At 72.0% G+C, this 56,573-nt stretch carries 51 protein-coding genes, 2 pseudogenes and 1 riboswitch (1 of these 54 running past the window's edge); of the genes and pseudogenes, 19 read left to right on the top strand and 34 right to left on the bottom strand.

Annotated features, from left to right (window positions below; genetic code table 11):
* On the top strand, positions 1-144 hold the 3' end of the coding sequence (locus C3489_RS16905) for a hypothetical protein (RefSeq protein ID WP_103782660.1). 444 nt of this gene lie to the left of the window's left edge; only the last 144 of its 588 coding nucleotides appear in the window; its start codon lies beyond the left edge, outside the window; its stop codon occupies positions 142-144.
* On the opposite strand, the gene C3489_RS16900 is transcribed toward C3489_RS16905, so the two are convergent.
* From C3489_RS16900 to C3489_RS16875, 6 genes are all read right to left on the bottom strand, one after another.
* Positions 141-902: an endonuclease/exonuclease/phosphatase family protein gene (locus C3489_RS16900; protein WP_103782700.1), complete on the bottom strand. Its 762-nt coding sequence runs from the start codon at positions 900-902 to the stop codon at positions 141-143. The two genes, C3489_RS16905 and C3489_RS16900, sit on opposite strands and share 4 nt — an antisense overlap.
* A 134-nt stretch (positions 903-1,036) precedes the next feature.
* Positions 1,037-1,990 (bottom strand): ROK family glucokinase, encoded by a 954-nt coding sequence (locus C3489_RS16895; protein ID WP_103782659.1) that lies wholly within the window; start codon positions 1,988-1,990, stop codon positions 1,037-1,039.
* A 109-nt stretch (positions 1,991-2,099) separates the two neighbouring features.
* Positions 2,100-2,597, bottom strand: a complete 498-nt coding sequence (locus C3489_RS16890; protein WP_103782658.1) for a DUF5304 domain-containing protein — start codon at positions 2,595-2,597, stop codon at positions 2,100-2,102.
* 57 nt (positions 2,598-2,654) lie between these two features.
* Positions 2,655-3,827, bottom strand: coding sequence for an ArsA family ATPase (locus tag C3489_RS16885; protein WP_103782657.1), 1,173 nt, complete (start codon positions 3,825-3,827; stop codon positions 2,655-2,657).
* A 159-nt stretch (positions 3,828-3,986) separates the two neighbouring features.
* On the bottom strand, positions 3,987-4,427 hold the full coding sequence (locus tag C3489_RS16880; RefSeq protein ID WP_103782656.1) for an SRPBCC family protein: 441 nt from the start codon (positions 4,425-4,427) through the stop codon (positions 3,987-3,989).
* A 93-nt stretch (positions 4,428-4,520) separates the two neighbouring features.
* Positions 4,521-5,276 (bottom strand): metallophosphoesterase, encoded by a 756-nt coding sequence (locus C3489_RS16875; RefSeq protein WP_181139706.1) that lies wholly within the window; start codon positions 5,274-5,276, stop codon positions 4,521-4,523.
* A 359-nt stretch (positions 5,277-5,635) separates the two neighbouring features.
* Between C3489_RS16875 and C3489_RS16870 the strand changes: the two genes are divergently transcribed.
* The gene (locus C3489_RS16870; RefSeq protein ID WP_103782654.1) at positions 5,636-7,432 is read left to right on the top strand and encodes a long-chain fatty acid--CoA ligase; all 1,797 of its coding nucleotides are present in this window, start codon (positions 5,636-5,638) and stop codon (positions 7,430-7,432) included.
* A gap of 96 nt (positions 7,433-7,528) precedes the next feature.
* Here the strand turns inward: C3489_RS16870 and C3489_RS16865 are convergent, their stop codons facing one another.
* The gene (locus tag C3489_RS16865) at positions 7,529-8,671 is read right to left on the bottom strand and encodes a glycosyltransferase family 4 protein (protein WP_103782653.1); all 1,143 of its coding nucleotides are present in this window, start codon (positions 8,669-8,671) and stop codon (positions 7,529-7,531) included.
* A gap of 97 nt (positions 8,672-8,768) precedes the next feature.
* On the opposite strand from C3489_RS16865, the gene C3489_RS16860 reads away from it, so the two are divergent.
* The gene (locus tag C3489_RS16860) at positions 8,769-10,013 is read left to right on the top strand and encodes a glycosyltransferase 87 family protein (protein ID WP_103782652.1); all 1,245 of its coding nucleotides are present in this window, start codon (positions 8,769-8,771) and stop codon (positions 10,011-10,013) included.
* On the opposite strand, the gene C3489_RS16855 is transcribed toward C3489_RS16860, so the two are convergent.
* Entirely contained in the window at positions 9,974-11,293 is a 1,320-nt protein-coding gene (locus C3489_RS16855) for an MATE family efflux transporter (RefSeq protein WP_103782651.1), read from the bottom strand. The genes C3489_RS16860 and C3489_RS16855 overlap by 40 nt on opposite strands.
* An 85-nt stretch (positions 11,294-11,378) precedes the next feature.
* On the opposite strand from C3489_RS16855, the gene C3489_RS16850 reads away from it, so the two are divergent.
* Positions 11,379-11,912: a PadR family transcriptional regulator gene (locus C3489_RS16850; protein ID WP_103782650.1), complete on the top strand. Its 534-nt coding sequence runs from the start codon at positions 11,379-11,381 to the stop codon at positions 11,910-11,912.
* Here C3489_RS16850 and C3489_RS16845 read toward each other — a convergent pair.
* The 5 genes from C3489_RS16845 to C3489_RS16825 form a co-directional block, all read right to left on the bottom strand.
* Positions 11,900-13,093: a hypothetical protein gene (locus C3489_RS16845; protein ID WP_103782649.1), complete on the bottom strand. Its 1,194-nt coding sequence runs from the start codon at positions 13,091-13,093 to the stop codon at positions 11,900-11,902. The two genes, C3489_RS16850 and C3489_RS16845, sit on opposite strands and share 13 nt — an antisense overlap.
* A gap of 29 nt (positions 13,094-13,122) precedes the next feature.
* Positions 13,123-14,160 carry a C40 family peptidase gene (locus C3489_RS16840; RefSeq protein ID WP_103782648.1) on the bottom strand — a complete coding sequence of 346 codons (1,038 nt, stop codon included), beginning with the start codon at positions 14,158-14,160 and terminating at the stop codon, positions 13,123-13,125.
* Between the two features lie 275 nt (positions 14,161-14,435).
* The gene (locus C3489_RS16835) at positions 14,436-15,467 is read right to left on the bottom strand and encodes an NlpC/P60 family protein (RefSeq protein WP_103782699.1); all 1,032 of its coding nucleotides are present in this window, start codon (positions 15,465-15,467) and stop codon (positions 14,436-14,438) included.
* 211 nt (positions 15,468-15,678) lie between these two features.
* Positions 15,679-17,022, bottom strand: a complete 1,344-nt coding sequence (locus C3489_RS16830; RefSeq protein ID WP_103782647.1) for an NYN domain-containing protein — start codon at positions 17,020-17,022, stop codon at positions 15,679-15,681.
* Between the two features lie 58 nt (positions 17,023-17,080).
* The gene (locus tag C3489_RS16825) at positions 17,081-17,320 is read right to left on the bottom strand and encodes a hypothetical protein (RefSeq protein WP_103782646.1); all 240 of its coding nucleotides are present in this window, start codon (positions 17,318-17,320) and stop codon (positions 17,081-17,083) included.
* A gap of 156 nt (positions 17,321-17,476) precedes the next feature.
* Between C3489_RS16825 and C3489_RS16820 the strand changes: the two genes are divergently transcribed.
* A complete protein-coding gene (locus C3489_RS16820; protein ID WP_103782645.1) occupies positions 17,477-18,220 on the top strand; it encodes a rhomboid family intramembrane serine protease in 744 nt (247 codons plus the stop codon).
* Positions 18,217-18,498, top strand: coding sequence for an Lrp/AsnC family transcriptional regulator (locus tag C3489_RS16815; protein WP_103782644.1), 282 nt, complete (start codon positions 18,217-18,219; stop codon positions 18,496-18,498). Before C3489_RS16820 ends, C3489_RS16815 begins: the two co-directional genes overlap by 4 nt.
* A 125-nt stretch (positions 18,499-18,623) precedes the next feature.
* Here the strand turns inward: C3489_RS16815 and C3489_RS16810 are convergent, their stop codons facing one another.
* From C3489_RS16810 to C3489_RS16785, 6 genes are all read right to left on the bottom strand, one after another.
* The gene (locus C3489_RS16810) at positions 18,624-19,985 is read right to left on the bottom strand and encodes an aminotransferase class V-fold PLP-dependent enzyme (RefSeq protein ID WP_103782643.1); all 1,362 of its coding nucleotides are present in this window, start codon (positions 19,983-19,985) and stop codon (positions 18,624-18,626) included.
* Positions 19,986-20,124: 139 nt separating this feature from the next.
* Positions 20,125-20,241, bottom strand: a riboswitch (SAM riboswitch).
* A 74-nt stretch (positions 20,242-20,315) separates the two neighbouring features.
* Positions 20,316-21,380: an anthranilate phosphoribosyltransferase gene (gene trpD / locus C3489_RS16805; RefSeq protein ID WP_103782698.1), complete on the bottom strand. Its 1,065-nt coding sequence runs from the start codon at positions 21,378-21,380 to the stop codon at positions 20,316-20,318.
* 171 nt (positions 21,381-21,551) lie between these two features.
* On the bottom strand, positions 21,552-23,189 hold the full coding sequence (locus tag C3489_RS16800; RefSeq protein WP_103782642.1) for a cytochrome bc complex cytochrome b subunit: 1,638 nt from the start codon (positions 23,187-23,189) through the stop codon (positions 21,552-21,554).
* Positions 23,186-24,241, bottom strand: coding sequence for a ubiquinol-cytochrome c reductase iron-sulfur subunit (locus C3489_RS16795; protein WP_103782641.1), 1,056 nt, complete (start codon positions 24,239-24,241; stop codon positions 23,186-23,188). The genes C3489_RS16800 and C3489_RS16795 overlap by 4 nt, the downstream gene beginning before the upstream one ends.
* Positions 24,238-25,050 carry a c-type cytochrome gene (locus C3489_RS16790; protein WP_103782640.1) on the bottom strand — a complete coding sequence of 271 codons (813 nt, stop codon included), beginning with the start codon at positions 25,048-25,050 and terminating at the stop codon, positions 24,238-24,240. Before C3489_RS16790 ends, C3489_RS16795 begins: the two co-directional genes overlap by 4 nt.
* A gap of 78 nt (positions 25,051-25,128) precedes the next feature.
* Positions 25,129-25,749 carry a heme-copper oxidase subunit III gene (locus C3489_RS16785; RefSeq protein ID WP_103782639.1) on the bottom strand — a complete coding sequence of 207 codons (621 nt, stop codon included), beginning with the start codon at positions 25,747-25,749 and terminating at the stop codon, positions 25,129-25,131.
* Positions 25,750-25,927: 178 nt separating this feature from the next.
* On the opposite strand from C3489_RS16785, the gene C3489_RS16780 reads away from it, so the two are divergent.
* Positions 25,928-26,329: a response regulator transcription factor gene (locus tag C3489_RS16780; RefSeq protein ID WP_103782638.1), complete on the top strand. Its 402-nt coding sequence runs from the start codon at positions 25,928-25,930 to the stop codon at positions 26,327-26,329.
* Between the two features lie 96 nt (positions 26,330-26,425).
* Here C3489_RS16780 and C3489_RS16775 read toward each other — a convergent pair whose 3' ends face one another.
* From C3489_RS16775 to coxB, 4 genes are all read right to left on the bottom strand, one after another.
* Complete coding sequence (locus C3489_RS16775) at positions 26,426-27,685, bottom strand: Ig-like domain-containing protein (protein WP_103782637.1); 1,260 nt, start codon at positions 27,683-27,685, stop codon at positions 26,426-26,428.
* Positions 27,686-27,838: 153 nt separating this feature from the next.
* The gene (locus C3489_RS16770) at positions 27,839-28,237 is read right to left on the bottom strand and encodes a cytochrome c oxidase subunit 4 (protein ID WP_103782636.1); all 399 of its coding nucleotides are present in this window, start codon (positions 28,235-28,237) and stop codon (positions 27,839-27,841) included.
* Complete coding sequence (gene ctaD / locus C3489_RS16765) at positions 28,234-29,973, bottom strand: cytochrome c oxidase subunit I (protein WP_103782635.1); 1,740 nt, start codon at positions 29,971-29,973, stop codon at positions 28,234-28,236. Before ctaD ends, C3489_RS16770 begins: the two co-directional genes overlap by 4 nt.
* Positions 29,970-30,929 carry a cytochrome c oxidase subunit II gene (gene coxB, locus C3489_RS16760; protein WP_103782634.1) on the bottom strand — a complete coding sequence of 320 codons (960 nt, stop codon included), beginning with the start codon at positions 30,927-30,929 and terminating at the stop codon, positions 29,970-29,972. Before coxB ends, ctaD begins: the two co-directional genes overlap by 4 nt.
* A 258-nt stretch (positions 30,930-31,187) precedes the next feature.
* Between coxB and C3489_RS16755 the strand changes: the two genes are divergently transcribed.
* Positions 31,188-32,567, top strand: a complete 1,380-nt coding sequence (locus tag C3489_RS16755) for a cysteine desulfurase/sulfurtransferase TusA family protein (protein ID WP_103782633.1) — start codon at positions 31,188-31,190, stop codon at positions 32,565-32,567.
* Between the two features lie 108 nt (positions 32,568-32,675).
* Here C3489_RS16755 and C3489_RS16750 read toward each other — a convergent pair whose 3' ends face one another.
* Positions 32,676-33,650, bottom strand: a complete 975-nt coding sequence (locus C3489_RS16750) for a carbohydrate kinase family protein (RefSeq protein ID WP_103782632.1) — start codon at positions 33,648-33,650, stop codon at positions 32,676-32,678.
* 130 nt (positions 33,651-33,780) lie between these two features.
* Between C3489_RS16750 and C3489_RS16745 the strand changes: the two genes are divergently transcribed.
* Positions 33,781-33,993, top strand: a complete 213-nt coding sequence (locus tag C3489_RS16745; RefSeq protein WP_103782631.1) for a hypothetical protein — start codon at positions 33,781-33,783, stop codon at positions 33,991-33,993.
* 160 nt (positions 33,994-34,153) lie between these two features.
* Positions 34,154-35,752: a hypothetical protein gene (locus tag C3489_RS16740; protein WP_103782630.1), complete on the top strand. Its 1,599-nt coding sequence runs from the start codon at positions 34,154-34,156 to the stop codon at positions 35,750-35,752.
* A gap of 88 nt (positions 35,753-35,840) precedes the next feature.
* Here C3489_RS16740 and C3489_RS16735 read toward each other — a convergent pair whose 3' ends face one another.
* On the bottom strand, positions 35,841-36,197 hold the full coding sequence (locus tag C3489_RS16735) for an iron-sulfur cluster assembly accessory protein (RefSeq protein WP_014672245.1): 357 nt from the start codon (positions 36,195-36,197) through the stop codon (positions 35,841-35,843).
* 269 nt (positions 36,198-36,466) lie between these two features.
* On the opposite strand from C3489_RS16735, the gene nadA reads away from it, so the two are divergent.
* Positions 36,467-37,651 (top strand): quinolinate synthase NadA, encoded by a 1,185-nt coding sequence (gene nadA, locus C3489_RS16730; protein ID WP_103782697.1) that lies wholly within the window; start codon positions 36,467-36,469, stop codon positions 37,649-37,651.
* A gap of 31 nt (positions 37,652-37,682) precedes the next feature.
* On the opposite strand, the gene C3489_RS16725 is transcribed toward nadA, so the two are convergent.
* The 6 genes from C3489_RS16725 to C3489_RS16700 form a co-directional block, all read right to left on the bottom strand.
* Positions 37,683-39,902 (bottom strand): protein kinase, encoded by a 2,220-nt coding sequence (locus C3489_RS16725; protein ID WP_103782629.1) that lies wholly within the window; start codon positions 39,900-39,902, stop codon positions 37,683-37,685.
* Between the two features lie 78 nt (positions 39,903-39,980).
* Positions 39,981-43,082: an efflux RND transporter permease subunit gene (locus tag C3489_RS16720; RefSeq protein WP_103782628.1), complete on the bottom strand. Its 3,102-nt coding sequence runs from the start codon at positions 43,080-43,082 to the stop codon at positions 39,981-39,983.
* A 138-nt stretch (positions 43,083-43,220) separates the two neighbouring features.
* Positions 43,221-43,904 carry a response regulator transcription factor gene (locus C3489_RS16715; RefSeq protein ID WP_103782627.1) on the bottom strand — a complete coding sequence of 228 codons (684 nt, stop codon included), beginning with the start codon at positions 43,902-43,904 and terminating at the stop codon, positions 43,221-43,223.
* On the bottom strand, positions 43,901-45,133 hold the full coding sequence (locus C3489_RS16710; RefSeq protein ID WP_103782626.1) for a sensor histidine kinase: 1,233 nt from the start codon (positions 45,131-45,133) through the stop codon (positions 43,901-43,903). The genes C3489_RS16715 and C3489_RS16710 overlap by 4 nt, the downstream gene beginning before the upstream one ends.
* A gap of 264 nt (positions 45,134-45,397) precedes the next feature.
* Positions 45,398-45,676 (bottom strand): hypothetical protein, encoded by a 279-nt coding sequence (locus tag C3489_RS16705; RefSeq protein ID WP_103782696.1) that lies wholly within the window; start codon positions 45,674-45,676, stop codon positions 45,398-45,400.
* Positions 45,677-45,723: 47 nt separating this feature from the next.
* Complete coding sequence (locus tag C3489_RS16700; protein ID WP_103782625.1) at positions 45,724-46,518, bottom strand: PspA/IM30 family protein; 795 nt, start codon at positions 46,516-46,518, stop codon at positions 45,724-45,726.
* 245 nt (positions 46,519-46,763) lie between these two features.
* Between C3489_RS16700 and C3489_RS16695 the strand changes: the two genes are divergently transcribed.
* The 3 genes from C3489_RS16695 to C3489_RS16685 all read left to right on the top strand — a co-directional run bounded on the left by C3489_RS16695 (position 46,764) and on the right by C3489_RS16685 (position 49,359).
* Positions 46,764-47,393 carry a DUF3043 domain-containing protein gene (locus tag C3489_RS16695; protein ID WP_181139702.1) on the top strand — a complete coding sequence of 210 codons (630 nt, stop codon included), beginning with the start codon at positions 46,764-46,766 and terminating at the stop codon, positions 47,391-47,393.
* Positions 47,394-47,476: 83 nt separating this feature from the next.
* Positions 47,477-48,214 (top strand): bifunctional 2-polyprenyl-6-hydroxyphenol methylase/3-demethylubiquinol 3-O-methyltransferase UbiG, encoded by a 738-nt coding sequence (locus tag C3489_RS16690; protein ID WP_103782623.1) that lies wholly within the window; start codon positions 47,477-47,479, stop codon positions 48,212-48,214.
* 62 nt (positions 48,215-48,276) lie between these two features.
* Positions 48,277-49,359, top strand: a complete 1,083-nt coding sequence (locus C3489_RS16685) for a S1C family serine protease (protein ID WP_103782622.1) — start codon at positions 48,277-48,279, stop codon at positions 49,357-49,359.
* 40 nt (positions 49,360-49,399) lie between these two features.
* Here the strand turns inward: C3489_RS16685 and C3489_RS16680 are convergent, their stop codons facing one another.
* Positions 49,400-49,612 (bottom strand): hypothetical protein, encoded by a 213-nt coding sequence (locus C3489_RS16680; protein ID WP_103782621.1) that lies wholly within the window; start codon positions 49,610-49,612, stop codon positions 49,400-49,402.
* Between the two features lie 274 nt (positions 49,613-49,886).
* On the opposite strand from C3489_RS16680, the pseudogene C3489_RS16675 reads away from it, so the two are divergent.
* Positions 49,887-51,094 (top strand): annotated as a pseudogene (locus C3489_RS16675) (bifunctional adenosylcobinamide kinase/adenosylcobinamide-phosphate guanylyltransferase).
* A gap of 6 nt (positions 51,095-51,100) precedes the next feature.
* On the opposite strand, the gene C3489_RS16670 reads toward C3489_RS16675, so the two are convergent.
* On the bottom strand, positions 51,101-51,658 hold the full coding sequence (locus C3489_RS16670) for a class I SAM-dependent methyltransferase (protein WP_258054719.1): 558 nt from the start codon (positions 51,656-51,658) through the stop codon (positions 51,101-51,103).
* A 148-nt stretch (positions 51,659-51,806) separates the two neighbouring features.
* Here C3489_RS16670 and cobT point away from each other — a divergent pair, with 148 nt between their 5' ends.
* The 3 genes and pseudogenes from cobT (at position 51,807) to C3489_RS38695 (ending at position 55,461) form a co-directional block, all read left to right on the top strand.
* Positions 51,807-52,898, top strand: a complete 1,092-nt coding sequence (gene cobT / locus C3489_RS16665) for a nicotinate-nucleotide--dimethylbenzimidazole phosphoribosyltransferase (RefSeq protein ID WP_103782619.1) — start codon at positions 51,807-51,809, stop codon at positions 52,896-52,898.
* 64 nt (positions 52,899-52,962) lie between these two features.
* Positions 52,963-54,695 (top strand): annotated as a pseudogene (locus C3489_RS16660) (phosphatidylglycerol lysyltransferase domain-containing protein).
* A 19-nt stretch (positions 54,696-54,714) separates the two neighbouring features.
* Complete coding sequence (locus tag C3489_RS38695; RefSeq protein ID WP_181139701.1) at positions 54,715-55,461, top strand: hypothetical protein; 747 nt, start codon at positions 54,715-54,717, stop codon at positions 55,459-55,461.
* On the opposite strand, the gene C3489_RS16650 is transcribed toward C3489_RS38695, so the two are convergent.
* On the bottom strand, positions 55,359-56,123 hold the full coding sequence (locus C3489_RS16650) for a hypothetical protein (RefSeq protein ID WP_103782618.1): 765 nt from the start codon (positions 56,121-56,123) through the stop codon (positions 55,359-55,361). The genes C3489_RS38695 and C3489_RS16650 overlap by 103 nt on opposite strands.
* Before the next feature lie 70 nt (positions 56,124-56,193).
* Between C3489_RS16650 and C3489_RS16645 the strand changes: the two genes are divergently transcribed.
* Positions 56,194-56,573, top strand: a 380-nt coding sequence (locus tag C3489_RS16645) for an adenosylcobinamide-GDP ribazoletransferase (protein ID WP_146075326.1), incomplete at its 3' end; no start/stop codon positions are given.

Here is a 56,573-nt window from a genome sequence, read left to right as displayed (position 1 = left end):
GCGGTGCTGCTGCGCTGGGACATGACCTGGTGGCTGACGACCCTCGCCGTCGGCGGCTTCCTCGGCGGCTGCGTGACCCTGGTGATGCGGATGCGCACGGACGACGAGGACGACGGCGACCCGGGTCGCGGGGCCGTCGTCTAGGCGGTGCTGTCGGCGGGGATCCTGAGGGCGGCCAGGACCGGGAGGTGGTCCGTGGCCGCCCTCAGATCCGTCTGCGTGACACCGGGAAGGCCGACGGGCACGCCGCAGCCGAGCACCTCGATGCCCTTCGTGGCGAAGATCGCGTCGATGCGCTGGTAGGGGTCGGCGGGGGTCCAGGTGTTCTCGCCGCCCCAGGGCGCCACCGCGTGGCAGTCCTGGAGGCCCTCGGCGACACGGCGGAAGGCGGGGCCGTCGGGGCGTTCGTTCAGATCGCCGCCGGCCACGACGTGTTCCACACCGAGCGAGGCCAGCCGGTCCAGGAACAGGCCGGCCTGCGTGTAGCGCTCGTCGTCGTCCAGGGACAGGTGGCAGCTGACGACACCGAGGCGGACCCCGGCGAAGCGCACCACCGCCGTGGCCAGACCGCGGCGGTGCAGTCCCGGGGTGGGCGGGAGCAGGACATCCTCGGTGCGTTCGACGGTGGCGCGCAGGTCGCACAGGATCGCCGGTCCCGTGGTCGTGGCGCCGCCGGTGAGGATCACCAGGTCCGTCGCACGGGCCAGACGGGCGAGCTTCTTGCGCCAGCGGAAGAAGCGGGGGGCCTCCTGGATCAGCACCAGGTCGGGGGCGCAGGCCCGGATGACGCGGGCGAGGGCGTCGGTGTCGTCGCGCATCGAGCGGATGTTGTAGCTCAGGACGCGGATGAGGGCGGAACCGTCGGGCTCGGTGCGGGAGTTGGGGAGCAGCGGGGTTGCCATGCCGTCCATTTAAGCGGCTCGCGGCGTCGGGGGCGCCTCATGACTCGGGGCGCGAGGTACGTGCGCGACTGCCGGTTCGTCGTGGCCGGTCGCGCAGTTCCCCGCGCCCCTCGGGTGGGCACAGCGGCCGTTCGTCACATGATCGGGTCGGGCTCGCGGGCCAGGTCCGCCGCGCCCACCAGGCCCGCCTTGTTGCCCAGTTCCGCCGCGCGGACCTCGGCGACCGGGCGCCAGTTGCCGCCGACCAGCCAGCGCTTGTACGACTTGCGGATCGGGTCGAGCACCAGCTCGCCCTCGTCGGACAGGCCGCCGCCGACGATGAAGGCGGACGGGTCGAAGAGGGAGGCGAGGTCGGCGAGGCCGGCGCCGACCCAGCGGGCCAGCTCGCGGTAGGAGTCGACGGCGACCTTGTCGCCCTGCCGGGCGGCGACGGAGATGTGCTTGCCCTCGATGCCGTCGGGGGTGCCGTTGCCCAGCCCGAGCAGGATCTCGGCGCGCTCGGGGGTGGCGTTGGCGCGCTGGCGGGCGTAGCGCACGAGGGCGCGGCCGGAGGCGTACTGCTCCCAGCAGCCCTGCGAGCCGCAGCCGCACAGCAGGCCGTCCGGCACCATCCGGATGTGGCCGAACTCGGCGGCCACACCGAAGTGGCCGCGGCGCAGCTTGTTGCCGATGATGATGCCGCCGCCCAGGCCGGTGCCGAGCGTGATGCAGATGACGTTCCGGTGGCCCTTGCCGGCGCCGAACTTGTACTCGCCCCACGCGGCGGCGTTGGCGTCGTTCTCCACCACGACCGGCAGGCCGGTGCGCGCCTCGACCTTCTCCTTGAGCGGCTCGTTGCGCCAGTCGATGTTGGGCGCGAAGTAGACCGTCGAGCGCTGCCGGTTGACGTATCCGGCGGCGCCGATGCCCACGCCGACGATCTCGTGCCCCGCGCGTGCGCCCTCCACCGCCGAGGCGATGGCGTCGATGATGGCCTCGGGCGTGGTGGGGGTCGGCACCTTGAAGGTCGAGAGGATGTTGCCTTCCTCGTCGACCACGCCGGCCGCGATCTTCGTGCCGCCGATGTCGACGCCGATGGTGAGTCCCATGAATCCCTCAGTTTCGGTCGAGCCCCGCTACGGCCAACGGTACCCGAGGCGTTTGCCCTCGGGTCGCCGTCGTCCGCCCGGTGGACCCGGCGTCGTCCGGGGTGGGCGCTCAGTCGAGGTCGATGCGCTGCCCGGGGCCGCCGTCGTCGTCGCCGCGCTCCCGCGGGTCGGTCAGGTCGCTCGCGCGGGTGGTCCAGCGCTTCTCCTGGGCCTGGACGGCGGAGCGGTAGGCGGCGAGGAGCTCGTTGCCGGCCGCGGCGAGGTGGTCGAAGACGTCCGGGTTGCGTTCGATGACCGGTTCCACGGCGGCCTTGGCCTGCTCGACGACCTGCCGCACCACCTGCTGAGCGGCCGGCCCGGCGACCGCGCCGAACAGCGGTGACTGGATCCCGGAGAGCTTCTCGGCGACCGCGTCGACGAGCTTCTTCAGCTCCTCGGCGGCCGAGCCGGGCGGCGTGCCGCGCTCCGCGCGGCGGCGGGCCCTCTCCTCGGCGAGATCCTCGGCGCAGGCGGTGGCCCAGGCGTCGGCGTCGGCGGCGCGGGGCTCCTCGCCGGCCTTCTCCTGCTCACCGGCGCCGGACGGGGGGCGCTCTTCGCCTTCGCTCATGACGCACTCCTGACTACGGCTGGTCCTTACGACGTTACCCGAACGGCGGTACGCGGCTCAGCGCTCACGCGGCCACAGCGCGGGGTCCGGCGCGAACCGCACCCGCAGCTCGCCGTCGCGCAGGGCCGCGCCGTCGACGGTGCAGCGGCGCAGCGCGGAGGGCAGCGGGACGATACGGCGGAAGGGGCCGGCCGTGACGACGAGTTCGTCGCCGCGCCGCACCAGGTCGAGTTCGTCCCGTACGGCGCCGGGCAGCGGCAGGTGCCAGGCGAGCACGCCGTCCTCGGCGATGCGGTCGGCGACGGGCCACTCGACGGGGGTGGGCGCCGGGTTGACGTCCGGGGCGGTGAGGGCGGCGAGGTCGTCGGTGCCGCGCGGGTCGCGGCCTAGGTGGGCGATCTCGTGCACCGGGTGATGGGCCTCGCGCCACTCGTCCAGCGCCTTGCGCTGCTGGGCGACGGGGCCGGCGAGCCAGGGACCGGCCGTGTCCTCGGGCAGCACACGGTTGGCGACCAGGGACTCCACGGGCAGGGCGCGCAGGGCGAGGCCGAGGGTGGCGGTGCGCAGGGCGTCGGTGCCGGCCGGGCCGGGTTCGGCGACGAGGCGTACGGCGGTGTGCCGGTCGGCGAGGACGGCCTCGACCGCGGCCAGCTCGGTGTCCCAGCGGGCGGCGGTGTCGTACAGCCACTCGGCGGGCATGGGGACGCCGGCCAGCCGGCCGAGGACCGGGCGCAGGGCGCGGGCGGCCTGCCGCTCCGGCGGGAGCAGCCGGCGCAGGTAGCGGCGCAGCTCCTCGGGGAGGGCGAGCAGGGCGAGGGCCTGCGGGACGGGGGGCAGGTCGACGACGAGGAGGTCGTGGGACTCGGCCAGCGCGGCGTCGCGCAGGGCGCGCAGCAGGGTGAGTTCCTCGGCGCCGGGCAGCGGGGTGACCTCCTCGGGGTCCAGGCGGGAGGCGCCGAGCAGGTCGAGGACGTTCGAGGCGCGGTCCTGGAAGCCGGTGAGGTCGTCGCGGAAGCCGGCGGCGGCGTCGGGCCGCCAGGCGGTGAGGTGGGGCGCGACCGGGGTGGGGGCGGGACCGGTGGGGGTACCGAGGACGGCGCCGAGGGTGTCGGTGCGGTCGCCACTCAGAACGAGGGTGCGGGTGCCCTCTTGAGCGGCGGCGAGTGCGGTGGCGGCAGCGACCGTCGTACGGCCACTGCCGCCGGGCCCGGTGATCAAGAGGGTACGCATGAGGCTGAACGGTAGTGGACGCCGCGGGTCGGCTCCGCCGGCGACTGTGCCGACCTTAAGGGGCGCGGGGCGGTGAACCTATGCGGCTCCGCCGCGTGGGCGCGACCGGCCACGGACGACCCGCAGCCGGCGGACGGCAGAAGCGCCCCTCAGTGGCCGCTACCGACCCGACTCGACCCGCTTCTTCAGGCCGGCCAGGGCCCGGTCGATGATGACCTTCTCCGCCTTGCGCTTGATCATCCCCAGCATCGGGATCTTGACGTCGACGGTCAGCGAGTACGTGACCTCGGTCGACCCCGCGCCCACCGGCTTGAGCAGGTACGAGCCGTCCAGCGACCGCAGCATCTGGGACTTGACCAGCGTCCAGGAGACTTCGTTCGCGCCGGTCCAGGTGTACGCCAGCGTCTGGTCGTCCTTGATCGCGCCGGCGTCCATCACGAGCCGCACCTGTTCGGCACGGCCCGCGTCGTCGGTCTTGAGGACCTCCGCCTCCTTCACCTCGCCGGTCCAGTCCGGGTAGCGCGCGAAGTCGGCGATCACCGCCATGACGTCGGCCGGGGCCGCCTCGATCGTGATGCTCGAACTGGTGTGTTCCGCCATCGTCGTGGCTCCTCCAGATGCGGGCCGGTACAGAGAGGTAACAGGTGCGGTGTGAAGGCTACCGCGCCCCCGACCAGCCGCCTTCACCGCCGGTCACCACTCCAGCGCCCACGGCTTCCCGCTCCCGGCGAAGTGGCCCACGTTCACGCACTCGGTGGCCCCGATCCGCATCCGCTTCACCAGCGGCTGGTGCACGTGCCCGAACAGCGCGTACCGGGGCCTGGTGCGCCGGATCGCGTCCAGCAGCGCCCGGCTGCCGCGCTCGAAACGGCGCGCGACGGTGTCGTAGACGAGCTCCGGCACGTCGGGCGGGATGTGGGTGCACAGCACGTCGACCTCGCCGACCGCCTCGATCTTCGCGGCGTACTCCTCGTCGGAGATCTCGTACGGGGTGCGCATGGGCGTGCGCAGCCCGCCGCCGACGAAGCCGAAGGTCCGCCCGCCGATCTCCACGCGCTCGCCGTCGAGCACCCGCGTGCCGGGGCCGGCGTACTCCTTCCACAGCGTCGGCATGTCGACATTGCCGTAGGTGGCGTACGTCGGCGTCGGGAACGCGGCGAAGAGCTCGGCGTACTGCCGCCGTACCGCCTGCTCGATCACCGCGGCGCGGTCGCCCTCGATGCCCGCCCACAGCCGGGCGCCGAGCTCGCGCGCCTCCTCGAAGCGGCGGGCGGTGCGCAGCGCGACGATGCGGTCGGCGTTCTCCACACCGAACAGGTCGGGGAAGATCCCGCGGGAGTGGTCGGCGTAGTCGAGGAAGAGGACGAGGTCGCCCAGACAGATCAGGGCGTCGGCGCCGTCCCCGGCCTTGGCCAGGTCCCGGGCGTTGCCGTGCACGTCACTCACCACATGAACGCGTGTCCTGCGCCTGCCGGCCGGTGTGGATGACATGGCGATCAAGCGTAGGCGCAGCGGTGCACTTGTGAACAGTGGCAGCCGGACCTGCGGTTACTGGCTAGTCAGGAAAGCGGTGGACTACTGTGCGCGAAGGAACACCAATCTGTGTGACGCAGCGAACATCTCGCCGGGACCCCCTGTCGAAGAAGCCATACCGGCGGGTAACGTCCGGGCCGTCCAGTCGTGCTCAGGATTTCAACCAGTGGGCTCCCCATCCTCCTGGCGGCCTCCCGAGCACCTGCCCGAGCCTTGGACCGCACCGTCGCATCACACAACGTCGTGGCGCCGGCGCCCTATGAGGAGCAGCAGTCTTGCGCGAGTTCAGCCTTCCGGCTTTGTACGAGGTCCCTGCGGACGGCAACCTGACCGACATCGTCCGCAGAAACGCCGCGCAGCACCCGGACGTCGCCGTCATCGCCCGTAAGGTCGCAGGGGCCTGGCAGGACGTGACCGCCACGGCGTTCCTGGCCGAGGTGCACGCCGCCGCCAAGGGCCTGATCGCCTCCGGTGTGCAGCCGGGCGACCGGGTGGGCCTGATGTCCCGCACCCGCTACGAGTGGACCCTGCTGGACTTCGCGATCTGGAGCGCGGGCGCGATCACCGTGCCGGTGTACGAGACCAGCTCGCCCGAGCAGGTCGAGTGGATCCTGTCCGACTCCGGCGCCACCGCCTGCGTCACCGAGCTCGACAACCACACCGCCGCCGTGGAGTCGGTGCGCGAGAGGCTGCCCGCCCTCAAGCACGTCTGGCAGATCGAGGCCGGCGGTGTGGAGGAGCTGGGGCGGCTCGGCCGGGACGTCTCGGACGAGACGGTCGAGGAGCGCAGCTCGCTGGCCAAGGCCGACGACCCGGCGACCATCGTCTACACCTCCGGCACCACCGGCCGCCCCAAGGGCTGTGTGCTCACCCACCGCAGCTTCTTCGCCGAGTGCGGCAACATCGTGGAGCGGCTGCGTCCGCTGTTCCGCACCGGCGAGTGTTCGGTGCTGCTGTTCCTGCCGCTCGCGCACGTCTTCGGGCGGCTGGTGCAGATCGCTCCGATGATGGCGCCGATCAAGCTGGGCTGCGTCCCGGACATCAAGCACCTCACCGACGAGCTGGCCGCCTTCCGGCCGACGCTCGTCCTCGGTGTCCCGCGTGTCTTCGAGAAGGTCTACAACTCGGCGCGCGCCAAGGCGCAGGCCGACGGCAAGGGCGCGATCTTCGACAAGGCGGCGGACGCCGCGATCGCGTACAGCAAGGCGCTGGACACCCCGGCCGGCCCGTCCTTCGGGCTGAAGATCAAGCACAAGGTGTTCGACAAGCTGGTCTACAGCAAGCTCCGCGCGGTCCTCGGCGGCCGCGGCGAGTACGCCATCTCCGGCGGCGCCCCGCTCGGCGAGCGCCTCGGCCACTTCTTCCGCGGCATCGGCTTCACCGTGCTGGAGGGCTACGGCCTGACCGAGTCCTGCGCGGCGACCGCGTTCAACCCGTGGGACCGGCAGAAGATCGGCACGGTCGGCCAGCCGCTGCCCGGCTCGGTGGTCCGCATCGCCGACGACGGCGAGGTGCTGCTGCACGGCGAGCACCTGTTCAAGGAGTACTGGAACAACCCGGGCGCGACCGCGGAGGCGCTGGCCGACGGCTGGTTCCACACCGGTGACATCGGCACCCTCGACGAGGACGGCTACCTGCGCATCACCGGCCGCAAGAAGGAGATCATCGTCACCGCGGGCGGCAAGAACGTCGCCCCGGCCGTGATCGAGGACCGCATCCGGGCGCACGCGCTGGTCGCGGAGTGCATGGTGGTGGGCGACGGACGGCCGTTCGTGGGCGCGCTGGTCACCATCGACGAGGAGTTCCTGGGCCGCTGGGCCGCCGAGCACGGCAAGCCGGCCGACGCGACGGTGGCGTCGCTGCGGGAGGACGCGGATCTGCTGGCCGCGATCCAGTCGGCGGTCGACGACGGCAACGCGGCGGTGTCCAAGGCGGAGTCGGTGCGGAAGTTCCGGATTCTCCCGCACCAGTTCACTGAGGACTCGGGGCATCTGACGCCGTCGCTGAAGCTGAAGCGGAACGTTGTGGCCAAGGACTACGCGGACGAGATCGAGGCCATTTACTCGAAGTAGGGGCGCCTTCTGGGGTGCCGGGTTCTGTGCGTGGGTGGCTTTCCGTTGTTCGTGGCTTGTCGCGCAGTTCCCCGCGCCCCTTTGGGGCGCGTCGCACTACAGCAGCGTTTTCAAGTTCTCCGCCAGTAGGTCCCAGCGCCACTTTTCCTCGACCCATCGGCGGCCCCGCTCGCCCATCCGGCGGCGGAGGTCCGCGTCTGCGAGCAGGGTGGTGATCCGCTCCGCGGCCTCCTCGGGGGAGCCGCCGTGCACCACCCAGCCAGTCTCGCCGTCCAGGACCGCGTCGGGCGCCCCGCCGGAGTCGCCCGCGACCACGGGCAGGCCGGTCGCGGAGGCCTCCAGGTAGACGATGCCGAGCCCCTCCACGTCGAGCCCGCCCCGCCGCGTGCGGCACGGCATGGCGAAGACGTCGCCGGCACCGAAGTGTGCGGGCAGGTCGGACCAGGGCACGGCTCCGGTGAAGACGACCGAGTCGGACACGCCGGTCTGAGCGGCCAGCCGGCGCAGCTCCTTCTCGTACGGCCCGCCGCCGACGATCAGCAGCACCGCGTCCGGCTCGGCGGCCAGGATCCGCGGCATGGCCTGGATGAGGGTGTCCTGCCCCTTGCGCCGCACCAGCCGCGAGACGCACACCACGACGGGCCGGTCGGTCAGGCCGAGCCGGGCCCGCACCGCCTCGCCGCCCGAACCGGGGTGGAAGGTCTTCTCGTCGACGCCGGGCGGCAGTTGCACCATGCGCGCGGCGGCCTCGGGGGTGAGCGCGCCGGCGATCCGGGAGCGCGTGTACTCGCCGAGGTAGGTGATCGTGTCCGTGGCCTCGCCGATCCGGCGCAGCAGTTGGCGCGCGGCGGGCAGCTGGGCCCAGCCGGCCTCGTGTCCGTGGGTGGTGGCCACGATCCGCTCGGCGCCGGCCCTGCGCAGCGCCGGCGCCATCAGACCGAGCGGCGCCGCCGCCCCGAACCACACCGACGTGCATCCGTGCTCGCGCAGCAGCCCCACCGCGCGCCGGGTCGCCCCGGGCGTCGGCAGCAGCATCGTCGTACGGTCGCGTACGACGGTGAAGGGCTGCTCGGCGTCGAAGGCGGCGGTCGCTTCGGCGCCCTCGCGGCCGCGCTTCCAGGTCGACGCGTAGACGACGAGCCGCTCCGGGTCCAGCCGGAGCGCCATGTTGTGCAGGAAGGACTGGATGCCGCCCGGCCGGGGCGGGAAGTCGTTGGTCACGATGAGGGTCTTGTGCATCGCCGCCGACCCTACAAGAGGCCCTGTCTGTGGCACGGGGCCGGTCGGGCACGCCATCATGTCCCATCGGACAGTCATGCGAACGGCAGGGGATCACGTGAAGACGACGGGCGCCAGGTGGTCCCTGGCCGGACTGCTCGCCGTATGGGCGGTGACCCGGCTGTTGCTGCTGCTGTTCGTCTTCCGGGTGTTCGTCTTCCCCGGCCCGGACGTGACCAGCGACGTGTGGGTGATCTACCAGGGCTGGTACGACGTCCTGCGTGGCGGAACGTTCCCGCTCCAGGACGTCACCTGGCAGTACCCGCCCGCCGCCGCGCTGGCGATCCTCTCCCCTGCCGCGCTGCCGTTCCTGGGCTACGCGCACGCCTTCTTCGTGCTGGCCTTCCTCGCCGACGCGGTGGCCCTGGCCCTGCTGGTGTACGCGGGCCTGCGCCCCGGCAAGTCGCTGTGGGGGCCCTGGGTATGGGTGGTGGGCGTCCCGTTGCTCGGCCCGACGGTGTACGCGCGCTACGACGTGATGGTGACCGCGGTGGCGGTGGCCGCGCTGCTCGCCGGTGTCCGCCGGCCGCGGCTGATGGGGGCGCTGGCGGCCTTCGGGGCGCTGCTGAAGGTCTGGCCGGTGATGCTGCTGCTCGGCGTGTGGGGCGGGGCGAGACGCCGTGCCTGGACCACGGCGGCGGCGACCGCGGCGGCTCTGGCGGCCGTCTTCGCCGTCTGGATGCCCGGCGCCTTCGCCTTCCTGACCTTCCAGCGGGACCGGGGCACCGAGGTGGAGTCCCTCGGCTCGCTCGTCTTCCATGTGGCCCGGCACTTCGGCTGGGACGGGCAGGTGCTGCTGAACTACGGCTCGGTGGAGTTCCTCGGCCCCTACGTCGACGTCGTCAGCACGGCCGCGCTGGCGCTGACCGGGGCGGCGTTCGCCTGGCTGCTGCTGTGGCGGGTGCTGGCGTCGGAGTTCAGCCCGCACTCGCTGGCGGACGCGGCCCTCACGGCGGTGCTGCTGTTCACCACCACCAGCCGGGTGATCAGCCCCCAGTACCTGGTGTGGCTGGTCGGCCTGGCGGCGGTCTGCCTGTGCTTCCGCTCGACCCGGATGCGGTGGCCGGCCGCGCTGGTGCTGGCGGCCACGCTGTTCACGGTGCTGGAGTTCCCGGTGCACTTCGGGAACGTGGTCGCGAGTGACGGTCTGGGCATGACGCTGCTGTTCGTCCGCAACGGCCTGCTGGTCGCCGCCACGGCCACCGCCGCCGTCCTGCTGTGGCGCTCGACGGTCCCGCCGGCTCCGCGCAAGCCCGTCCCCGCTCAGGCCGCCCGCACCATGGAGACCCCGGTCTCCTCCTGAGCCGGGGCGCGCGCCAGCAGCACCGCCACCGCCGCGCACTGCACGGCCATCGCCAGCGCGAGCGCCAGGCACACCCCGGGCAGACCGAGCCTGGCCAGCGCCCACGCGAGCGGCAGCTGGACGGCCGTGCCGGCGAGGGTGACCCTGAGCAGCGCGGGCGCCGCGCCGCCGCCCTCGAAGACCCCGCCGAGTGCGATGAAGCAGGCCATCAGCAGCAGATAGGGGCCCACGCAGCGCAGGAAGAGCACGCCGTCGTGGGCGACCGCGGGCCCGGCGCCGAAGGCGGCCATGATCCACGGGGCGGCCAGGGCGAGCAGTGCCCAGGCGGCCAGGCCCACCGCCCCGGACACGAGCACGGCCTGCCGGCCGATCGCCCGGCGCGCGTCGCGGCCCTCGCCGCGGGTGTGCGCGGTGTGGATGGAGGCGGCCTGGCGGACCGCGTAGAAGGCCATGGTCGCCACGTACATGACCTTGTAGGCGATGGCGTAGGCGGCCACCGCCGTCACCCCGATCCGGGCCACGATCGCCACGAGGACGAGCGCGCCGGTCTGCCGCACGGTGAAGTCGGCGGACATGGGCAGCCCGGTGGTCAGCGTCCGCCGTAGGGCGGCCGGGACCGGCTCGGCGGCCGGTATCGCGCGGGCCGTGCGCAGCAAGGCGTTGCGGCGCAGCGCGACGAGGCCCACGGCGAGGGCGGCGCAGCGGCACAGGACGGTGGAGGCGGCGGCGCCCCGCACGCCGTCGAGGTGGATGAGCAGCGGGTCGGCGGCCAGGATCAGCCCGTTGGCGAGCAGGGCGAGGCGCATCGGGGTGCGGGTGTCGCCGGTGCCCTTGAGGATGCCGTCGACGAGCTGCTGGGCGAAGAAGACGGCGACGCCGGGCAGGGAGACGGCGAAGTAGGCGGTGGCGAGCGGCAGAGCGGCCCCGTCGCCGCCGAGCACCAGCCGGGCCAGCGGTTCGCGCAGCAGGAGCCCGGCCGCCACGACCACCGGTGTCACGACCGCGCACAGCGCCCAGCCGCCCCGTACGGCCGAACGGACGGCGCCCGCGTTCCGCGCGCCTCTGGCGTGGGCGACGAGCACGGTCGTACCGGAGGCGAAGACCAGGGCCACGCCCAGCAGCACGTTCTCGGTGTTGGTGGCCACGGCCACGGCGGCCACGGCCGGTCCGCCCAGCCGGGAGACCCAGACGGTGTTGATAATCCCGGCGGCGACCGAGGCCAGCAGCGAGAGATAGACCTGGTGGGCCAGTGCGATCAGCTGCCTGCGATGTGCGTCCACGACGTCCCCCTAGACCTGCATACCTCTAATCGAGGTATCTCGACCAGAGGTACCATGACGTCGAGGCCACCCGCAAGGAGGATTCGTGCTGGAGCTGTCGATCCTGGGCTTCCTCGCCGAGGAGCCGTTGCACGGCTACGAGCTGAAGGAACGCATCAAGGCGCTGCAGGGCCATGTCCGCCCGGTGAGCGACGGCGCGCTGTACCCGGCGATCAGCCGTCTGGTCGCCGCCGAGAAGCTCACCCAGCACACCGAGGAGGGCGCGAGCGCGGCCCCGCGCCGGGTGCTGTCCCTGACCGAGGCGGGCCGCGCGGACCTCATGGAGCGTCTGCGCCGGCCCAAGCAGGTGGAGATCACGGACCAGGTCCGCTTCAACACCGTCCTGGCGTTCCTGCGCCACCTGCCCGACCGCCGGGAGCAGGCCGCCGTCCTGCGCAGGCGACTGGAGTTCCTTGAGGAACCGTCGAGCTTCTTCTACCGGGACGGCACCCCCGTACGCGCGGAGGAGCCCGACGACCTGTTCCGTCAGGGGATGCTGCGCGTGGCGCGGGCGACGGGCCAGGCGGAACGGGCCTGGCTGGAGGAGGCCATCGCCGAACTGGACCCTCAGCCCAGCTGAACGCGCAGATACTCCCGCCACTGGGCGGTGAAGTCCTCCACCGTCACCCCGAGCACCGTCCGCAGGGCGTCCTCCACCGCGCCCGCGCGCTGCGCATGGGTGCCCACGGCCCGGTAGAACGCGCGCAGCCGCGCCTCCCCCCAGCGCTCGGCGATCATCCGGCAGGCCAGCCAGCCGCTCTCGTACGCCCGCGCCAGCCGCCCCGCGTCCCCGGCGAAGCCGAAGTCCCGGTCGGCCGGCAGCGCCGCGGGCACCTCGCCGTCGACCACGGCGCGCTGCAGCTCCGGTGCGGCCTGCGCCGCGCTGCGCCCGCTCCCCCGGTACCCGACCCAGTCGGCGTACCCCTCCGACAGCCACAGCGGTGTCGCGGCGTTGGTGGCACGTCGGGTGGCCACATGCGTCGTCTCGTGGGTGAGGACCACCTGCCGCCCCAGCGTGCCGAGCATGCCGTACGCGTCGGGATTGACGATGACCCGGTCCGCGGCCGCCTTCGCCGGGGCCCCGGTCTCCCCCGTCGTGACGGCGGCGATCCCGCGGTACGACGACGCCGGCGACCCGAGCAGCCGCGCCATCGCGTCCAGCGACCTGGGCACCAGCACCACCACCCGGCCCGGCCAGTCCGCTCCCCACGCGCCGGTCACCGCGGGCACCGCCCGGTCGGCGAGCGAGGCGTAGGCGCGCAGTTGCCCGTCGGACTGCCCGACGCCCATGACCAGGCTGTGCCGCCCGCGCACGACCCGCACCGCTCCCTGGTCCCACAGCTGTTCGGCGGACTTCGGCGCGGGCCGGTCACCGGTCACGTACCACTGCCCGTCCGCCGCCCGGGCCAGCCGCAGCGTGCGCCCCGCCGTCACCGGCGCCTGGTCGTACCCGCGCACCCGGTAGCGCAACTCGGCGTCGGCCACGGCCGTGTCACCGCTCTGCCGCACGCCGCTGACCCGGTACGACCACGACGACACCGGCACGGCGCTCACCTCGGCGAAGCCGGCCCGCGTCCCCGTGAGCGCGTACCCCGCCGCGTCGTGGTGCAGCACCGCCTCGGCCCGCAGGTCGAGCAGCCGCTGCACATCGGCGCGCACGCCCTCGGCGCGGGACCGGCCCGCGCACCCCACCAGCGAGGTGAGCAGCAGGCACACCGAGACGAGAACCGACACTCCCGACGCACGCCCTCGACCAGCCACCTTCCCGAGGGTACGGCGCCACGGCCCGGTCAGACCCTGGTCACCGACGAGATCGGCATCATGCCGACCGGGTCGTAGCGCACCGGCGCACCCGGGTAGGGGGCGTGGATGACGCGGCCGTTGCCCACGTACATCCCGACATGACTGGCGTCGGAACGGTAGACGACCAGGTCGCCGGGGCGGGCCTGGGACAGCGGCACCTGCCGTCCGGCGTACCGCTGTTCCTGCGAGGTGCGCGGCAGATGCACCCCGGCCCGCGCGTACGCCCACTGCATCAGGCCCGAGCAGTCGAACCCGGAGGGGCCGTTGGCGCCCCAGACGTAGGGCTTGCCGAGGGCCGCGCGGGCGGCGGCGACCGCGGCGGCGGCCCGCCCGGAGGCCGGTACCCCGCTGCCGAACTCGTCGCCCAGGCCGGGGATGGCGGTGCGGCCGGAGCGCGAGGTGCGCTCGTAGGCGGCGCGTTCGGCGTCCGGCAGGGAGTTCAGCAGCTGCCGCGCCCTGGCCAGCTTCTGTTCGACGGTCTTCTTGTGCCGGGCGACGGCCGCGCGGCTGCGCTCCAGTTCGGCCAGCTTGCGGGTGGCCTCGGCGCGTTCCTGGGCGACTTCGCGCAGGGCGCCCTGCAGTTCGCGCAGCTGCCCGGCCTGGTGGGCGGTGATCCGGTCGAGCACCGAGGCCTTGTCGAGGTAGTCGTCCGGGTCAGCGGACAGCAGCAGGGCGACGGCCGGGTCGAGGCCGCCGGCCCGGTACTGGGCGCCGGCCAGCGAACCCAGCGTCTCGCGCAGGGAGTTGACCCGCTGCTGCTGCCGGGCGATCAGGTCCTGGCTGTCGCTCACCTGCCGGCGCAGCGCGTCGGCCCGCTCGTCGGCCTTGTTGTACGCCTCGGTGGCCTGCTCGGCCTCCTCGTAGAGGCGGTCCACCTCGGCCCGGGTGTCACCGTGCGGGGCGGCCGCTGCCGGACCGGCCGACACGGCACCGAGGGCGGCGGCCGCGGCGGACAGCACACTGAGGGCGGCGCACGCGCCCCGGTCGAACCCGGAGACCGCGAGACGGCGGCGATGGGAACCCACGGGAGGCCGCGCTCCTTCCACTGGGGGACAGGACTGCTCCCCCACGGCTCGGCGACGCCGCGGACGGCGGTGGGCCGGGGGAAACGCGGCAGACAGTAGCCCCGCCACGGGGCGGCGGCCAAAGACCGCCGCGGGCACGGACGGTGACGCCCCGCCGCTGACGCAGGTCATCGGCGGGGCGTGGGGTCATTTCCCGTCACCAGGATTCGCCCGTTCGGGCGGCACGGCGTGTTGATCTTGTCAAGGCCGGGGTGTCCCGGCGGTTGACGCGAGGCTCAGATCCGGACGCCGAACTGGAACGGCATGTTGTCGATGGACTCGTAGCGCACGGTGGTGCCGGTGCGCGGGGCGTGCAGCACCTGGCCGTTGCCCGCGTACAGGCCGACGTGGTGCAGGTCGCCGTAGAACAGCACCAGGTCGCCGACCTGGAGTTCGCTGCGGGAGACCCGCATGCCGGCGTTCGCCTGGGCCTGCGAGGTGCGCGGGATGGAGACGCCGGCCTGGGCGTAGGCCCAGGAGGTCAGGCCCGAGCAGTCGAAGGAGGACGGGCCGGAGGCGCCGTAGACGTACGGCGAGCCGATCTTGGACTGGGCGGCGGAGAAGGCGGCGGCGGCACGGCCGGAGGCGGCCTTGGAGTTGCCGAGGTCGACGCGGCTGCTCGCGGAGCGGCTGGCACGGGCGTCCTCGGCGGCCATGGCGGCCTTCTCGGCGGCCGTCAGGGAGTTGAGGAGCTTCTGCGCCTCGGCGAGCTTGCCCTGGACTTCCTTCTTCTTCTTGCCCAGTTCGGTGCGGGTGGCGGCCAGGTCTTTGAGCTTCCCGGCGGCCTCGGAGCGCTCCTGGGCGAGCTGGCGCTGCTTCTCCTGGATCTTCTTCAGCGCCTCGACCTGCTGGCCGCTCAACTGGTCGAGCGTGGAGGCCTTGTCGAGGTAGTCGTCCGGGTCCGCGGAGAGGAACAGCTGGACGGAGGAGTCGATGCTGCCGCTGCGGTACTGGGCGGCGGCCGCCAGGCCTATGCTGTCGCGCAGCTCGTTGAGCTCCTCCTGGCCGCGCGCCACGCTGTCCTGGATGGTGGAGATGTCCTTCTGGAGCCTCTCCTGCTTCTCCTTGGCCCCGTTGTACTTCTCGGTGGCCTGCTCGGCCTCCTCGTAGAGCTTGTCGACCTTGGCCTTGACCTCGTCCTTGCTCGGCTTCTCGCTGGGCGCGGCGCTGGCCGCCTGCGCGCTGATGGCGACGGCAGCGGCGGCTGCGGTGGTCAGCACGGTCACACGTGCACGGCTCGGCTGCTTGGGTCGACGGTGGGACGCCACGGAGGCGAACTCCTTCTTGTGAGTGATCACCCGTTCGGAGGTTCGATGGCAGACCCTAGTGACCTTCTTGTGATCAGTTCAAATCCTCACAGCAAAAAATCCCGCCCCGCCCTGCAATCTTTACACACAACTCACCAGGCGTGACACGGGATTGACCGTCCGTTGATCATCACGGACACCAATCCGGGCATTAGGCCCGTGCGTTCACCTTCTAGGACAGTCGCTTGAGGAGTACCGCAGAAGCCACCGGCCGGGCACCGGCCCGCGCGACCCCGTCGGCCACCTCGCGGTCGGTGGAGGCGACGATGACCGGCCGGCCCGGCGGCTCGGCGCGCACCAGCTGGCGGATCAGCTCGTCGGCCGTCACCCCCGGCTTGGAGAACAGCACCCGCACCCCGCGCGGCGGCGCCAGCAGCACCGGCGCGACCAGCTCGGCCCCGTCGAAGACACAGGTGACCTCAGCGCCGGTCTGCGCGGCGAGCGCCGAGAGCTGCCCGAGCAGCCTCAGCCGCTGCTTCTCCAGCGGCATCTGCGGATAGCCGGTCTTGGTGACGTTGTAGCCGTCGACGACCAGATGCACCTGCGGCAGCGCCAGCAACTGGTCCAGGATCGCCGGGTCGTTCTCGGACAGGGCACGCGCCGCGATGTCCTTCGGCGTCATCCGGCCCGGCTCCACGGCGTCCACGGTCTCGGCCGGGCGCACGGACACCGGCGGCAGCGCGAGTTCCCGCCGAAGCCCCTGGGTGGCGTCCAGCAGGGTGTCCAGCAGCAGCCGGACCCGCATGTCCTCCACGCTGCGGCCCTCGCGCGCCGCGCGCCGGGTGGCCTCCAGGGCCGCCTCGGCCTCGCCGAGCCGCGCCTTGAGCCGCCGCGACTCGCTGTCCGCCGCGGACACCTGCGCCTGCCCCTCGGCACGGATGGCCTCGGTCTCGGCCTGCGCCTTGCGCAGCGCCGCCTCGCCGCGCTTGACGTCGCTGAGGGCAGCGCGCAGCTTGCGGTGAAGCGATTCCGCTTCCTTGCGGGCCTGATCCAGCTCGGCGCGCAGCCGCTCGATCTCGGCCCGGTTGTGCTCCTTGGCCTGGGTGAGCTGCTCGCGCAGCCGCTCCAGTTCGGCGCGGCTCTCCTCGTCGGCGCGCTCGGCGTGGGCCCGCTGCGCCTCCTCGCCGGCCGCGGTGACCAGCTTCACCCAGCCCGTGGGCCGCAGCACATAGGCCGCGGCCGCCACGTCGAGCGGGTCCGCGGCCGGGGGCGGGGAGCCGGAGTCCAGGGCGCCGGCCATCTCCGGTTGCGCCTCTCTGAACTTCTCGCCGATCCGCTGCCGGAACAGCGGGTCGGTCTCCAGCGCGGCCGCCATCGCGTTCCCGGCGAACTTGGCCCGCCGGTTCGGGGCGAACCGGGCGTACTGCCTGAGCTGGGCGGGCAGTTCGCCGAGGGTCAGCCCGCCGAAGCCGTCGGCGACGATCTGGACGACCTTGCGGCGCACACCGTCGGGCAGCGGACGGTCGAGCACCTCAGCGGCGCCGTCGCCCGGCCCCCCGCCTGCGGTCTCCACCATCCGTCACTCCTGTACCTGTCGTGCGTGTTTCCCTGTCGGCCGCGAGCGGACGCCCGGCTCAGGCCTCGGCCGCCGGCCGCTCCACGAGCTCCACCTGGTCGACCGCGTTGCACCAGCGGCAGCGCACCGACTCGATGGTCTCACTGAGCACCTCGCGCTCGTCGACCTTGGGCTCACCCGCCAGGTCGAGGTGGACGTACTCGACGACCTTCGACGAGCGGGTCACGTCGAAGCGGGTGAGGTTGCCGCAGAGCGTGCAGCGCCACCGCGTCGTTTCGGTCGGCAGGGGAACCGTCATCGTGACTGTTCGCTTTCTTCCAGTGTCCGTGACGCACCGGCCTCCCCGGTGCGTGTGGCTCGTAACCCTACGGCCTGGCGGTCACTCGCCGCTGGTCCGTCCACGGCGGCGAGGCGGCCTCGTCCGATGCGTCCCGTTACGTCATGCTCTGTGTCCATGATCGGCAACTGGACGGCCGCGGTGGGCCGGGCGGGCAGGGCGCTGAGGGGCACCTCGGCACCGGTGACGTACGCACTGATCGCCCTGTGCTGTCTGGTCTTCCTGCTGGGACCGGCGGCGGGGGTGAACCCGGCCTACGGCCACGGCGACGAGCTGCTCGCCGCGCAGCGGGCCTACTTCCGGCGCTGGGGCGTGATCCCGGCCGAGCTCTTCGCGGGAGTCCCGGGCGCCGCCCTGACCCCGGCGACGGCCCTGTTCGTGCACGGCAGCTGGGTGCATCTGCTCGGCAACATGCTCTTCCTCTACGTCTTCGGGGCGATGACCGAGGAACGGATGGGCCGCGGCCGGTTCGTCCTGTTCTACGCCGGCTGCGGCTACCTGGCCCTGCTGGGCTACGCCGCCGCCCACGCCGGCTCCGGGCAGTCGCTGGTCGGCGCCTCGGGGGCGATCTCGGCGGTCCTCGGCGCGTTCCTCTACCTCTTTCCCCGCGCCCGGGTGACCAGTCTCCTGCCGTTCCTGTTCTTCCTGCCGCTGCGCTTCCCGGCCTGGGTCGTGCTGCCGTTCTGGGCGGCGCTGCAGTGGCTGGCCGCGGGGCGCTCCGGAGGGGGGCCGGGGGTGGCGTACCTGGCGCACCTGGTCGGCTTCGGGCTGGGCTTCGCCGTCGCGTGGGCCGCCTTCCGCCGTACGGCTAGAGTGAAAGCCGCCCCAGCTCCGGCTCCCGAGGGAGAGAACCAGCCGTGATCACCGCGATCGTCCTCATCAAGACCAGCGTGGACCGGATCCCCGAGATCGCCGAGCAGATCGCTTCGCTGGAGTCGGTGAGCGAGGTGTTCTCCGTGACGGGGACGTACGACCTGATCGCCATGGTGCGGGTGCGGCAGCACGAGGATCTGGCGGAGGTCATTCCGGGGCGGATCAGCAAGATTCCCGGTGTCGAGGCGACCGACACGCATGTTGCTTTTCGGACGTACTCCCAGCATGACCTTGAGGCGGCTTTTGCGATCGGGTTGGACTCGTGACGCCTTGATCGCCTAGTCGTCCGCGGGGCGCGGGTCTGTGCGCGGGCGCGGGCCGTCAGTGGTTGCTCGCGCCCACGCGGCGGAGCCGCATATCAGCACAGCCCCGCGCCCCTTTGGGGCGCTGATCACACCGCCGGTACGCAGCGGCCGTCCTCCGTGCGGTAGGTCCACTTCGCGCCCTGGGTGACCAGTTCCTTCACCGCCGTGACGAAGCGGTCCACGTGTTCGTCGGGGGTGCCGGCGCCGAAGCTCACGCGGATCGCGTTGAGGGACTTCTCGCCCGGCGCGGCCTCGGGGGCGCCGCACTCGCCCTGGGTCTGGGGGTCGCTGCCCAGCAGGGTGCGCACCAGCGGGTGGGCGCAGAAGAGGCCGTCGCGCACGCCGATGCCGTACTCGGCGGACAGGGCCGCGGCGAAGTGGGAGCTGTTCCAGCCCTCGACGACGAAGGAGATCACGCCGACCCGGGGGGCGTCGTCGCCGAAGAGGGAGAGGACCTTCACCTCGGGCACGTCGGCCAGGCCCTCGCGGACCTTGGCGATCAGGTGCCGCTCGCGGGCGACCAGGGTGTCCCAGCCGGCCTCGCTGAGGGCCTTGCAGGCCGAGGCGATGGAGTAGGCGCCGATCACGTTCGGGGAGCCGGCCTCGTGGCGGGCGGCGCTGTCGTGCCACTCCACGTCCACTCCCCCGTCCTCGCGCCGGGTGACCTTGCGGCTGGCGCCGCCGCCCGCGAGGTAGGGATCGGCGGCCCGGAGCCAGTCGGCGCGGCCGGCGAGGACGCCGGAGCCGAACGGGGCGTAGAGCTTGTGGCCGGAGAAGGCGACCCAGTCGACGTCGAGGTCGCGCACGCTCACCGGGTGGTGCGGGGCCAGCTGGGCGGCGTCCAGGACGATCCGGGCGCCGTGGGCGTGCGCGGCGGCGGCCAGCTCGCGCACCGGCCACAGCTCACCGGTGACGTTGGAGGCGCCGGTCACGCAGACCAGGGCCGGGCCGTGGGGGTCGCGGTCGGCGAGGGCGCGCTCCAGGGTCTCGACGGCCTGCTCCGGGGTGCGCGGGGCGTTGAGGTAGGTGACCTTGGCGTGCTGCCACGGCAGCAGCGAGGCGTGGTGCTCGGTCTCGAAGACGAAGACCTGGCAGTCGGCCGGGACGGCGCGGGCGAGCAGGTTGAGGGAGTCCGTGGTGGAGCGGGTGAAGACGACCTGGTCGCCGTCGCGGCAGTCGAGGAACTCCGCGACCGTCCGGCGGGCGTTCTCGAACAGGTCGGTGGAGAGCTGGGAGAGGTATCCGGCGCCGCGGTGCACGCTGCCGTAGTACGGCGCGTAGGCCGCCACGTCGTCCCAGACCCGCTGCAGGGCGGGCGCGCTGGCCGCGTAGTCGAGGGCCGCGTAGGTGACCTCGCCGCCGGTGACGAGCGGGACGGTGACATCTCGCCCCAGAACGGGCAGCGGGGCACAAACGGACTGGTCGGCGGCAGCAGTGGAGACAGACATGGCGGAACTCCCGTGAGGATGCGCGGCACAGCGCGAGAAAGAGTGAAAAAGGGTGTGCGGAGGCGGGGCTCAGCGGCCCTATCGCATTCGCTTGCTCACGGAAGACTCCTCGACGACCAGGACCCCTGGGTTCGCGAGGGGTCCGCGCTTGCCGCAGACCTTGCTGACTGCGGCCTGGTCTTCACCCGGGGCACCCCGCCACGGACGGAGGGTTGCCGGACAGTCGGCCGGGGCCTCATGACTGTCACTCATGACCTGGTTCAGGAACCTAACGGAAGTGATCGCCGCCCCGCAACCCGAGTCCGGATCGCGGGACGGCGATCGGTGAGCCTAGGCGTTACTGGCCGCCACCCAGCGCTCCAGCGTGCGCTTGGCCGACCCGGAGTCGATGGACCGGGCCGCCTTCGCCATGCCGGCCTGGATCTGCTCCGCCAGCGGTGCGTCGGTCGGCGTCAGGGCGACCAGCGCGGCCGCCGAGTTGAGCAGCACGGCGTCCCGGACGGGGCCGGGCTCGCCGTCGAGCAGGCGCCGGGCCACCTCGGCGTTGTAGGAGGCGTCGGCGCCCCGCAGCGCCTCCACGGGTGCCAGCTCGATGCCGACCTCGCGCGGGTCGAAGGTCTCCTCGGTGACCTTGCCGTCCCGGACGACCCAGACCCGGGAGGTGGAGGTGATCGTCAGCTCGTCGAGGCCGTCGTCGCCGCGGAACACCAGGGAGGAGTTGCCGCGCTCGGCGAAGACGCCGGCCACGATCGGGGCCATCCGGGCGTCCGCGACGCCGACCGCCTGCGCGCGCACCTTCGCCGGGTTGGTGAGCGGACCGAGCACATTGAAGGTCGTACGGATGCCCAACTGGCCACGGGCCGCGGCCACATGACGCAGCGCCGGGTGGAACTTCACCGCGAAGCAGAAGGTGATCCCGGCCTCCTCGGCCACCTCCGGCACCCGGTGCAGCGGCAGGTTCAGGTTGACGCCCAGCTTCTCCAGCACGTCCGAGGCGCCCGAGGCCGAGGAGGCGGCCCGGTTGCCGTGCTTGACCACCTTCGCGCCGGTGCCGGCGACGACGATCGAGGACATGGTGGAGATGTTGACCGTCTTGGCGCCGTCGCCGCCCGTGCCGACGATGTCGACGGTCGGGCCGGGCACCTCGATCACATTGGCGTGGTCGTACATGGCGCGGACCAGGCCGGTGATCTCCTCCACGGTCTCGCCCTTGGCGCGCAGCGCGACCGCGAACCCGGCGATCTGGGCGTCGGTGGCCTCGCCGCGCATGATCTGGTCCATGGCCCAGGCGGTGTCCTCGGCGCTCTGGTCGCGGCCTTCGAGCAGGCCGTTCAGCACGCGGGGCCAGGAACGGTCCGCCGTGGTGTCGCCTCCAGCGGGGGTCACAGCGCTCATCAGCCGCTCCTGGTCGTCGTACACATCCAATGACAGCTCCACCCTATCCAGCCCCGGGCACGGCGACGGGCCCCGTCCGCACACCGGACGGGGCCCGTACCCCGCACGGCGAGGGGCCCCGCCCGGACAACCGGACGGGGCCCTTCAACCGTGGCGTGGTCTGCGCAGCGATCAGTGGTGGCCGTGGCCGCTCGTGATCTCCTTGTACTCCTCGACGGTCGGCTTCGGAATCTGCGACTCCGCGCCGAAGTACGCCTCGCTGAGCTTGGCGCGCAGCTTCTCGGAGCCCTTCAGCTTGCGCTCGACACCGTTCTCGTCGACCGTCGGGCCGATCGCGAGCGGCTTGTACTGCTCGTGCGCGGTGAGGGTGTGCAGCGCCTCCTGGCTGAGCGGCTCGTGCACCTCGATGAACTCACCGTGCGGCAGGCGCTTGATGGTGCCGGTCTCGCGACCGTGCAACACCTTCTCCTTGTCCCGGCGCTGCAGGCCGAGGCAGACGCGCTTGGTGATGACGAACGCCAGGACCGGTCCGACGAAGTACGAGATCCGGACGAACCAGGTGACCGAGTTGATCGACAGGTGGAAGTGCGTGGCGAAGATGTCGTTGCCGCCACCGATCAGCATCACGAAGTACACGGTCAGCCAGGCCGCACCGAACGCCGTACGGGTCGGGGCGTTGCGCGGGCGGTCCAGGATGTGGTGCTCGCGCTTGTCACCGGTGATCCACGCCTCGATGAACGGGTAGATCATGATCGCGACCAGGATCAGGCCGAACAGGATCAGCGGGATGAGCACACCCAGGACGAGCGTGTGACCCCAGAAGTTGACCTCCCAGCCCGGCATCGCACGGACCAGACCCTCGGCCATACCCATGTACCAGTCCGGCTGGGCGCCGGTGGACACCTGGTCCGGACGGTAGGGGCCCATGGACCAGATCGGGTTGATCTGCGCCACGGCGGCGAGCGCCGCCAGGACACCGAAGACCAGGAAGAAGAAGCCGCCCGCCTTCGCCATGTACACCGGCAGCAGCGGCATGCCCACGACGTTCTTGTTCGACTTGCCGGGGCCCGCGTACTGGGTGTGCTTGTGGTAGAAGACCAGGATCAGGTGGGCCACCATCAGGCCCAGCATGATGCCCGGCAGCAGCAGGATGTGGATCGAGTAGAAACGGGCCACGAAGTCGCCGCCCGGGAACTCGCCGCCGAAGAGGAAGAACGAGATGTACGTGCCGACAATCGGCACGGACAGGATCGCGCCCTCCATGAAGCGGACACCGGTGCCGGAGAGCAGGTCGTCCGGGAGCGAGTAACCGGTGAAGCCGGTGAACATGCCCAGGACGAACAGCAGGAAGCCGAACAGCCAGTTGACCTCACGCGGCTTGCGGAACGCGCCGGTGAAGAACACGCGCATCATGTGCACGAACATGCCGGCGATGAAGACGATCGCGCCCCAGTGGTGGATCTGCCGGATGAGCAGACCGCCACGCACGTCGAAGGAGATGTGCAGGGTCGAGCTGAACGCCTCGGACATCATCTGTCCCTGGAGCGGGACATAGCTGCCGTGGTACTCCACCTCGTTCATCGACGGGTGGAAGAACAGCGTCAGATAGACACCCGTCAGGATGATGATGATGAAGCTGTACATGCACACTTCGCCCAACATGAACGACCAGTGGTCGGGGAAGATCTTGCGCATGTTGGACTTGGCGAGGGAGTAGATCCCCAGCCGGCCGTCCGCCCAGTCGGCGAGGCGCTCGCCAGCCGGTGCCTTCCCGCGCGAGCGGGACTCTGTGCCAGTGGTAGTGCTCATCCGCGCTCCCAGAATGCAGGACCGACGGGCTCTTCGAAGTCGCCGAGCGCCTCCAGGTAGCCCTCGTCGTTCACGCCGATGCGCAACTGCGGCAGGGCGTGACCGGCGGGACCGAAGATCACGCGGGCACCGTCGGACAGGTCGAAGGTGGACTGGTGGCAGGGGCACAGCACGTGGTGCGTCTGCTGCTCGTACAGCGAGATCGGGCAACCGACGTGGGTGCAGATCTTGGAGTACGCCACGATGCCCTCGTGCGACCACGCGAGCTCTTGCTTGTCCTTGATGTCCTCCGGCTGGAGCCGGACGATCATCAGGGCCGCCTTGGCGATCTCGGTCTGGAAGTTCTCGTCGTGCTCCTCCAGGCCCTCGGGCTTGGCGAAGGTGAGCGAGCCGACGGCGACGTCCTCGGGACGCAGCGGCTCGTTGGTGTTCACGTTGACGAGCAGCTTGCCCTTGGACCACAGGGTGTGCCGGAGCTTGGTCCCCGGCGCCGGGCCCAGACCGCCGAGCAGCATGACGCCGGACAGCGGCACCAGGGACAGCGCGCCGAGCATGGTGTGGCGGATCAGCTTGCGCCGGCCGATCGCCGACTCCTTGGCGCCCTGGCGGAAGTCCGCGTGGACCTTCGCCCGGAGGTCCTCGGAGGCCTCGATCGGGTGACGCTCGTCGGCGATCTCCACGTCGGACATCAGGGTGCGGGCCCAGTGGACCGCGCCCGCGCCGATGCAGAACAGCGCCACACCGAGGGTCAGACCCAGCGCGAAGTTCATCGCGCTGATGTGACCGATCGGGAAGACGAAGATCGACTTGTCCGTCGGGATCGCCACGTACGCGACGATGAAGCCGATGGTGGCCAGCATCGACACCGTGAACAGCAGGGCGACGACGCGCTCGGACCGCTTGGCGGCCCGCTCGTCGATGTCCTGGATCCGGTGCTCGTGCGGCGGCAGGCCCGGGTCGGCGAACGGGTTGTCGTCCGCGACGCCCACCGCGCCGTGCGCGTGCTCCTGCGCTGCGGGCAGGTTCTCTTCAGGAATGTCTTGGCTACTCATGACTTCTTGGCCTTTGCGGTCCGAGCGGCGACCCAGACGGCGACCGCGATCAGGGCACCGAGACCGAAGATCCAGCCGAACAGACCCTCGCTGACCGGCCCGAGGCCGCCCAGCTGCAGACCGCCCGGGTTGTCCGTCTCGTCACCGTTGACCGCGTTCAGGTACGCGATGATGTCCTTCTTGTTCTGCTCCGACATGGTGGTGTCGGGGAACGACGGCATGTTCTGCGGGCCCGTCTGCATGGCCTCGTAGATGTGCTTCGGGTCCACGCCCTCCAGCGACGGGGCGAACTTGCCCTTGGTCAGGGCGCCGCCCTTGCCGGTGAAGTTGTGGCACTGCGCGCAGTTGGTGCGGAACAGCTCGCCACCCTTGGCGATGTCCGCGCCCTCCGGGCCGTACTGCTGCTTCGTCGGGACGGCGGGGCCGGCGCCGAGCGAGGCGATGTAGGCCGCGAGCTGGTCGATCTGGGCCTGCGTGTAGATGTTCTTCTTCCGCGGGACCTGGGCGCCCTGCGAGGTGGCGGCCGGCATGCGGCCGGTGCCGACCTGGAAGTCGACGGCCGCGGCGCCCACGCCGACCAGGCTCGGACCGTCGGAGGTGCCCTGACCGCCGGTGCCGTGGCAGCTGGCGCAGCCTACGGCGTAGAGCTTCTTGCCCTCGTCGATGGCGAGGGACTGGGAGGTTTCATCGGCCTGGGCCTTGTCCGCGGGCGCGAACGCGGCGTACAGACCCCCCGTGGCCGCCAGCGCGAGGAGTAGGACGACGACCGCCGCCAGCGGATGGCGTCGTCGTGCGGAAAGCTTTTTCACGGATTACCCCGGTGTCAGGATCTTCTGCGTCGATGCTTCTGGTGGTGCGTTGCGGGAACGCGCGTGGTTCGTCTTCGGCTACTTGATCAGGTAGATCGTGGCGAAGAGTCCGATCCAGACGACATCGACGAAGTGCCAGTAGTAGGACACGACGATGGCGGCCGTCGCCTGCTCGTGCGTGAACCTCTTCGCCGCGTAGGTGCGGCCGAGGACCAGCAGGAAGGCGATGAGACCGCCCGTCACGTGCAGGCCGTGGAAGCCGGTGGTCAGGTAGAAGACCGAGCCGTACGGGTCCGAGGACAGCGAGATGCCGTCCTTCTTCACCAGCTCGGTGTACTCGTAGATCTGACCGCCGATGAAGATCGCACCCATGATGAAGGTGACGATGAACCAGCCCCGGAGCTTCTTCACGTCACCGCGCTCGGCGGCGAACACGCCGAGCTGGCAGGTGAGGGAGGAGAGCACCAGGATCGTGGTGTTCGTCGCGGAGAAGGGCACGTTCAGGGCGTGCGCCATCTCCTTCCAGTGCTCGGCACCCGTCACCGAACGCAGGGTGAAGTACATCGCGAAGAGGGCCGCGAAGAACATCAGCTCGGAACTCAGCCAGATGATGGTTCCGACGCTGGTGAGGTTCGGCCGATTGACCGACGGGTGCGCGTGCCCGGTATCTACTGTCGTTGCTGTCGCCACGACCGACATTATGTCGGTCGCTTATCCCGCCCTCACTCCGGGGGGTGCCGTTCGGAGTGTTCCCAGCGTGTGTAGGGCCCGTATGGCCCATCGCAGAGGTGTTCCAACAGGTGTTGACGGGCAGTTCAAGGGAGTAGCATCCGCCGCAACGGGCTTGTCTCTACGACGCTGACGTCTCGGAGGAACCATGCGGCCGACCGCCACGGTGCTGGTCTACAGCGACGACTCCAACACGCGGGAGCAGGTACGGCTGGCCACCGGCCGGCGCCCGGCCCCGGACGTGCCGGTGGTGGAGTTCGTGGAGTGCGCGACGCCGGCGGCCGTTCTGCGGGAGCTGGACAAGGGCGGCATCGATGTGTGCGTCCTGGACGGCGAGGCCGTGCCGATGGGCGGCATGGGGATGTGCCGGCAGATCAAGGACGAGATCTTCCAGTGCCCGCCGGTGCTGCTGCTCATCGCGCGGCCGCAGGATGCGTGGCTGGCGACGTGGAGTCGGGCCGATGCGGCTGTGGCGCTGCCGGTTGAGCCCGTGGAGTTCGCGTCGGCGTTGGCTTCTTTGCTGCGGCGGGAGCGGTTGGTCAGCGCCTGAGCGCTCGATCCCGTCCGTCGTAGGGCGGCTGCGGGCCGGTGGGGGCTGTTCGCGCAGTTCCCCGCGCCCCTTGGGTCCGCTGCCGCCTGGGTGGGTCTAGAGGCTCTGTGGGCTCAGTCGTGCCGCCTCCTGGGAGCTTGTGGTGTTCGTCTTGGCGGCTGTGACCGCGCTGCCTGTGCGCCATTTCTTCCAGTCCAGGTTCCAGTCGCCGAAGCCGTTGCCGAAGGCTTCCATCGTCTCGCCGCCGGAGTTGACGACCTGGACGACGTCGCCCTCGCGTACGTTGTCGAAGAACCACTCGGCGTTGGCGGTGCTCATGCCGGTGCAGCCGTGGGAGACGTTGGCGTAGCCCTGGGAGCCGACGGACCAGGGTGCGGCGTGCACGTACTCGCCGCTCCAGGTCACCCGGGTGGCGTAGTAGACCGGCAGGTCGTAGGAGTCGGCGCTGCCCTCGGCGATGCCGATGGTGGTGCCGCGCATGCGTACGAAGTACTCCTTGCCGAGGACGACCTTGACGCCGTTGCGGGTCTCGAAGCCCGGCTTGCCGGTGGTGACGGGGATCTGCTTGACCTCCTCGCCGTTCCTGTACAGCGTCAGCTGGTGCGCCGCGGCGTCCGTGACCGCGATGACGCGGTCGCCGGTGCTGAGCTTCAGGTTCTTCGACTTGCCGCCCCACAGGCGGTCGCCGATCTTGATGCCGTCCAGGTTGCTGCGCACCTCGATGGTGGCGTGGGCGGGCCAGTACTCCTGGGGCCGGTAGTGGAGCTGCTTGTCATCGACCCAGTACCAGGAGCCCTGCACGGCGGGCGTGGAGGTCACCTTCAGGGCGCGCTCGACGATGGCGCGCTGGTTCTTGTCCTTGATCGGCTGGCTCAGCTCCGCGGTGACGGGCTGGCCGACGCCGTAGGTGCCGGCCTTGGGCCCGAACGTCACCGTCAGCGACTTCTTGGACGTGGGCTTGCCGGTGTCGAAGCTCAGGACCTTGCGCCCGGGGGCGCCGTCGTCGTCCTCGGTGCTCACCCGGACCGTGTAGTGGGCGTTGGCGGCCAGCGGCTCGGTGCTGCGCCAGCGGGTGCCGTCGGCGGAGAGTTCGCCCGCCAGGAAGCGTCCTGTGGCGTCCACGGCGGTGACGTCCGTGATCCGGTCGTCGTCCTCGGCGGTGACTTCCAGGGGCTTGTCCGGGTCGGCCTTCTTCCCGTCCCCTGTGGGGCCGTTGAAGGCGATCTGGTCGGCCGCGTCGTAGGGGCGGTCGGCGAGCGGGTTGCCGTCCGAGCCGCAGGCGGTGGCGGCCGCGCTCAGGGCGATCACCAGCAGCGTGCAGCCGGCGGCGGTGCGGGGGCGGGAAGGCGTGCTCATGACTTCACGCTAGGAAGGTTCGTCAATGGCGGCGCGCGGGGTCACCCTTGCGGGTGACAAGGATTACGGCGAACGGACACCACCGCCGCCGCGAACGCGAGGAGCCCGGACGCTCCGTGAGGAGTGTCCGGGCTCAGCCGCGCTCAGCGCGTGTCACTGCGTGCGGTTCTCACCGCGGTAGTACTCGAAGACCCAGCCGAAGATGCCGAGGAGGATGACCGGGGCGGCGAAGTACAGCAGCCACCAGCCGACGGCCACGCCGAGGAAGGCGGCGGCGCCACCGACACCGAGGAAGAGCGGCTGCCAGCTGTGCGGGCTGAAGAAGCCCAGCTCACCCGCGTCGTCCGCGACGTCGGCCTCCTTGTTGTCCTGCGCACCCGTGTCGACCCGCTTGGCCGTGAAGCCGAGGTAGAAGCCGATCATGATGGACAGGCCGAAGGCCAGGAACAGGGCCGTGGTACCGGCCGGCTCCTTCGACCACACGCCATAGACGACCGCCATGGCGAGGATGAAGACGCTCAGCCAGATGAACATCTTGCCTTGGACCTTCACTTGCCGGCCTCCTTGCCGCCCGCAATGGCCTTCTCACCGTGGCCGGCGTGCGCGAGCTGCTCCAGCTCGGCGATCTCCGGGTGGTGCAGGTCGAACGCCGGGGATTCGCTGCGGATCCGCGGCAGGGTGAGGAAGTTGTGCCGCGGCGGCGGGCAGGAGGTGGCCCACTCCAGGGAGCGGCCGTAGCCCCACGGGTCGTCGACGCCGACCGGCTTGCCGTACTTGGCGGTCTTCCACACGTTGTAGAAGAACGGCAGGATCGACGCGCCGAGGATGAACGAGCAGATCGTCGAGATCGTGTTCAGGGCCGTGAAGCCGTCCGCCGCCAGGTAGTCGGCGTAACGACGCGGCATGCCCTCGGCACCCAGCCAGTGCTGCACCAGGAAGGTGCCGTGGAAGCCGACGAACAGCGTCCAGAAGGTGATCTTGCCCAGGCGCTCGTCGAGCATCTTGCCGGTGAACTTCGGCCACCAGAAGTGGAAGCCGGAGAACATCGCGAAGACGACGGTGCCGAACACCACGTAGTGGAAGTGCGCCACCACGAAGTACGAGTCCGAGATGTGGAAGTCCATCGGCGGCGAGGCCAGGATGACACCGGTCAGACCACCGAAGGTGAAGGTGATCAGGAAGCCGGTCGCCCACAGCATCGGGGTCTCGAAGGACAGGCTGCCCTTCCACATGGTGCCGATCCAGTTGAAGAACTTCACACCGGTCGGGACCGCGATCAGGAAGGTCATGAAGGAGAAGAACGGCAGCAGCACACCGCCGGTGACGTACATGTGGTGCGCCCACACCGTCACGGACAGACCGGCGATCGCGATGGTGGCCGCGATCAGACCCATGTAGCCGAACATCGGCTTACGGGAGAAGACCGGGATGACCTCGGAGATGATGCCGAAGAACGGCAGCGCGATGATGTACACCTCTGGGTGTCCGAAGAACCAGAAGAGGTGTTGCCACAGCAAGGCTCCGCCGTTGGCGGCGTCGAAGACGTGGGCACCGAACTTGCGGTCCGCCTCCAGGGCGAACAGCGCGGCCGCCAGGACCGGGAAGGCCAGCAGGACCAGGACACCGGTCAGCAGCACGTTCCACACGAAGATCGGCATGCGGAACATGGTCATGCCCGGAGCGCGCATGCAGATGATCGTGGTGATGAAGTTGACCGAGCCGAGGATCGTGCCGAAGCCGGAGAAGGCCAGACCCATGATCCACATGTCGGCGCCGATGCCCGGCGAGCGGACCGCGTCCGACAGCGGGGAGTAGGCGAACCAGCCGAAGTCGGCCGCACCCTGCGGGGTGAGGAAGCCGCCCACCGCGATCAGCGAGCCGAACAGGTACAGCCAGTAGGCGAACATGTTCAGCCGCGGGAACGCGACGTCGGGGGCACCGATCTGCAGCGGCATGATCCAGTTCGCGAAGCCCGCGAACAGCGGCGTCGCGAACATCAGCAGCATGATCGTGCCGTGCATCGTGAACGCCTGGTTGAACTGCTCGTTCGACATGATCTGCAGACCCGGACGGGCCAGCTCGGCGCGCATGAACAGCGCCATCACGCCACCGATGCAGAAGAACGCGAACGACGTGACCAGGTACAGCGTTCCGATGGTCTTGTGGTCGGTGGTGGTGAGCCACTTGACCACGACGTTGCCGGGCTGCTTGCGCCGGACCGGCAGCTCGTCCTCGTAGTACGGCTCATTGGCCGCCGAGGCACCCTGAGGTTCGTTGACGATGCTCACAGGTTGTTCGTCTCCCGGTTCTTCTCGTGGCTCGTCTGCGCGATGCCGGCGGGAACGTAACCGGTCTGCCCCTTCTTGGCGAGGTCCTTGAGGTGCTGCTCGTAGCGCTCAGGGGAGACGACCTTCACGTTGAACAGCATCCGGGAGTGGTCGACGCCGCAGAGCTCGGCGCACTTGCCCAGGAAGGTGCCCTCCTTGTTCGGGGTCACCTGGAAGGCGTTGGTGTGGCCCGGGATGACGTCCTGCTTCATCAGGAACGGCACCACCCAGAAGGAGTGGATGACGTCACGCGAGGTGAGGACGAAGCGGACCGTCTTGCCCTTGGGGAGCCACAGCGTCGGACCGGGGTTGTTGGTCTGCGGGTTCCGGGAGCCCGGGGTGCCGCAGTCGTACACGCCGCCGGCGTTGGCCGGGAACGCGTCCTTGAACCGGTCCGGGATGGCGTTCAGTTCGGTGGCGGTCTTGGCGTCACCGGTGGAACCGTCGACGTTCTCGACGTAGTTGAAGCACCAGCTCCACTGGAAGCCGACCACGTTGACCGTGACGTCGGGCTTCTTGTCCAGGCTGAGGAGCTTGGACTCGTCGCGGGCGGTGAAGTAGAACAGCACCGAGACGATGACGATCGGAACGACCGTGTACAGGGCCTCGATGGGCAGGTTGTACCGGGTCTGCGGAGGAACCTCGACCTTGGTGCGGCTGCGCCGGTGGAAGATCGCACTCCACAGAATCAGACCCCACACCAGCACGCCAACGGCGAGCGCGGCAGCCCAGGAGCCCTGCCACAGGGAGAGGATCCGCGGAGCCTCTTCCGTGGTCGGGGTGGGCATACCAAGGCGGGGGAAGTCCTTGTATGTGCAACCGGTTGCGGTCGCCAGGACCAGGCCCGCGGTCAGTGCCTGCAGCAGCTTCCGCCGCATCGGGCGCCGCGGCGAGCGGTCGGAGCCGTTGGGACTCACGTAGCGCCTTCCCGAGAGTCTCGCCCGCGCGGTTCGGCTGCGGCCTTCTCGCTGGTCGGTCGCCGCCCTGCGTCGGGCAGGGGTTTGGATGTTTATGCGGACCAAACCCTAGCCGACGCCCTCCGGGGGTTCGCGGGGAGGGGGGCCTACTGAGTTGGGTGGTTCGCTGGATTGGCGGCTGCGGGTTCGTTGTGGCTGGTCGCGCAGTTCCCCGCGCCCCTGGGTCGGGCGGCTGGGCCGGGGTTCTAACGTTGCCGTATGGCCTACTTTGACGCTGCTTCTGCCGTTCCTCTTCATCCTGTTGCCCGCCAGGCGCTCCAGGCCTCCCTGGACGAGGGGTGGGCTGATCCTGCCCGGCTGTACAGGGAAGGGCGCCGGGCGCGGATGTTGCTGGATGCCTCGCGGGAGGCGGCTGCCGAGGTCGTGGGGTGCCGGGCCGATGAGCTGGTGTTCACCTCTTCCGGGACCCGGGCCGTCCACACCGGTGTCGCGGGGGCCCTGGCCGGGCGGCGGCGCGTCGGACGTCACCTGATCGTGTCCGCCGTCGAACACTCCAGCGTCCTCCATTCGGCCGAGGCGCATCAGGCGGACGGGGGCACGGTGACCGAGGTGGCCGTGGACCGGGGCGGGCGGGTGGACGCCTCGGCGTACGCGGCGGCGCTGCGGGAGGACACCGCGCTGGCGTGTCTGCAGGCGGCCAACCACGAGGTGGGGACCGTGCAGCCGGTCGCCGAGGTGGCCGAGGTGTGCCGGGCGGCCGGGGTGCCGTTGCTGGTGGACGCGGCGCAGTCGCTGGGGTGGGGGCCCGTCGAGGGCGACTGGTCGCTGCTGGCGGCGAGCGCGCACAAGTGGGGCGGGCCGTCGGGCGTGGGGCTGCTCGCGGTGCGCAAGGGGGTGCGGTTCGCGGCGCAAGGGCCGGTGGACGAGCGGGAGTCCGGGCGGGCTGCCGGGTTCGAGAACCTGCCGGCGATCGTGGCGGCGGCGGCCTCGCTGCGGGCGGTGCGGGCGGAGGCGGTCCAGGAGGCGGCACGGCTGCGGGAGCTGACGGAGCGGATCCGGGCGGCGGTGCCGCGGCTGGTGCCGGACGTGGAGGTGGTCGGCGACGCCCGGCGGCGGCTGCCGCACATCGTCACCTTCTCCTGTCTCTATGTCGACGGGGAGGCGCTGCTGCACGCCCTGGACCGGGAGGGGTTCTCCGTGTCGTCCGGTTCGTCCTGTACGTCGAGCACGCTGACGCCGAGCCACGTCCTGAAGGCGATGGGCGCGCTGAGCGAGGGCAATGTGCGGGTGTCGCTGCCGCCGGGGACCCGCGAGGAGGACGTCGAGCGGTTCCTGGACGTGCTGCCGGGGGCGGTGGCGGGCGTGCGCGAGCAGCTGGGGGCGCCGTCCCCGGCCGCGGCGGTGGTGGCCGGGGACGAGCTGGTCGTCGACACCCTGGGCAAGCGCTGCCCGCTGCCCGTGATCGAGCTGGCCAAGGTCATCGGCACCGTTCCGGTGGGCGGCACGGTCCGCGTCCTCTCCGACGACGAGGCGGCCCGCCTGGACATCCCGGCGTGGTGCGAGATGCGCGACCAGGAGTACCTGGGAGAGGAGCCGGCGGACAGAGGAACGGCCTACGTGGTACGCCGGGCGCAGTGACCCCGGGCGCGGTGACCCACCAAGGGGCGCGGGGAATTGCACGGCCAGCCCCCCACGCACCCGCACCCGGCAACGGCGAAACCGGGGCAGCCGAACAGCCGCCCGGTGTCAGGACAGGTGCTTCTGAACCTCCGCCGCAGCCTCGTCCCCGTACGCCTTGGTGAACCGCTCCATGAAGTGCCCCCGCCGCAGCTGGTACTCCTGCGTGCCCACCGTCTCGATGACGAGCGTGGCGAGCATGCAGCCGACCTGCGCCGCGCGCTCCAGGGAGACGCCCCAGGCCAGGCCGGACAGGAAGCCGGCCCGGAAGGCGTCGCCCACACCGGTCGGGTCGGCCTTGCGCTCCTCGTCCGGGCAGCCGACCTCGATCGGGGGCTCGCCGGCCTTCTCGATGCGCACGCCGCGCGCGCCGAGCGTGGTGACGCGGTGGCCGACGCGGGCGAGGATCTCCTCGTCGCTCCAGCCGGTCTTGGTCTCGATCAGGCCCTTCTCGTACTCGTTGGAGAACAGGTACGTCGCGCCGTCCAGCAGTATCCGGATCTCGTCGCCGTTCATCCGGGCGATCTGCTGGGAGAAGTCGGCCGCGAAGGGGATCCCACGGGAGCGGCACTCCTCGGTGTGCCGGAGCATCGCCTCCGGGTCGTCGGCGCCGATCAGCACCAGGTCGAGGCCGCCGACGCGGTCGGCGACGGTCTTGAGCTCGATGAGGCGGGCCTCGCTCATGGCGCCGGTGTAGAAGGAGCCGATCTGGTTGTGGTCGGCGTCGGTGGTGCACACGAAGCGGGCGGTGTGCAGGGTCTCCGAGATGCGCACGGAGCCGGTGTCGACGCCGTGCCGGTCCAGCCAGGCCCGGTACTCGGCGAAGTCGGAGCCGGCGGCGCCGACGAGGACGGGCCCGGTGCCGAGCTGGCCCATGCCGAAGGCGATGTTCGCGCCCACCCCGCCGCGCCGTACGTCCAGCTGGTCGACCAGGAAGGAGAGCGAGACCGTGTGCAGCTGGTCCGCGACGAACTGGTCGGCGAAGCGGCCGGGGAAGGTCATGAGGTGGTCGGTGGCGATGGAGCCGGTGACTGCGATGCGCACGGCGTGGACGCTCCTGTGTGGAGGGGATTGACAGTTCACGCTACCCGCTTGAGGGGGTGGCTCAGTAGCGGGGGAAACTACCCGATAGTAGATCTTTCCCGGCCCGCCGGACGCTGCCTAACGTTCCGCTATGACGAAACTCGACTTTCCGCGGACCGCGCCGGCCGACTCCGAGGGCGGCGATCTGGCGTCGCTGATCGGCGACGGTGCCCGGATGGCTCCGCACTGGGCGGCCCCCGAGCGGCCCGTGTCCTCGCCGGTGCCGCCCTCCCTCATCCACGGCGTGTCGGTTCCGGCCGCCTCGGCCCGGCTGCTGGAGGCGATGTCGGACTACGGCGACTGACCGCGACCCGTTCGGCGTAGGGAGGGGAACCGTGCGCTCCCCCGCTGCGTCCCATCGCTGTCCCCCAGGGAGGGGATACGCGATACGACCCTCCGGCAGGCCGCTTTGACAGGGCCTGGTCAGGGTTGAGGGACAGTTGTGCAGCCGAAGGAGCGATGCGGTGAACTCCGAGCGACCCGACAACGACGACGTGGCCGCCCCGGCCGGTGCCGAGGAGAGTGCGGATGGGGCGCAGGGCGCCGACGTGACGCCGAGTGCCCCCGCCGTGCCCGAGCGGGGCCGGCGGCGGCGCTCTCCGCTGGTCGCGCTCTCCGTGGCCGGCGCCGTGCTGCTGGTCGGGGGCGGTGGGGCGTATCTCGCGGCGAACGCGGCGGGCGGTTCGGCCGATGCCAAGGCGCCCGGCAGCAGCGGCTCCCCCACTCCGCTCGCGCTCGACGACTTCGCCGCCGGCCAGGACTCCGGCGGGACCGAGGGCATCGCACCGGGCGAGCCGAATCCGTACGGCGTGACCTACCGGGCCGGCGGTGAGCTGCCCGACGGGCCGGGCTCGGCGCCGGCGTACCGCGCGACGGGTGAGGTGTCCTCGCAGGACGTGGCCCGGCTGGCGCGGGCGCTCGGCGTGGAGGGGGCGCCGGTGGCCGAGGGGCAGACCTGGCGGGTGGGCACCGGCAAGGACGGGGCCGGGCCGATGCTCCAGGTGAACCGGCAGGCGCCGGGGACCTGGACGTTCACCCGGTTCGCGCCGGGCACCGACAACTGCAAGGGCGATGTGTGCACCTCCGGTCCGGCCGAGCCGTCCGGGAAGCCGGTGAGCGTGGCGGTGGCCGAGAAGGCGGCGGCGCCCGTGCTGAAGGCGGTGGGACAGGACGACGCGAAGCTGGACGCGAGCCAGGTGATGGGCGCCCGCCGGGTGGTCAACGCCGAGCCGGAGATCGGGGGGCTGCCCACCCACGGCTGGACGACCGGCGTGATCGTCGACGCCCAGGGGCAGGTGGTCGGCGGCAGCGGGATGCTGACGACGCCGGTCAAGGGCGACACGTATCCCGTACTGAGCGCTCGGAAGACGCTGGCCCTGATGAACGCGGCACCGGGGACCACCGCGAAGCACCGGATGGGCATCGGCGGCTGCCCCGGCCCGGTCCCGCTCAAGGACCGGCTGGAGACGCCCTGCGACCGGCCCACGGGCGGCGGCGAGCGCGAGGTGATCACCGTGCGCGAGGCGGTGTTCGGGCTGGCCACGCACTACTCGGCAGGCCGGCAGGTGCTGGTGCCGTCCTGGCTGTTCGAGGTGCGGCCGCAGGGCGCCACGGCCGATTTCACGGTGACGTATCCGGCGCTGGACCCGAAGTACCTGACCTCCGCCCGGCCCTCCACGCCGCCGTCGGCGCCCCCGGGTGAGCCCACCGGGCAGCCCAGCCCCCGGCCCACCGGCCCCGGCGGCGGCTCGACGGCGGCCCCGGCGCCGCACGACGTGAAGGTCGACGGCTACACGGCCGAGGGCAGGGAGCTGACCGTGGCGTTCACGGGCGGGGTGTGCGCCTCGTACGAAGTGAAGGCGGCGGAGAGCGGCGACCGGGTCACCGTGACGGTGACCGCGAACCCGTGGCGGGACAAGGTCTGCGTGATGATCGCGAAGTTCTACCACCGCACCGTGCAGCTGAAGGAGCCGCTCGGCGACCGCCGGGTCGTCGGCTCGGACGGCAGGGGCATCGCCCTGGAGAAGCCGGGCGCCCGTCTGCCGTCCGCTCCGCGCGGCTAGGCCCCGGCCCCGAGCCGGCACACGCGAAGGCGGCGGCCCCGTGGGAGGGGGCCGCCGCCTTGACGTGTGTCAGCTGTGCGGGCGCGGGTCAGCTGAAGGAGTCACCGCAGGCGCAGGAGCCGGTCGCGTTCGGGTTGTCGATCGTGAAGCCCTGCTTCTCGATGGTGTCGACGAAGTCGATCGTGGCGCCGCCGAGGTACGGAGCGCTCATCCGGTCGGTGACGACCTTGACCCCGCCGAAGTCCTTGACGACGTCGCCGTCGAGGGACCGCTCGTCGAAGAAGAGCTGGTAGCGCAGGCCGGAGCAGCCGCCGGGCTGGACGGCGACACGCAGCGCGAGGTCGTCGCGGCCTTCCTGGTCGAGCAGGGCCTTGACCTTGGCCGCGGCGGCGTCGGTCAGGATGATGCCGTCGGTGACGGTGGTGGTCTCGTCCGATACGGACATCTACATCTCTCCCGGGTTGTACGGAGACTGCTTGCCGACGAGTGCAACCGGCAGGGCCTCGGATTCATTCCGGGGCATGCCCGTGTCTTTCTCCTTGGCTGTTTCTCATGCTCGCACACACGCCGGTGAGCGCACAGCGGCCCGTGGCGCGAGGGGACGTGTGGGCACCGGGATTCACGTCACATCGACATGATGGCCATCGTCAAACTGACGTGAACCGGTTATGATAGATAGCGTCAGTTCGACGAAAAGAAGAAAGGGTGCGTGTCGTGACCACCGCCCAGACCCCGGAGCTCGACGTGCAGCCGACTCCGCTCGCCCTGCTGCTGCTCGGCCGCGAGGCCGACCCGAAGAGCGAGCGGGGCGTCGAGTGCCCCGGAGACCTGCCGTCGCCCTCCGACCCCGACCTGGTCGAGCGCGCCCGCGCCGCCAAGGCCCGGCTCGGCGACAAGGTCTTCGTGCTCGGCCACCACTACCAGCGCGACGAGGTCATCCAGTTCGCGGATGTCACGGGCGACTCCTTCAAGCTGGCCCGCGACGCGGCCGCCCGGCCCGAGGCCGAGTACATCGTCTTCTGCGGTGTGCACTTCATGGCGGAGTCCGCGGACATCCTGACCTCCGACGACCAGAAGGTCGTCCTGCCCGACCTCGCCGCCGGCTGCTCGATGGCCGACATGGCGACCGCCGAGCAGGTGGCGGAGTGCTGGGACGTGCTGACCGAGGCCGGCATCGCCGAGCAGGTGGTCCCGGTGTCGTACATGAACTCCTCCGCGGACATCAAGGCGTTCACCGGCAAGCACGGCGGCACGATCTGCACCTCGTCCAACGCCAAGCGTGCCCTGGACTGGGCCTTCGAGCAGGGCGAGAAGGTCCTGTTCCTGCCCGACCAGCACCTGGGCCGCAACACCGCCGTCCGCGACATGGGCATGTCCCTGGACGACTGCGTGGTCTACAACCCGCACAAGCCGAACGGCGGCCTGACCGCCGACGAGCTGCGCGCCGCCAAGATGATCCTGTGGCGGGGCCACTGCTCGGTGCACGGCCGCTTCAGCCTGGACTCGGTCAACGACGTGCGCGAGCGCATCCCCGGCGTGAACGTGCTGGTCCACCCCGAGTGCAAGCACGAGGTCGTGGCCGCGGCGGACTACGTCGGCTCGACCGAGTACATCATCAAGGCCCTGGAGGCCGCCCCGGCCGGCTCCAAGTGGGCCATCGGCACGGAGCTGAACCTGGTCCGCCGCCTGGCGAACCGTTTCGCTCCCGAGGGCAAGGAGATCGTCTTCCTCGACAAGACGGTCTGCTTCTGCTCCACGATGAACCGCATCGACCTGCCCCACCTGGTGTGGGCGCTGGAGTCGCTCGCCGACGGCAAGCTCGTCAACCGCATCGAGGTCGACAAGGAGACCGAGGCGTTCGCGAAGCTGGCGCTGGAGCGGATGCTGGCGCTGCCGTAGCGGGGCCCGCCGGTCCGGGTCACCTCGCCGCTCAGGTGCGGTCGGGGTGACCCGGGTCGAGCGAGAACAGGGTGCCGTCGGGGGTGGAGACCACCAGGGCGCCCTGGTCGAACATCACCTGGGCCGGGATGCCGGTGTCGGTCACCGGGCGGTCGGCGTGCGACGCGGACTGCCACAGCAGCCGTCCGCCGCGCGCGTCCAGGGCGGCCACCTGACCGCTGACGGCGGCCAGGTAGACCGTGCGGCCCCGCGGGTCGGTCACCGCCTCGCCCGGCTGCACCAGCGTCGTCGCGGTCTGCCACAGCCGCTTGCCGGTCAGCGGCGACACGGCGGTGACCCGGCCGTTCGAGGCCGCGCAGTACAGCGTGGAGCGGGCGAGCGACACGGCCCCGCGGCACTCGGGCCCCAGCTTCGCCGTCTGCCGGACGCCGGTGGCGGGATCGATCAGCTCGACGCTCCGGTACGTGGACTCCGAGCCGTCCTCGCCCATGTCGCCCATCTCCAGATACGCCAGCCGCGCACCGACCATGCCCGTGAACCGGCCGGCGGGCGCCGGGGCGATCCGGCGCATACGGCCGTCGGCCGGTGCCACGGCGTACAGGTCGCCGTCCTCACCCGTCGCACTGTCCTCCCGGACGCACTCCGCGTACGGCCGGCCCCCGGCGTCGTAGAAGATGCAGGTCCGGCCCGTGGGCAGCGGCGCCGTCCAGCGCAGCGAGCCGTCGCGGGGCGCCCGCGCGGTCAGCGCCCGGCCGGTGGCGTCCGGGGCCAGCAGCAGCCCGGCGGAGACGGTCTCCTCGGAGAGCTGGTCGCTCAGCGGCCGCGACCACAGCTTGCGGCCGCCCGCGGCGTCGACCGCGACCACGCCGGCCTTGAAGTTCTCGCCGTGCTGGTCCGCGACGTTCTGCTCCACCAGCAGCACGCCGTCCACCAGACCGAGCGCGGTCGGCGAGTAGCCGTCCCGCTTCGTCCCCGGCGGTGCCACGGCGGCCCGCCAGTCGGTACGGCCCGTGCGCGCGTCCACCCGCAGCGGCAGGGCGCCCTCGCTCACGCAGTAGACGGCTCCCCCGCTCACCCGGCAGGGGCCGGAGCCGTCCCCCGTGGAGACGCTGATGCTGCTGCTGGTGCCGGCCGCCTCCGGGTCGAGCGCGGGCAGCGCGGCCTGCAGCACCGTGGTCTTCCAGGGCCGCCAGCCCTCGGGCAGCCCGTCCCGGCTCGCCGCCGCGGTGGCCTCGGCGCCGGCCTGCGCCGTGCCGTCCGGGCGGCCCAGCAGCAGATACGCCGTGAGCGCGAGGCCCAGCGCACAGGCCGTGCCGGTCACCGCCAGCAGCCGGCGGGAGCGGAACCGGCGCTTCGGACGCGGCGGCTCCTGGTCGAGCGGGGCCGGCTCGGCGGGCGGCTCAAGGCTGCCGAGGATCACCGTGAGCGGGTCCTCCGCCGCCTCCTCGGGCAGCGCGGCGACGAAGTCGCGGGCCAGCTCGTCGAGGCCGGGGCGGGCGGCCGGGTCCTTGGCCAGGCAGCGGGCGAGCACGTCCCGCAGCGGCTCCGGTACGGCCGCCAGCTCCGGCTCCTCGTGCATCACCCGGTACGCCGTCAGATACGGGCTGTCGGCGTCGAACGGCCCCCGCCCGCACACCGCGAACACCAGCAGCGCGCCGAGCGAGAACACGTCCGACTGCGGGCCCACCGAGCGGGAGTCCGTGAGCTGCTCCGGGGACATGAAGGGCGGGGTGCCCATCAGGTGCCCGGTCTCGGTGAGGGTCTGGTTGCCCGCCGCCCGGGAGATGCCGAAGTCGATGACCCGGGGCCCGTCGTCGGCCATCAGGACGTTGCCGGGCTTGAGATCGCGGTGCACCACACCCGCCCGGTGGATGTCGCGCAGCGCCTCCACCAGGCCCAGCGCCAGGCTCCGCAACTCCGGCCCGGACAGGGCTCCCTGACTGCGGATCAGCCGGGCCAGCGAGGGCCCCGGCACGTACTGGGTCGCCATCCACGGCCGCGCGGCCTCCGCGTCGGCGTCCACCACCGGCGCGGTGAACGCGCCGCTCACCTTGCGGACGGCCGCGATCTCCTGGCGGAATCGGGCCCGGAAGACGCCGTCCGCCGCGTACTGGTCGTGCACCACCTTCACGGCGACCTCGCGGCCCGACCGCGACCGGCCGCGGTAGACGACGCCCATGCCCCCCGCCCCGAGCCGGTCGACGATCCTGTACCCGCCGACCGACCTGGGGTCGTCCTTGCGCAGCGGCACCGCTCCCCCACTCCCCTTCCCCCGTAGAGCAGTTCAGGGTCACAGGATAGGCAGGGGTGCCGCGGCGGCCGTCCGGGGTCAGACCCCGGCGGGTTGCGGCGTCCGCCGCGCCTTCGCCTCCCGCTTGGCCGCGCGCTTCTTCGCCCGGCGTTCCTTGCGCAGCTCCAGCATCGCGTAGAGCGTCGGGACGAGGAGCAGGGTCAGCAGGGTGGAGGTGACCAGGCCGCCGATGACGACCACGGCGAGCGGCTGGGCGATGAAGCCGCCCTCGCCGGTGATGCCGAGGGCCATCGGGAGCAGGGCGAAGATCGTCGCCAGGGCCGTCATCAGGATGGGGCGCAGACGGTGGCGGCCACCCTCGATCACGGCTTCGACCACGCCGTGTCCCTGCCGGCGGTACTGGTTGATCAGGTCGATCAGGACGATCGCGTTCGTCACCACGATGCCGATGAGCATCAGCATGCCGATCATCGCCGGGACGCCCATCGGGGTGCCGGTGGCGAGCAGCAGGCCGATCGCGCCCGTGGCCGCGAACGGGACGGACACCAGCAGGATCAGCGGCTGGGCCAGCGAGCGGAAGGTCGCCACCAGCAGCATGAACACGATCGCGATCGCGGCGAGCATGGCCAGGCCGAGGTTCTTGAACGCGTCGTCCTGGTCCTGCGTGACACCGCCGATCTCGGCCGTCGCGCCCGCCGGGAGCTTCAGCGCCTTGATCTTGGACTGGAGGTCCGCGCTGACCGCGCCGGTGTTGTCGGCGGTGGGCTTGGCGGTGATGGTCGCGGCCCGCTGACCGTCGATCCGGGTCATCGACACGGGGCCGTCGACCAGCTTCACGTCGGCGATGTCACCGAGCTTCACCGGGCCGAGGCGCAGGTCGCGCAGCTCGTCGAGGGTCCGGGCCGGCTTGGCGGACGTGATGACGACGTCGCGCTCGGTGTCGTCCAGGACCGCCTTGGCGGCCGTGGTGCCGCGCACGGCCTGGGCGACCGCCGCGCCGAGCGTCTGGTCGTCGAAGCCGGCCGCGGCCGCCTTGGCGTTCGCCTTCACCGAGATGCGCGGCACGCTCTGGGAGAGGTCGCTGGTGACGTCGGTGACGTCGTCCAGCGAGGCCACGCTCGTGCGGACCTGCTCGGCCGCGGTGCGCAGCACGTCACCGTCGGCGGCCTTCACGACCACGCTCAGGTCCTGGCTGCCGAAGCCGTCACCGGCGGAGACGGTGGTGGTGCCGACGCCGTCGAGCTTCTTCAGGCCGGCCTCGATGCGGTCCTGGACGTCGTCGTAGCTCGCGGAGTCCTCCAGCATGACCTGGTAGGAGGCCTGGTTGGTGTCGGTGCCGCCGCCGAAGGCCGCCATGAAGCCGGAGGAGCCGACGGTGACCTGGTAGTCCTTGACGCCCTCGGTGGAGGCGAGCAGCCGTTCGACCTTCTTCGCCTGCGCGTCGGTCGCGGCCAGGCTGGTGCCCGGCGCGAGCTTCTGCTTGACGGTGAGGACCTTCTGGTCGCCCTGGTCGAAGAAGTTCGTCTTCAGCAGCGGCGCCATGGCGAAGGTGGCGATCAGCACCGCCACCGCGATGGCCACGCTGGTCAGCCGGCGGCGGGTGGCGAAGCGCAGCACCGGGACGTAGAAGCGCTGCAGGCGGCTGTTGGCCTCCTTCTCCTCGGCCTTGCGGCGGGCCTCCTCGGCGTCGTGGGGGGTGCCCTTGGGGGCGCGCAGGAACCAGTACGACAGCACGGGGACGACCGTCAGCGAGACGACGAGCGAGGCCAGCAGGGCCGCGGTCACGGTGAGGCTGAACGAGCCGAAGAGGGCGCCCACCATGCCGCCGACCAGGCCGATCGGCAGGAACACGGCGACCGTGGTGAGCGTGGAGGAGGTGACCGCGCCGGCGACCTCGCGCACCGCGTTCAGGATCGCGGCCTGGCGCTCCTCGCCGTAGCCGAGGTGGCGCTTGATGTTCTCCAGGACCACGATCGAGTCGTCGACGACCCGGCCGATGGCGATGGTCAGCGCGCCGAGGGTGAGCATGTTCAGGGACAGGTCCCGCGTCCACAGCACGATCAGGGCGAGGACGACCGACAGCGGGATGCTGACCGCGGTCACCAGTGTCGAGCGGATCGAGGCGAGGAAGACCAGGATCACCAGGACCGCGAAGAGCAGGCCGAGCGCGCCCTCGGTGGTCAGGCCGGAGATGGACTTGGACACCGCCGGGCCCTGGTCGCTGACGACGGTGATCGTCGCGTCCTCGCCGAGGTCCTCGCGCAGCTCGGGCAGCTTGTCCTCGACCGCGTTCGAGATGGCCACCGCGCTGCCGTCGTGGTCCATCGTGATCATCACGGCGAGGCTGGGCCTGCCGTCGGTGCGGGTGATGGAGTCGGCCGGGGCCTCCTGCCGGCGCACGGTGGCGACGTCGCCGAGGCGGACCGGCTTGTGGCCGTCCCGGGCGGGGATGGTGAGGTTCCGGATCTGCTCGATGCCGGTGAAGCCGCCGCCGACCTGGACGGTGCGGTTGTGGCCGCCCTCGTCGAAGGCGCCGGCCGGCAGGGTGGCGCCGCCCGCCTGGAGGGCCTGGGCGAGGGACTGCGTGGTCAGACCGGCCGCGGCCAGCTCGGCGTCGTCGGGGGTGACGGCGACCTGGAGGTCGCGCACGCCGCTGACGGTGACCTGGCCGACGCCGTCGATGTCCTTCAGGTTCGGGACGACGGACGCATCGAGCTGGTCGGCGAGGGCCTGCTGGTCCTTGCCCGAGGTGACGGCGAGGACGACGGTCGGCATGTCGTCGGTGGAGCCGGCGACGACCTGCGGGTCGACGTCGTCCGGGAGCTGGACGCGGGCCCGGTTCACGGCCTGCTGGACGTCGGCGACGATGCGCTTGGTGTCGTTGCCGTAGTCGAAGGACGCCATGATCACGGCGTTGCCCTCGCTCGCCTTGGAGGTGACGCCGGTGATGCCGTCGACGGCGTCGAGGCGGGCCTCGATCGGCTCGACGACCTGCTTCTCCACGACGTCGGGCGAGGCGCCCTGGTAGGGGGCGATGACGGAGACCATCGGCAGTTCGATGGTGGGCAGCAGCTGCTGTTTGAGCTGCGGGACGGCGATCGCGCCGAAGACGAGCGCGACGATCGATATCAGGCCGATCAGGGCACGCTGCGCGAGGCTGAATCGGGACAGCCAGGACATGGGCTTCAGGGTCTTTCTTCGGTGAGCGGCAGAAGTGCGGTCCTCTCACCCTGTGCCATGCGCGGGTGCCGTTCCGTAAGCCGCAGGTCCCGTTCCTTATCCGGGGCATACTCCGGGCGCAGTACGGCCGGGTGGAGTTCACTCCACCCTTGGACGTACCAGCCCGGACTCGTAGGCGATCACCACGAGCTGGGCGCGATCGCGGGCGCCCAGTTTGGCCATGGCGCGGTTGACGTGCGTCTTCACGGTCAGCGGGCTGACCTCCAGGCGCTCGGCGATCTCGTCGTTGGAGTGGCCGCCGGCCACCTGCACCAGCACCTCGCGCTCGCGGACGGTGAGCGCGGCGAGGCGGTCGGCGTCCACGGAGTCCCGGTCGCCGTCGTGCGGGTCGCCCTGGGCGAGGAAGCGGGCGATCAGGCCCTTGGTGGCGGCCGGGGACAGCAGGGCCTCGCCGTCGGCGGCCAGACGGATGGCGTTCAGCAGCTCCTCCGGCTCCGAGCCCTTGCCGAGGAACCCGGAGGCGCCGGCCCGCAGCGCCTGCACGACGTAGTCGTCGACCTCGAAGGTCGTCAGGATCACCACGCGGACGCCGGCCAGGTCGGGGTCGGCGCTGATCATGCGGGTGGCGGCGAGCCCGTCGGTGCCGGGCATGCGGATGTCCATCAGGACGACGTCGGCGCGCTCGTCCTTCGCCAGCCGCACCGCCTGCGCGCCGTCGGACGCCTCCCCGACGACCTCCATGTCCGGTTCGGAGTCGACCAGCACCCGGAAGGCGCTGCGGAGCAGCGCCTGGTCGTCGGCGAGCAGGACGCGGATGGTCATGCGGTCTCCCCCGGAACACTGGTACGGCTCTCGACCGGCAGGATCGCATGCACCCTGAAGCCGCCCCCGTAGCGGGGACCGGTCGTCAGCGTGCCGCCCAGGGCCGTGACGCGCTCCCGCATGCCCAGCAGGCCGTGGCCGCCGCCGGACGCGGGCGCGGCGGTGTCCGCGCCGGGGCCGTCGTCCAGCACCGTGATCTCGATGCGGGGGCCCACCCGGACCACGCTCACCTCGGCCTTCGCTCCGGACCCGGCGTGCTTCTGGACGTTCGTCAGCGCCTCCTGGATGACCCGGTAGGCGGCGAGCCCCACCGCGGCCGGCAGTGTGGTGCCCTGGTCGGTGCGGGCGAGCAGCACGTGCAGGCCGGCGTTGCGGAACGTGGCGGCGAGTTCGTCGAGGCGGTCCAGGCCCGGCGCCGGCTCGGTGGGCGCCGCGGGGTCGCCGGACTGGCGCAGCAGGCCGACCGTGGCGCGCAGTTCGTCCAGGGCGCTGCGGCTGGCCGCGCGGACGTGGGCGAGGGCCTCCTTGGCCTGGTCCGGGCGCTTGTCCATGACGTGCGCCGCCACACCCGCCTGCACATTGACCAGGGCGATGTGGTGGGCGACGACGTCGTGCAGATCGCGGGCGATGCGCAGCCGTTCCTCGGCGACGCGGCGGCGGGCCTCCTCCTCACGGGTGCGCTCCGCCCGCTCGGCGCGCTCGCGGATGGCGTGCACGAAGGCGCGGCGGCTGCGCACGGCGTCGCCCGCGGCCGCGGCCATGCCGGTCCAGGCGAAGATGCCCACGTTCTCCTGCGCGTACCAGGGCAGCGGGCCGGCCAGCATCGCCGCGCCGGTCAGCACGGTCATCGTCAGCAGACCGACCCGCCAGGTGGTGGGGCGGTCGGTCGTCGAGGCCACGGTGTACAGGGCGATCACGGCGGACATCGCCACGGGGGCGCGCGGGTCGCCGGTGACGCACTCGACGACGGAGACGGTGCCGGTGACGAGCAGCACCCGCATCGGGGCGCGGCGGCGCAGCACGAGCGCTGCGGCGCCGATCGCCATGAGGAGCAGGCTGAGCGGGTCGGGGCTGCGCACGCCCCAGGTGACGCCGTTCTCACCGTGCGGGTCCACGAAGGACCCGGCGACCATGCAGACCAGCACCCCGGCGGCGAGCGCCGCGTCGAACGCGGCGGGGTGCGCCTTGAGCCGGCATCGGGCGCGGACGAGGGTACGGGGGGTGCTCACGCCTGATTACGGTACGGCGTCGGGGGGCTGGGTGGGACGGGGTGCCGTCCGGCGGGAGCGGTATGACGACAGCGCTCGGTACCGCGGTGGCCCGGGGGTGGGACGCGCGGCCCGGCGCTGACGGGTTGCCGCCCGCGCCCACCCGTGCCGCCCCAGCGGCACGACTGCCCGCGGCTGGGGGGACGGCTGCCCGCGGCTTGGGGGAGGCACGACTGCCCGCGGCTTGGGGGAACGGCTGCTCGCGGCTCGGGCCGGTGACCGGGCTCAGCCCGGGATGAGGCCGTCGTCGCTGAGGAGTTCTCGGACCTCTTCCAGTGTTGCCTCGGGGGCGGGCAGGATCAGGTCCGACGGCTCCAGGGAGTCGTCGGGCAGCGGGGTGCCCAGTTCGCGCACCTTGGTCAGCAGGGCCGTCAGGGTGCGGCGGAAGCCGGGCCCGTCGCCGTTCTCCATCTCGGCCAGGAGCTCGTCGTCCAGCTTGTTGAGTTCGGTGAGGTGGCTGTCCGCCAGCCTCACCTGCCCCTCACCCATGATCCGTACGATCATGTCGGCCATCTCGCCCTCCGGCTCTCGGCGCTCGCGGCGGCAGTCGGCTACTGCTTGTCGAAGCGCGGGGTGTCCTGCGGCTGCTGCTGGGGCTGCGCCTGGCCGTTGCCGCCCTCGATCGCCTGGCGGTCCGTGGGGCCGCCGGCCAGCTCGGCCTTCATGCGCTGCAGTTCCAGCTCTACATCCGTACCACCGGAGAGCCGGTCCAGCTCGGCCTGGAGGTCGTCCTTGTGCATGCCGGAGGGGTCGTCCAGGGCACCGGAGGCGAGCAGCTCGTCCAGCGCCCCGGCCCGGGCCTGCAGCTGCGCGGTCTTGTCCTCGGCGCGCTGGATGGCCAGGCCGACGTCGCCCATCTCCTCGGAGATGCCGGAGAACGCCTCACCGATCCGGGTCTGGGCCTGGGCGGCGGTGTAGGTCGCCTTGATCGTCTCCTTCTTGGTGCGGAAGGCGTCGACCTTGGCCTGCAGCCGCTGGGCCGCCAGGGTGAGCTTCTCCTCCTCGCCCTGGAGCGTGGCGTGCTGCGTTTCGAGGTCCGTCACCTGCTGCTGGAGCGCGGCCTTGCGGGACAGCGCCTCGCGGGCGAGGTCCTCGCGGCCCAGCGCGAGCGCCTTGCGGCCCTGGTCCTCCAGCTTGGCGGACTGCTGCTGCAGCTGGTTGAGCTGGAGCTCCAGCCGCTTGCGCGAGGTGGCCACGTCGGCGACGCCGCGGCGGACCTTCTGCAGCAGCTCCAGCTGCTTCTGGTACGAGTAGTCGAGGGTCTCGCGCGGGTCCTCGGCCCGGTCAAGGGCCTTGTTCGCCTTCGCGCGGAAGATCATCCCCATACGCTTCATGACACCGCTCATGGGCTTCGCGCGCCCCCTTCTGACGGACTCCGGCTCCAGCTCTGCGACAAGACCCACAGTACGGGCCCTGCCTCCATTGACGCACTGTTCGGGGACGGATGCGCTCCTCCCCAAGGACGACTGCGTACGGCTCCGCTCCGGCGAGAGGAGGAGGGGAGACCCCGCACCGCGCGCCCCACGGTGCCCCTTCTGTCCTTCTACAGACGACTGGTGTTGCCGGATCGTTCCCCACCGGACTGGGGTCCATGCCGGTCATGCCCTTACCCTTGGATTTTGTGTTCCGTAGCCGTGCCAAGGAAGAGAAGGCCCCCGTCGCCGACCAGGCGCCGGTGAACCTCTCCAAGCAGCCCCGCGACCCGCAGGCCCCCAAGGGCAGGCCCACTCCCAAGCGGAGTGAGGCCCAGTCCCAGCGCCGCAGCGTCGCCACCACCCCGACCTCGCGCAAGGAGGCCGCCAAGCGGCAGCGCGAGGAGCGCCGCGTCGCGCTGGAGCGCCAGCGCCAGGCGCTGGCCAGCGGCGACGAGCGCTATCTGCCGCCCCGGGACAAGGGCCCGGTGCGCCGCTTCGCGCGTGACTTCATCGACTCCCGCTTCAACATCGCGGAGTTCTTCCTCCCGATGGCCGTGGTCATCCTCGTGCTGAGCATGGTCCGGGTGGGTGCCCTGCAGAGCATCGCGCTGCTGCTGTGGCTGGTGGTGATCGTGCTCATCGTGCTCGACTCGATCGTCACGGGCTTCCGGCTGAAGAAGCGGCTCGCCGAGCGCTTCCCCGACGACAACAAGCGCGGCGCGGTCGCCTACGCCCTGATGCGCTCCCTGCAGATGCGCCGGCTCCGGCTGCCCAAGCCGCAGGTCAAGCGCGGAGAGCGGCCCTGAGCACGACGCCTTTCACCGAGGGCGCGGCCGAGGCCCGGCCGAGCGAGCCGGAGGGGCTGCTCGACGTCGTCCGCCTGGAGCTGGTGGCGCGGCAGCTGGACGAGCAGATAGCCGGACGGTTCCCCATCGGGCAGCGGCTGCGGGTGCTCGACGTGGGGATGGGCCGGGGCACGCAGGCGCTGCGGCTGGCCCGGGCCGGGCACAAGGTGACCGGTCTGGAGCAGGACCGTGTGCTGATCGCGGCGGCCCGGCAGGCGCTCGACGGTGAGCCGGAGGGCATCCGGGAGCGGATGCGGATCATCGAGGGCGACGGCCGGGACACCGGGGTGCACTTCCTGCCGGGCAGCTTCGACGTGGTGCTGTGCCACGGCGTGCTGATGCACGTCGAAGAGCCCGATCCGCTGCTGGCGGGGCTGGCCCGGATGCTCGCGCCGGGCGGGCTGCTGTCGCTGCTGGTGCGCAACGGCGACGCGCCGGCGATGCGGCCCGGTCTGTGCGGCGACTGGGCGGGCGCGCTGGCCGCGTTCGACACGACCGCCCACCTCCCGCATGCCCGGACGGACTCGGACGGGGGCGGCCCGGTCCGGGTCGGCACGGAGCCGCGCGCCGACCGGCTGGCGCAGCTGACGGCGACCCTGGCCGGGATCGGCGCCCCCCTGCAGAGCTGGTACGGGGTGCGGGTCTTCTGCGACACGGCGCTGGAGTGCGCCGAGCCGCCCGCCGACCTCGGGATGCTGCTGGCGGTGGAGGAGCGGGCCGGCCGCACGGACCCCTACCGGGGCGTCGCGGCCCTGCTGCACCTGTGCGGGGTGCGGGGCTGAGGCCCTACCCGTTCGGGTGAGCAGCGCGGGCCGGGCCGTCACCCGGGCGTGAGACTCGGCCCATGGACGCTTCCCGTGCCGCTGCCGCCCGTCTCCGGTCCGTCGTCGCCGTCTGCGCCTGCGGCGCCGTCCTGCTCTCCGGCTGCTCCGCCGCCGCGTCCTCGGGTGAGCGTCAGGCGGCCACGGCCCAGGCCGCGCAGCCCGCGGCTCCCGCCCGGGCGGGAGCCGACCTGGAGGCCGACTACCTGCGGGTGATCAAGGACGTGCTGCCGTCGGTGGTGCAGATCCAGGCGAGCAACGACCTCGGCTCGGGTGTGGTGTACGACGGCAGGGGACACATCGTCACCAACGCGCACGTGGTCGGCGACGAGAAGACGTTCCAGGTCACGACGGCCAACAGCCAGGAGCCGCTGAGCGCGAGCCTGGTGTCCTCGTACCCCGAGCAGGACCTCGCCGTCATCAAGCTGGACAAGGTGCCGGCCGGGCTGAGGGCCGCGACGTTCGGCGACTCGGCGAAGGTCGAGGTCGGCCAGATCGTGCTCGCGATGGGGTCGCCGCTGGGGCTGTCGTCCAGCGTGACGCAGGGCATCGTCTCGGCGACCGGACGGACCGTCACCGAGGGCCGCTCGGGCGGCGGTACGGGCGCCACCATCGGCAACATGGTGCAGACGTCGGCGGACATCAACCCGGGCAACAGCGGGGGCGCGCTGGTGAATCTGGACGGGCAGGTCATCGGCATCCCGACGCTGGCCGCCACCGACCCGCAGCTGGGCGGCAGTTCGGCGCCCGGCATCGGCTTCGCGATCCCCGCGTCCATGGTGAAGACGATCGCCGGCCAGATCGTCAGGAGCGGCAAGGTGACCGACTCGGGCCGGGCGGCCCTGGGCATCACCGCCCGCACGTTCGTCGACGACAGTTTCCAGCCCGCCGGGGCCGTGGTGGTCGACGTCAAGAGCGGCGGCGCGGCCGACAAGGCCGGCCTCGAACCCGGGGACGTCATCACCAAGCTGGGCGACACCCCCATCACCACCGTCACCTCGCTGTCCGAGGCGCTGGCCGCGGACCGGCCGGGTCAGCGGACGACGGTGACGTTCGCGCGGGGCGGCGGCTCCAGGACGGTGGGCGTGACCCTGGGCGAGCAGTGAGGGGGCGGCTCCCGGCCGGCGGTGACCGCCCCCGGCCCGGCTACGACTCGTCGGCGTGCAGGTTCATCGGGCCGTAGATCTCCGTGGCGTCCTCGAACAGCCGCACCTGGTCCGCGCCGCCCTCCAGCAGCGCCTTCCAGTTCTCCCCGATCCAGGACTCGGCGTCCCCCTGGGTGGTGAACTCCTCGGGCTGCACCGCGGGCTGGACCTCCGTCCCGTCGGCCTTCTCGAACCGCCACGTCCATGCCGCCATGTACGCCTCCCGGGTGTGAGTTGCTGCTCCAGCGGACACCGGATCATGGTCCGGCTCCTGCCCGCAGCGTATTCGCTCCGCTGGGTGAGCCGCCAAGAGGCCTTCAGGTGATCGGTCGAAGTGCGGCTTGTCGTGGGCGGGTCGCTCCCCCGGGTTCTCGGCTTCGCTCGAACAGGGGGGACCTCCACCGCGGCGGAGCCGCCATTCGACACAGCCCCGCGTCCCTGGGGGTCTCCGTCACGCAAGACAGGTGGCGACCTGGGAAAATCGGTGCGTGGACGTGACTCTGCTCGGCACCGGTGCCCCCGCGGGACTGCCCCGCCCCGACTGTCCCTGCGCGGTCTGCGCGACCTCGCTGGGCGAGCACGCGCGGGCGGCGACCGCGGCGCTGGTCGACGGGACGCTGCTGCTCGACCTGACGCCGGGCGCGGCGTTCGCGGCGGCCCGGGCCGGGCATTCGCTGGCCGGGGTGCGGCAGGTGCTGCTGTCGCATCCGCACGACGGGCCGCCGGTGGAGGTGCCGGCCGGGCTGCCGCAGCCGGGGCGCGTGCCGGACGGCCGTGAGCTGGCGCTGCTGACGGGCCATCGGGTGCGGGCGATGGCGATGGACACCCCGGGCACGGGGTACGCGGTGACCGGGCCGGACGGGCAGCGGCTGCTGTACCTGCCGCCGGGCTGTGCGCCGGCCGGGCTGGAGGCGGGCTCGGCGGAGGCGGCGCCGTACGACATGGTGCTGGCGGACGTGGTGGGGCGGCCGGACGCGCTGGCGCGGCTGCGCGCGGTGGGGGCGGTGGGGCCGACCACGGACGTCGTCGCCGTCCATCTCGACCACGATGTGCCGCAGGGCGGTGAGCTGCGGCGGCGGCTCGCGGCGGCGGGTGCGCGGGCGGTGCCGGACGGGGCGACGCTGGCGGTCGGGGCGTACGAGGACGTGCCCGAGTACCGCGGCGCACGCTGGTGCTGGGCGGGGCCCGGTCGGGCAAGTCGGTGGAGGCCGAGCGGCGGTTGGAGGCCTTCCCGGACGTGCTGTACGTGGCGACGGGCGGCGTACGGGACGGCGACCCGGACTGGGCTGCGCGGGTGGCCCTGCACCGGGAGCGGCGGCCGGGGTCGTGGCGGACGGTGGAGACGGTCGACCTGGTGCCGCTGCTGGCTCAGGAGGGTGAGCCGGTGCTGATCGACTGTCTGTCGCTGTGGCTGGCCGACGCGATGGACTCCGTCGGGGCGTGGGACGACGAGACGTGGGCGGGCGGGGGCGCGCGGGCCCTGCGGGAGCGGGTGGCGGCGCTGGCGGAGGCGGTGCGGGCGGCCCGGCGGACGGTCGTGCTGGTGTCCAACGAGGTGGGCTCCGGGGTGGTACCGGCGACGGCGTCGGGGCGGCGCTACCGGGACGAGCTGGGCCGGCTGAACGCGGCGGTCGCCGGCGAGTGCGAGCAGGTGCTGCTGGTGGTGGCGGGGCAGGCGCTGGTGCTGCGGGGGTGAGCCCGGTCAGTTCTTCCTGGCGACGATCCGCTGCAGGGGCCACCAGCCGTTGGGTCTCCTCGTCAGGAGCGTGCAGCCCCGGTCCTGCAGTTCCGTGTGGACGTCGGCGGCGCTGAACGGGCTGTTCCCGGTGTGCAGCCGCAGGACCAGGTGGCCGCCGGGGCGCAGTGCCCGCAGGGCCGCCGTCAGTTCGGAGCGGGGGTCCGGGCTGTGCTCCAGGTGGTGGAGCAGGGTCACGACGTCGTAGCGGTCGGTGAGGCCGGTGTCGGTGAGGTGGCCGACGTGGGCCTCCTCGACGCGTTCCGCCGCCCTCGCCCACAGCACCCGGGGGGTGGGGTCGACGCCGTCGAAGGACGTGTAGGGGAAGAACGCGCGGGCCGCGTCCGGGAACGCGGCGTCGCCGGTCCCGGCGTCCAGCCAGCTCTCCGGCTCCTCCAGCAGGCGTGACATCCGGCGGGCCAGGGCCCGCATACGGCGCCGGCCCGCCAGCAGCGCCGAGCCGCACCACGGGCAGTCCGCGCGGGGCGCGGGCGGCTGCAGCGGCGTGGGCGGAAGGGTCGGCATGGGCGGAACGGTCGGCATGGCGGCTCCCGAACGACAATCCGTGCAAAGCGGAACGTACGGGACGGTGATCCGGGGTGCAACGACGCCGTGCCCGTGCGGTCATGGCGTGGCGCGGAGCTGTTCGAGGGGTGCCGGTACTGTTCGGCGAATGAGCTCGCTTAATCTCGACGACTTCACCGATCTCATCGAGCGCCCCGACGGCGGGGTGCGCCGCGACGCGGAGGCCCGCCGCGAGCGTCAGATCGTGCCGCCCGGAGCGCTGGGACGCCTGGACGAGCTGGGTGAGTGGCTGGCCGCGGCGCAGGGCGCCGTGCCGGTGCGGCCGGTCGAACACCCGAAGGCGGTGCTGTTCGCCGGCGACCACGGGATCGCGGAACTGGGCGTGTCGGCACGCCCGGCGGGCAGCGCCACCGAGCTGGTGCGGGACGTGCTGGAGGGGGCCCGGCCGGTGTCGGTGCTGGCCCGGCGGCTCGGCGTCCCGGTGCGGGTGGTGGACATGGCGCTGGACTGCGACCCGGACACGCTGCCCGCGGACGTCGTACGGCACCGGGTGCGGCGCGGCAGCGGCCGGATCGACGTCGAGGACGCGCTCACCCTGCGGGAGGCGGAGGCCGCCTTCCACGCCGGTGTCGCGGTGGCCGATGAGGAGGCCGACTCCGGCACGGATCTCGTCGTGCTCGGTGACATCAGCGTCGGCGGGACCACCGCGGCCGGGGTGCTGGTGGCGGCGCTGTGCGGGACCGACGCGTCCGTGGTGACCGGCCGGGGCGGGGTGGCCATCGACGACCTGGCGTGGATGCGCAAGTGCGCGGCCATCCGGGACGCGCTGCGCCGGGCCCGGCCGGTGCTGGGCGACCAGTTGCAGCTGCTGGCCACGGTGGGCGGCGCCGACCTCACCGCGATGACGGGCTTCCTGCTGCAGTGCGCGGTGCGCAAGATGCCGGTGATCCTGGACGGCGTGGTGGGCGCGGCCTGCGCGCTGGTCGCCCAGCGGATCGCGTTCCGGGCGCCGGACTGGTGGCTGGCGGGGCACACCGGCGGGGAGCCGGGGCAGGCCAAGGCGCTGGACCGGATGGCGCTGGAGCCGCTGCTGGACCAGGGCGTGCGGGTCGGCGAGGGCGTCGGCGGGCTGCTGGCGCTGCCGCTGGTGCAGGCCGCGGCCGCGCTGGCGGCGGAGCTGCCGGAGCGGGACGACAAGGTCGACGAGGGCGCCGCGGCGGACGAGCTCGTCGAGGAGTAGCGACCACCCCGGGCGGGGGCAAATGGGGCGGTTCATCGCAACCGCGGCCATATGATCCCCCGTCATGGGAGAGAGCCGCATCTCACACCGGTCCGCCGCCTTCGCCGTCTGGTATCTGCGCGCCGTCGCCTTCGTCAACTTCCTGAGCGCGGTGTGGGTCTCCCTCGGACAGGACGTGCGGCGGCACAACCAGGAGAACCTCTTCACCCCCTATCTGCTGACGGCCGGGTTCGCGTCGGGTGTCTTCACCGCGTTCCTGGCCGTCACCATGCGGCGGCGCAAACGGGCCGCCTGGATCCTGAACCTGGTGCTCAGCGGGGCGTTCCTCGCGCTGTTCGCGCTGGTCATGGTGGTCCCGGAGATCCGTCGCTCCGCGCAGAACTGGGTGTCCCTGGCCCTGACCGCGGCCTTCGTCGGGGCGCTGCTGGCCGGCCGGCGGGAGTTCTACGCCAAGGGCGACCGGTCCAACCCGAAGCTCGCCGCCGCGGTCGCCGCCGGCGGCACGGTGGCCGCCTCGCTGCTGGCCGCGCTGCTGGTGACGGTCACCAACCAGGCGGCGGACGCCGGTCGTTCGACGTTCGCCTCGCGCTGGTGGTACGGCACGCTGCGGCTGGTCTCGGTCGCCGCGGACGACTCCCGCTTCCCCGGTCTGTCCACGCCGACCTGGGTCGACGTGACGGTCAACGTCATGAGTACGGCGCTGGTGCTCGCCGTCCTGTACGCGGCCTTCCGCTCCCGGCGGGCCGTCGACCCGCTCACCGCCGACGACGAGAAGCGGCTGCGGGAGCTGCTGGAGCGGCACGGGGAGCGGGACTCGCTCGGCTACTTCGCGCTGCGCCGGGAGAAGAGCGTGCTGTGGTCGCCGACCGGGAAGGCGGCCGTCGCCTACCGGGTGGTCGGCGGGGTGGCGCTGGCCTCCGGTGATCCGCTGGGCGACCCGGAGGCCTGGCCGGGGGCGATCGAGCCGTGGCTGGCGCAGGCCCGGGCGCACGGCTGGATCCCGGCGGTGATGGGGGCGAGCGAGGAGGCCGGGACCGTGTACGCCCGGCACGGCCTGGACGCGCTGGAGCTCGGTGACGAGGCGGTGGTGGAGGTCGCCGAGTTCACGCTGGAGGGCCGGGCCATGCGGACGGTGCGGCAGGCCTGCAACCGGGTGCGGCGGGCCGGATACACCGTGCGCATCCGGCGGCACGAGGACATCCCCGCGGACGAGATGACCTACCTCGTGCGGCGGGCCGACGACTGGCGGACGGGGCCACCGAGCGGGGGTTCAGCATGGCGCTGGGCCGGCTCGGGGACGGCGACGACGGCCGGTGCGTGATGCTGGAGTGCCATGACGCCGCAGGGCGGCTGCGGGCGCTGCTGTCGTTCGTGCCGTGGGGCCCGCACGGACTCTCCCTGGACCTGATGCGCCGGGACCGCGACTCCGACAACGGGCTGATGGAGTTCATGGTCATCGAGCTGCTGCGGCGGGCCCGCGAGATCGGCGTCACGCAGGTCTCGCTCAACTTCGCGATGTTCCGCTCGGTCTTCGAACGTGGCGCACGCCTCGGCGCCGGGCCGGTGCTGAGGCTGTGGCGGTCGCTGCTCAGCTTCTTCTCACGGTGGTGGCAGATCGAGTCGCTCTACCGCGCCAACGCCAAGTACCGGCCCATCTGGGAGCCCCGCTTCCTGCTCTTCGAGAAGAGCGCGGACCTGCCCCGCATCGGCATCGCCGCCGCGCGGGCGGAGGGGTTCCTGGAAGCGCCGGGGCTGCCGAAGTGGCTGCACCGTTCGCAGTTGGAGAGCCGCAGATGACGCATGGGGAGACCCGTAGATGAAGACCCTCGCCCGCTGGGCCCGCGCCGAATGGGGACTGCTGTACGTCACCGTGCGCGAGCCGCTGCTCAAGCGGCGCTGGCGGGCGGTTCCGATGACGCTGACCGCGGTGTGCCTGACGGGTGTGCTCCAGTTCGTGCAGAACCAGCCCTGGGGCTTCGGCTTCGTGCAGGACGTCGGCGCCGTGCGCGCCGAGGACCCCCTCTGGCTGGCCCTGCTGCGCACCCCCCTGTCCCTGTACGTGCCCGCGCTCGACCTTCCCGTATGGGGTGCGCTGGCCCAGATCCTGCTCGTCTTCGGCATCGCCGAGCTGTGCCTGGGCCGGTGGCGGACCCTGGTCATCGCCTACGCCGCGACGCTCGCCGGCACCCTCTACGCCCGCCTCGGCATCGCGCTCGGCCCGCACGCCCCGCTCGGGCTGCCCGCCTCCGACGCCCAGGTCGTCGACACCGGCCCGTCCGCGGCCGTGGTGTGCCTCGCCGTGTACGTGGCCTGGCGCTACGGGGCCTACGTCACGGCCGGCGCGGTGACCGTGTCGATGATCGCCGAGGTGCTGGTGAAGGAGAACCTGGCCGGCAAGGAGCACCTGGCCGCGCTCGCCGGGGTCGTGGTGGTGTGCGCGGTGGCGCAGGCCCGGCGCCGTCACCGGCGTTCGACGGCCCGGGTCGGCTCGGGGTCCGGTTTGCCGCCGAGCCAGTCCTGCAGGGCACGGCGGGGCCGGGACCAGCGGCGGTCGTGGCGGTAGGCACGCAGCCCGGCCTTGGCGCGGGCGCGGGGGCGGCGACGGTAGAAGCGCTTGGCCCACAGCGAGCCGGGCCGGGCCAGGCGTACGGCGCCGACCAGCGCGATGAAGGGGATGATCACCCCGAAGACGGCCATGCGGGCCTTGCCTTTGGTGAGGGCGATCAGGGAGAAGAGGAAGTTCACCGCGACGGTCAGGATGACCTGGCCCCGGTCCTGCAGCTCCTCCTGGCTGAGGTCGTTGACGCCGAAGGGGGAGAAGCCGATCAGGAGCAGCCCGACCAGCGCGGCGGTGAACACGACGAGTTCGACGCTCTTGCGGCCCGCCTCGCTCCAGTAGACGTCGTCCAGGTGCAGGATCAGCGCGAACTCGTCCAGGACGAGCCCGGCGCCCATGCCGAAGAGGACCGCGCACAGGTAGGCGCCGAAGCCGTGCCGCCCGCTCGCCACCGCGCCGAAGCCGCCGGCGACGGTGAGCACCACCCCGGGGACGACGTGGTGGACGTGCACCCCGCCGGCCTTGACGTTGCCGAAGGGGCCCTTGCCGGCCCGGATCAGCCGGGTGATGAGACGGGTGATCAGGAAGGTCAGCACGAAGGCGGTGAGGGCGAGCAGCAGGGGGAGCTTGCCCGGCTCCACGATGTTGCGCATCCACCAATGCCCCATATCCGCACTTTAGTCGCGCTCGTTCCCGGCCGCCGTCCGTGCGCGGGCGGCCCCCGGGTAGCCTGCGCCGGTGCCCACCACCCCCTCCCCCCTCGACGGCCTGCGGTTCGCCTTCGGCACCCTGACCGTCCTGCCGGTCACCGTCACCCGCTGGGACCGCGGGGCCGCACGCGGCGGCATGCTGGCCGCGCCGCTCGCCGGTCTGGTCGTCGGCGCCCTGGCCGCCGGCTGCGCGCTCGCGCTGCTCGCCCTGGGCGCCGGCCCGCTGCTCGCCTGCGTCGCCGCGGCGGCCGTGCCCGCCGTACTCACCCGGGGGCTGCACCTGGACGGGCTCGCGGACACCGCGGACGGCCTGGGCAGCGGCAAGCCCGCCGAGGACGCGCTGCGGATCATGAAGCAGTCGGACATCGGGCCGTTCGGCGTACTGACGCTGGTGTTCGTGCTGCTCGC

This window comes from Streptomyces sp. Ru71, from assembly GCF_002920535.1.
Taxonomy (GTDB): Bacteria; Actinomycetota; Actinomycetes; order Streptomycetales; family Streptomycetaceae; genus Streptomyces.
The sequence above is the reverse complement of the archived record's forward strand: the minus strand, read 5'-3'. Positions and strand labels throughout refer to the sequence as shown.

Bases quoted from the DNA above. Each gene is read 5' to 3' on its own strand.
- C3489_RS16705 (WP_103782696.1), bottom strand. From the start codon at position 45,676: ATGATCGTACGGATCATGGGTGAGGGGCAGGTGAGGCTGGCGGACAGC.
- C3489_RS16885 (WP_103782657.1), bottom strand. From the start codon at position 3,827: ATGCGTACCCTCTTGATCACCGGGCCCGGCGGCAGTGGCCGTACGACG.
- C3489_RS16895 (WP_103782659.1), bottom strand. From the start codon at position 1,990: ATGGGACTCACCATCGGCGTCGACATCGGCGGCACGAAGATCGCGGCC.
- C3489_RS16685 (WP_103782622.1), top strand. From the start codon at position 48,277: ATGGACGCTTCCCGTGCCGCTGCCGCCCGTCTCCGGTCCGTCGTCGCC.
- C3489_RS16745 (WP_103782631.1), top strand. From the start codon at position 33,781: ATGACGAAACTCGACTTTCCGCGGACCGCGCCGGCCGACTCCGAGGGC.
- trpD (WP_103782698.1), bottom strand. From the start codon at position 21,380: ATGAGCGCTGTGACCCCCGCTGGAGGCGACACCACGGCGGACCGTTCC.
- C3489_RS16785 (WP_103782639.1), bottom strand. From the start codon at position 25,749: ATGTCGGTCGTGGCGACAGCAACGACAGTAGATACCGGGCACGCGCAC.
- C3489_RS16695 (WP_181139702.1), top strand. From the start codon at position 46,764: ATGCCGGTCATGCCCTTACCCTTGGATTTTGTGTTCCGTAGCCGTGCC.
- C3489_RS16715 (WP_103782627.1), bottom strand. From the start codon at position 43,904: ATGACCATCCGCGTCCTGCTCGCCGACGACCAGGCGCTGCTCCGCAGC.
- C3489_RS16825 (WP_103782646.1), bottom strand. From the start codon at position 17,320: ATGACGGTTCCCCTGCCGACCGAAACGACGCGGTGGCGCTGCACGCTC.
- C3489_RS16720 (WP_103782628.1), bottom strand. From the start codon at position 43,082: ATGTCCTGGCTGTCCCGATTCAGCCTCGCGCAGCGTGCCCTGATCGGC.
- C3489_RS16700 (WP_103782625.1), bottom strand. From the start codon at position 46,518: ATGAGCGGTGTCATGAAGCGTATGGGGATGATCTTCCGCGCGAAGGCG.
- C3489_RS16820 (WP_103782645.1), top strand. From the start codon at position 17,477: ATGATCGGCAACTGGACGGCCGCGGTGGGCCGGGCGGGCAGGGCGCTG.
- C3489_RS16880 (WP_103782656.1), bottom strand. From the start codon at position 4,427: ATGGCGGAACACACCAGTTCGAGCATCACGATCGAGGCGGCCCCGGCC.
- C3489_RS16830 (WP_103782647.1), bottom strand. From the start codon at position 17,022: ATGGTGGAGACCGCAGGCGGGGGGCCGGGCGACGGCGCCGCTGAGGTG.
- C3489_RS16900 (WP_103782700.1), bottom strand. From the start codon at position 902: ATGGCAACCCCGCTGCTCCCCAACTCCCGCACCGAGCCCGACGGTTCC.
- C3489_RS38695 (WP_181139701.1), top strand. From the start codon at position 54,715: ATGAAGACCCTCGCCCGCTGGGCCCGCGCCGAATGGGGACTGCTGTAC.
- C3489_RS16670 (WP_258054719.1), bottom strand. From the start codon at position 51,658: ATGCCGACCCTTCCGCCCACGCCGCTGCAGCCGCCCGCGCCCCGCGCG.
- C3489_RS16755 (WP_103782633.1), top strand. From the start codon at position 31,188: ATGGCCTACTTTGACGCTGCTTCTGCCGTTCCTCTTCATCCTGTTGCC.
- cobT (WP_103782619.1), top strand. From the start codon at position 51,807: ATGAGCTCGCTTAATCTCGACGACTTCACCGATCTCATCGAGCGCCCC.
- C3489_RS16865 (WP_103782653.1), bottom strand. From the start codon at position 8,671: ATGCACAAGACCCTCATCGTGACCAACGACTTCCCGCCCCGGCCGGGC.
- C3489_RS16780 (WP_103782638.1), top strand. From the start codon at position 25,928: ATGCGGCCGACCGCCACGGTGCTGGTCTACAGCGACGACTCCAACACG.
- C3489_RS16810 (WP_103782643.1), bottom strand. From the start codon at position 19,985: ATGTCTGTCTCCACTGCTGCCGCCGACCAGTCCGTTTGTGCCCCGCTG.
- C3489_RS16680 (WP_103782621.1), bottom strand. From the start codon at position 49,612: ATGGCGGCATGGACGTGGCGGTTCGAGAAGGCCGACGGGACGGAGGTC.
- C3489_RS16800 (WP_103782642.1), bottom strand. From the start codon at position 23,189: ATGAGCACTACCACTGGCACAGAGTCCCGCTCGCGCGGGAAGGCACCG.
- C3489_RS16795 (WP_103782641.1), bottom strand. From the start codon at position 24,241: ATGAGTAGCCAAGACATTCCTGAAGAGAACCTGCCCGCAGCGCAGGAG.
- C3489_RS16735 (WP_014672245.1), bottom strand. From the start codon at position 36,197: ATGTCCGTATCGGACGAGACCACCACCGTCACCGACGGCATCATCCTG.
- C3489_RS16650 (WP_103782618.1), bottom strand. From the start codon at position 56,123: ATGGGGCATTGGTGGATGCGCAACATCGTGGAGCCGGGCAAGCTCCCC.
- C3489_RS16775 (WP_103782637.1), bottom strand. From the start codon at position 27,685: ATGAGCACGCCTTCCCGCCCCCGCACCGCCGCCGGCTGCACGCTGCTG.
- C3489_RS16890 (WP_103782658.1), bottom strand. From the start codon at position 2,597: ATGAGCGAAGGCGAAGAGCGCCCCCCGTCCGGCGCCGGTGAGCAGGAG.